We start from the raw sequence: 54,172 nt of genomic DNA, 5'->3' as shown, positions 1-54,172 counted from the left end.
GTCACAGCCTCCTACGTATGGCACATAGGACACTCCCGCTACAAGCGATAGCCACCGGGACGAGACAGCGGCCACCGCGTCCCGGTGGCTATCGCTTGTAGCGGGAGTGTCCTATGTGCCATACGTAGGAGGCTGTGACGGTCTCCATGGTGTGGGCGTGATCCGTGAGCGGGTGCTTGCCTCCGGAGGTGAGTTCGGTGATCCGGCGGCGTGCGGCGACGGCCTGGTCCTCACACATGCGGGAAGCCACGCGGAACGCCTCTTCGAGGCTGCACCCGCGATGGCGGACCAGTAGCGTCGGCAGGCTCAGAGGATCCGGGCCGTCGTGGTCCTTCTCCTTCGCGTACGAGGCCAGGTCGTTGATCCATCCGGCGAGGTCGGCCACGGCCTGTTCCAATTCCCGTACGGCCGGCGAGGCCCGCTGGTCCTCGGTGAGTTCGTACCCGTGCATGATCTCCGCTGCCGCCATGACGGTCCGGACGAAGACCGTGTGCGGGCGCATCGCACGGTAGTCGTCCAGGGTGATCCGGCCGGGTTCGCCGAGGTGGTGGGCCTCCCACAGGATGCCGAAGAGGCTGTCCCGCAGGTGTGCGGTGAGCCGTAGGTACTGCGTGGGCGTGGCCCGCTCCCGGAACCGGGTCAGGAGGTCCTGCAGGGCGGCGGTGCAGGGGTCGTCGCCGGTCGGCGGCCCGTCGTGGCCGGCCAGCAGCTGGACACAACGGGCGGTGCGGCGGACCAGGCGGGCGGTGTCACGGCCGCCTTCGGTCTCGCCGTGCGTGTCGTCGAACGCGGTGAGCCATACGAAGAGGCCGGCGAACAGGATCACGCCGTCCCGGTCCGCGGTGGGCAGGACACGGGCCACTCCCTGGGCCGTGATGTTGCAGAGGGCCTTCGCCTCGCCGGGCGAACCGGTCAGGGGGAAGGTCCGCAGCCAGCGTGCGGTCTGCTCCTCGACGGCGTCGGCGTACGGGCTGGTGGCGAACGGACCGGGGAAGGTGTCCCGGAGGTCGGGCATCGGCAGGGCGAGCGGGTCCGGGCCGCTGGTGTGGCTCATGCGGCCTTCCCTGTGACGGTCCGCCTGGCCTCGGCGGTCATACGGGGGTCCGACGGGTGCACGGTGAGCAGTCCGACCGGTTCCACGGCGGCGCCGGGAACCGGCCGCAGCCGCCAGCGGGACGCGATGAACGCCGTGATGACGACCGCCTCCGTCCAGGCGAACGCGTCGCCGATGCACATGCGTTTTCCCGACCCGAAGGGGATGAAGGCTCCCCGCGGCGGCTGGGGGCGCTCCGGAAGCCAGCGGTCGGGGTCGAAGCGCAGCGGGTCGGGGTACAGGTCCGGGTCCCGGTGCAGCGCGTAGGGACTCCACAGCACCTGTTCCCCGGCCGGCAGGCTGACCTGTCCGAGGCGCACGGGCCTGGTGGCCTGCCGGGTCACCAGCCAGCCGGCGTGGTGCAGGCGCAGGGTCTCACTGACCAGTCTGCGGGTGAAGGCGAGCCGGGGGACGTGCTCGGCGGTGATCGGGCCCTGCGCGACCACGGAGTCGACCTCTTCGTGCAGCCGCCGCTCCAGTTCGGGGTGGCGGCCCAGTTCGTGGAACAGCCAGGCGAGCATGACTCCGGTCGTCTCGGACCCGGCGGCCAGCAGCCCGATGATCTCCGACAGGATCTCGTTGTCGGGCAGGGGCGCGCCGCTCTCGTCCCGGGCCTCCAGGAGCAGTGTCACGAGGTCGCTGTGGGCGTCGGGGTCCGCCCGGCGCTCGGCGATGATGTCGGCCACCTCGCTGCGCAGCAGGCCGCGGGCGGCCTTGAGTCGCCGGTTGCTGCGGGTGGGCAGCCGTTCCAGCGAGGACACGGGCAGCATGGTGCGCCAGATGGCCGCGGTGAAGACCGTGTCGACGGCGTCGAGGATCGCGCGTGCCCGCTCCTGTTCCGCGCGGAAGGAGCACAGCACCGCCATGGCCACGTCCTGGGCCATGAGCCCCATCTCGGTCTTCAGGTCGAGGACTTCCCCCTCGTGCCAGCGGGCGATGGACGGTTCCACCGTTTCCCGCATCGTGTCGACGTACCCGCTGATCTGTTCGCGGTGGAAGGCGGGCTGGAGCAGGCGGCGCCGGCGCAGGTGGGGCTCGCCCTCCGCGACCGGCAGGGCCGAGCGGCCGAAGAGCTTGAGCTTCTCGCCCAGCAGCCCCTTGGAGAAGGAGTTGGACTTGCTGGTGAGCATCTCGTGGATCAGCTCGTAGGAGTTGACCACGGTCACCTTCTTGGGGCCGACCGACATACGGACGACCGGCCCGTAGGTCCGCAGGCGCTCGACGAACTCCAGGCGGTTCCTGAGCAGGGGGACGGCGTGTCCGACGAGCGGCAGCTTCCCCGGAGCGGCCGGCGGAACGTCCATGTCGGCAGTCATCTCTGTGTCGGCACTCACGCGTGGGTCCTTTCCGTGTCGGCTTCCGTGCATGCGGCTGCGCGGCGTGCCCGCAGCAGCTCCTGTGCGGAGAGCACCTCCGCCTCGATCACCGCGGCGGGCGCGTACAGGGTCTTGTCGTGCCACAGGGCGGGGTGCCGGGGGTCGGGGTACCGGCCTTCGGGGTGTTGGCGGTCGGGGTGCGAAGCGTTGTGCAGATACGTTTCAGCGAGATCCAGGGACCGGGCGTGCCGAGGCGTGGGGGCGCCGGCGCTCAGCAGGATCTTGACGGCGTACGCGGTCTCTTCGACGGTGCTGCCCCACACCCCCCAGGAGCCGTCGGCGCGCTGAGTTCCGGTGGTCCATTCCGCGGCCTTCCGGACGGCCCGGGAGGCGTGCTCGCCGCCGTACTGCGCGAGCGCGGTGACGCTTCGCGCGGTGGCGTAGTAGGGGGAGGCGTGCCACTTGTCGGTCCAGTGTCCTTCGGGCTGCTGCTGGTCGGCCAGCCAGTCGCTCAGCTTCGCCGCCCGGGGACCGTGGGTGTGCTGCGCCTCCGGGCTGCGGCGCAGGTGGCTCACGAGGGCCTGGAGGGCGTGGGCGTTCGCGGTGACCGACCCGGTGTCCTCGCCGATGTAGCAGTCGTAGTGGCTGCCGTTGTGGAACAGGTCCAGCGGTGCCGGGCCGTGGGGCAGCCCGACGAGCGAGGCGACCAGCACCGCCATGGCGGTGTCGTCGGCATCGGTCATGAGGCCGGGCGCACCGCGCACGCCCCGGGGATCGTAGATGTCCTCGGCCCACTCACGGACAGTGGCAAGAGCGGCAGCGGGCAGGTGGGCGCGTGCCAGCGCGGCGGCGACCCACAGCCGTTCGACCACGCGCAGGGGCGCGGCCTCGGGGAAGAGACCGTCGTAGCGCCCCGCCACCGCGGAGAGGTCGGCGACGGCCTGAGCGGTGGCGGCGGGTGATCGCGCCGCCCGCGCCGCGGTGGCGGCCGGCGAACTGCCCAGCAGGCCTTCGGCGTCGGGGACGAGAGAGGGCGGTACGAAGCCGGCTATGCCTTCGAACGTGTGGTGGTACTTGACGGGCAGGCTGCCCGCCGGCTCGTACCGCCCGGCCACGCGGGCCGGTGCCGACCCGTGAAAGCCGCCCGGCACCGGGAGCCGGGGGCCGCCGGAACCCGGCATGTCCCCGCCGTCGGCGGCCGGCGAGTCCAGCTTCTCGTTGATCGCGGCGACCAGGCCGGGCACGAGTATCTCCGCCGCGGCAGTGTCCGGCCACGGACCCGCCGGGGGCAGCGAACGCAACGCGCCCAGTCCCCTTTCCACCGCGGCCGTGAGCCGGCCGGTGACCTCCGCGGACGCGGCGCCCCTCTGCAGGACCGCCAGTGCGGCCTCCACCGCGCTGAGCGTCGGCAGGAGCCGGTAGGGCGGCGGTCCGTCCCCCCAACTGCCGTCGGGCGCCTGCTGTTCCAGCAGGTACGTGATCCGCCGCGGCTCCCCGGGCAGCCACGGCGCCGCCGACAGGACACGGGCCGTCTCGTACAGGGAGGGGCCGACGCTTCCCCACTGGTCCTGGTCGGCCCCGGCCACCAGATCGGCGGCCCGTTCGGCGTAGGGTGTGCCGACGTGGGTGCTGATGCTCATGGGACGGCTTCCTCCTCGGGGGTCTGAAGACGGTGTACGGCGGTGCCTCATGTCTGCCTGGCCGTTGCGTCCAGGGCGAGGCGGCGCAGAGAGTCGGTGGCACTCGCCGGGAAGGGAGCGTCGTCCAGGGCGGCGAGGGCGGCCGCCCGCCGCGCGGTGATCATCTCCTCCACGCTCTGCCGGGCGCCGGTGGATTCCAGGACCGTACGGACCGCAGCGGCGTGTTCCTCGTCGAGGTCGCTCCGGCCGACGAGCTCGCGCAGGGTCCTCAGCTCGGCCGCGGAGGCCCGCTGGACCGCAAGCGCCATCAGGACGGTGGCCTTTCCCTCGCGCAGGTCGTCCAGTACGGGTTTGCCCGTCCTGGCGGGATCACCGAAGACCCCGAGCAGGTCGTCCCGCAGCTGAAACGCTTCTCCCAGCGGTATGCCGAAGGCGGTACAGGCATCGAGTACGGGCGGGGCCGCTCCGGCCACCGCCGCCCCTATGTGCAAAGGCCGCTCTATGGTGTACTTGGCCGTCTTGTACCGGATGACGTGCAGGGCCGTATCCACATCGCCGGAAAGCCGGCCGGTGCCCTGCAGATCCAGGAGCTGGCCGTACATGACCTCGCTCCGCATCTCGGCCACCAGAGGCAGCACCTGTGCCAGCCGTTCCGGGCCGAGGCCCGCCGCACAGAGGAGCTCGTCGGACCACACCAGGGCCAGATCTCCGAGAAGGACGGCCGCGCCCAGACCGTGTGCCCGGGCCCTGCTGTCCGGGCCGCCGCCGTCGGTGTACGCGGTGGCCAGGGCGCGATGGGCCGACGGCCGGCCGCGGCGGACATCGCTGTCATCCATCACATCGTCGTGCACCAGGGCGAACACCTGGAACAGTTCGAGACTTGCGGCGGCACGGACGGCACCGGCCATGTCGCCGGTCGCTCCGGCGGCCTGCCAGCCGTACAGGCACAGCAGGGACCGCAGCCGTTTGCCGCCGGTCAGAAGTCCGCGCAGCGCGGTGGTCAGGTGGAGCAGCTCGATTCCTGGCGCCGTACGTTCCTTGGCGTCCAGGAATCCGATCAGAGCCGCGCCCACCTTCTGTCGTAGGGAAGCGAGATCGGGCAGTGCTGTGGGAAGGGCTTGTGTCACCTGCGGTTGACCTCTTTCGTTCGGGAACCGTCGTCGCGGTTCCGTTCTTGCAGAGGACGGGGCCGACGGACCCGCGCCTCCTCCCTGGGGGCTGGCGGGGGGGGGGGGGGGGGGGGGGGGGGGGGGGGTGGCGCCCGGTTCCCGGACGGCACCACCGCGATGCGACGAACGACGGCAGGTGATACGGCTTCTACACCGGGGTACCGCCTGCTGCCGGGGAGAACGGTGTGTCCCGCTCGGGGCGGGACGGGCTGCGGCTCCAGGGGGTCGCCCCGTCGGCGTCGGGAGCCAACGGGGTGAACCGGGCCGGAAGCGCGGTGAGCATGCGGTGGACAGCCCCGGGACGGTAGGTCAGCCGGCCGACGGGGACTGCCAGTTCGATGTCCGGCAGGTAGGTCAGCAGCCTCTCGATGGCGGCGGTGGCGACCAGCATGGCGACGTCACGGGCGGGACACGCGTGCGGCCCCGCGGCGAAGGCCAGGTGCGCCTTGTTCCCGGAGCGGTAGCCGTCCGTCGGAACGCCTGAATGCGGGCAGGTGTTGGCAGCGGCGTACGACACCATGACGGGCGAGCCCGCGGGGAGGCGGACACCGTGGAAGGTCACGTCCTTCTTCGGGAAGTGGACGCTGAAGTTGGCCAGCGGAGCGTCGTGCCACAGCGCGTCGTCGATGGCGTGCTGGATGGGCAGACTCCCGGTGGTCAACGTACCGAAATAGCGGTCGTCGCTGAGCATGCGCACAAGCGCATTGGCGATGAGGTTGCCCAGCGGCTCGTTCCCGGCCCCGAGCGTGATGAGGATCTGGTTGACAGCCTCCTCCTGGTTCAGACCATTGGGATGATCGATGAACCAGGAGGTCAGATCGTGGCCGCGCTGCGCCGCCTTGGTCCTGTAGAGCGTTTCGAGGTAGACACCGAACGACTGCCCGCCCGCCGCCTGTGTCTCAGGATCGCTGTCCATCATCGCCCCCAGCGCCCACACGAGCCGCCGGCCCTCCTCGTCCGGCATGCCGAACAGAGCGTTGAAGACCATCAGGGGCAGCTGCTGCGCGTACTGGCCGACGAGGTCGACCGTTCCGGTGTCGGCGAACTCCTGGAGCAGCGTGTCGGCGAAGCGGAACGTCAGGGCGCGCACATCATGCGGATCCAGCAGACCGAAGCTGTCCGTGATCACCCGCCGCAGATGTGCGTGCGTCTCGCCGTCGGCGAAGAAGAGACTCGGCCGCCACTCCACCAGAGGCCGGATCGGGCTGTCCTCCGGCACCTGCGGCAGCCAGCCCCGGGTGTCCTTGGTCCAGGTATCGGCGTCCTGGAGGAGATCGAGAGCGGCCCGGTAGTCGGTGACGATGCTGACCACGACACCGGGGGCCACCTCGGCCACGCCGACCGGCCCCTGCCTGCGCAGCAGGTCATAACTGCGCTGCGGGTTCGCGGCGTGTTCGGGCCCGTGCAGGGACACGGGCGCTTCGGCTGGTATGAGTGTCACGAGGCTTTGACTCCGGCAACGGATATGGAATGGGCGGTCAGTTGGGCAAGCGCGTTCAGGCCGCTGTTCTTCTCCCGTGCGTCACAGGTGACCAGTGGAGTCTCCGGGGCGAGGTCGAGCTTCGAACGGATGAGCGCCAAGTCGTACTTGGGTGAGTCGGGGAAGACATTGACAGCGACGGCGTACGGCAAACCGCGCTCCTCGATGAGTTCCATCACCTCCCAGGAATCCTTGAGCCGCCGGGTGTCGACCAGGATGAGGGCGCCGAGCGCCCCGAACGCGATGCCTTCCCACAACGGAAGGAAGCGGCGCTGCCCCGGAGTCCCGTACAGATAAAGGACGATCTTGTCGCCCGGCAGCGTCAGCCGGCCGAAGTCGATGGCGACCGTCGTGGTGGTCTTGTCGCGCAGCACATCGTGACTGAGGTCATCGGTGGCGACCGCCGCGTTTGTCATGACCTCGTCGGTGTGCAGCGTCGGAATCTGCGACAGCGACTTGACCACGGTCGTCTTGCCGATACCGAGCGGACCGGCAACGAGGATCTTGATCCTCCGGTGCTCACCCTCGGGCAGGTAGACGGGAGACGGGCTAGGCGGCAAGGAGAGCGTGGAGTCCACTCAGAACCTCTTCCAGGACTTCTTTCGACGGCCGGCCATCATTCGACGCACGGAGGGCATCCGGAAGCGGAACGGTGGCTTTTAACTGACCATCACTGACAAGTTGTTCGGCGAGCACCAGTGTCACGCTGACCGGGAGACCGAGATAGCCGGCCAGTTCGACGACACTGAGAGAGCCGTCGGTCAGCAGCTCGATCACCCGCTGGTGCACCGCCGTGTGATACCTGGCCAGGGGCAGACCACTGGCACGCAGCGCGGCCAGCGAATCGAGAGTGCCCGAGAGACCGGTACCGGGGCTGGTCCCCGTCGCGAGATACGCCGGCAGCAGCCGGCGCTGTTCCTGGCCGCGACTCATGACACCCCGTCATTGACACGGGCGGGAACGGACATTATCTGCTCCCCGAGCTTCATCGCCTGACGGGCCATCGTCGCCGCGACCACCCCCATCGGCATGTCCTGATCACCCGCTGCCGCGATCAGGGTGTTGGTCCCCTCGCCGACCGGCATGACCATGTACGTACCCCGGTCGTTGTGCGAGGTGACGGTCGTCAGCGGAGTGCTGGGAGGAGCCCCCAGAACCGCGTTGGTGGCGGCGCGGGAGGCCGAGTGCAGCGCGGCGGTCATCGCACCGATACCGTCCGCCTCGTCCTTGGTGAGGTTCTCCGAAGTGGCCTGGACCATCCCGTCGAGAGTCATGGTCAGAGCGTGCCGGACACCACGGATCTCCGTGATGGGCTTCAGGACCCAGGCGGACGGGCCGGACTCTTCATAGGCTTCAGACATGATCACAGTGTTTGCTCCGAATCGGTGACGGACCGGCCGTCGGTGAGGCCACTTTGGAAATCGCTCCAGATGGCACCGGTGCTCTCCGGGTCCAACGGGCGGGGCGCTGCGGCGGCTTCTTCCTGGGCGGCTGTCGCCGAGAAACGGCGGCGACGCTGCGGCAGTTCCGCCGCGGCGGACGGCGCGGGGGAGTGCGCCTGCGCACCGGCAGCGGCAGGCCGCTTGTGGGCCTGGGGCGCCACAGCAGGCTGAGGAGCCATGACCGACGGAGGCGTGACGTTCTCGTCGATCGAAGTCAGCAGGTTCTCGGGAACGGACACCACAGCGCGCACCCCGCCATAGGGAGAGGAAGTGTCGATGGACACATGAAGGCCGTAGTCGGCGACGAGACGGCCGATCGCGGCGAAACCCATGGACGGCGGATCACCGAGCTCAAGGAGCATCACCTCCTGCTGCTCACCGGAGATCAGACTCCGCCCGCGCGCGAGCGCTTCGGACGTCATGCCCTTGCCGGCGTCGTCGATCGTGATGCACACACTGCCGTTGCCCGTCTGGACCAGGCCGACGTCCACCATGAGGTCGTCGCGGGAGTGCTCCAGCGCGTTGGCCATCAACTCGGCGCACACCACAGCCACGGGCTCGGCCGCACGCCCGACCACACCGATGTTGGAAAGACCCAGCCGGGAAACGATGTTGATACGGTCGAAACCACGCAGCCGGGAGGAGGCGCCACTGACGACCTCGCTCACATAGGTGTCCTTGCGGACGTGCCCCGGCCAGCCTCCGCACACGATGGCGGACCGCTGCGTGAGGCGCAGGTTCTGCTCGTTGATGTGGTCGGACTCAAGCAGGCTCTGCGTCAGACGGGGCGGCGCACTGAACTCGTGCTGCAGACCCACAATGTTCGTCTGCAACCGGTAGGAAAGAGCCTGGGACTCCTGAGTCGCGCCACGCAGGGCAGCACGAGCAGCGGCGTCGATGCGGCGCCTCTCCTTGAGGACGATGCGGGAAACCGCTTCGGGCACGGCATCGAGAAGCCGGGCAGCCTCCGTCCCCGCGAGGTGCTTGTGCAGCACCCCGGGGACGGGGTGATGAGAGCTGATCAGGTGCAGTGCGAGAGCGGGAAGCCGATCGGAGACGAGATGACGCACCTCGCCGAGAAGCTCCGCCTCGCGGGTACCGAGTTCCTTCGCACGGGACTCTGCGGCCTGCCTGTTCTGCACCTCGGTCCGGGCGCGTCCCTCAGCAGCCTGCGCACGGGAATCGGCGGCCTGCGTCTCCGCGCGCAACGCTCTGCCCTGTCGCACGTGTATACGGCGCGAGCGTGCCAGAAGCAGCGCCCAGACTGCCAGGAGAAGAGACAAGACGCCAAGGGCAACGGCGATTTTTGAGGACAAGGTCACGGAGGGTGGTCCTAGGGGTCGATCGAGCCTTCGAAGAACAGCGCATCGGTTCACTGCCCCGCAGGGGAGTGCGCGCGGCCTCCGGAGAACTGGTGGACAGAAGAACAAGGTGGCAAGTGAACGGCGTGTGGACCGCCCGTGCGGCGAACGAGCGCCACCTCGGACGAACGACTACCGGGCCGGGGCGAGTCCCGCAGAGCCGCCCGGCCCACCCGGAGCCCCATCGCCGCGATCCCCACGGGCGACGACGGCTGCTCGGTCGGTCCTTCCACAACTGCCGCCCCCGGAAACGGTCGCAGGGCGGAGCCTGCTGAACGCGGACGAACAGGTTCATCAGAGCTCCGTTGAGGACTGCGAACGTCGGCTACCGGGTGCTTCCCGCCGTCGCACGCAGTCGACTCGCGGCCTTGCCACTACCTAAAACGGGGTCAGCTTACTGGAGTTGATCTGCACACGCGCCCCTGGTAGGCCCGCACAGTTGCGAACCGGACGATCTTCGCCCGCCGCTTTCTCACCGATCCCCCGCAGCGCGGACAACGGCGCCCTCCGACCGCCCGCCCACCGCCCCGTCCGGCAGTGGTTTCCGGTCGGCGGCCGGTGCCGCCCGGCCGGCAGATTGATGGCTTTTCCTGCCGTTTGAGGTGGAACGCGGGGCTCTGACAGCGGACCCCGACGAGCAACTGCCCTTCCCGCAGGGTGCGGTGGCGGAAACTCGTGCCCTGGCGCAGGATTCTGTGGGGCGGCGTCGCGCACCTGAACCCGACGGCGGGAAGCCGGCCCCGACCGAACCGCCGACCCGGACCGCCGGCCTGAACCGCGCCGCCGGACCGACCCGGACCACCGGCCTGAACCGCGCCGCTGGCCGAACACCACAAGGCCCGGAGTCGGGAAACCACCCCACTCCGGGCCTGCACACAACCTCACACCGGACATCACCCGGCTCGGCCTGGCCGGCGCACGCCGGTTCGCGCAGCGTCAGTCCGCGAGCTTGCCCTTGAACACGTGGCTGGCGTAGTCCATGGAGATCCGGTACTTGGTGCCGGGAACGACGTCCGTCGCGAGGACCCGCCACTTGCCCACATCACTCTTGACGAAGCTCTTGTACGTGGTGCACTCCTTGCCGCCGCCGGTCGGGTAGAAGCAGATCCTGACCCGCAGCGGGTTGGCACTGCCCCACTGCGTGAGCTTGAGGTTGATGTCCCCGCAGATCTTGGGCCTGGCGGTGTAGTACGGCCCGAAGCTGTGCTCGGCCTGGTCCGTCCCCATGTTGAACGTCTCGCTCGTCGCACTCCCGTAGCAGGTCACGGCCGCCCCCGACGCCGCCGCCGAGCGCTCGGGAACCGATGTCGCGGCGCTCACCGAAGCGCTGCTCATCGCGCCGGTGACCAGGGCCAGTCCGCCCGTCAGTACAGCGATCCGCCGAGTGATCTCACGCATGGTGTGATGCCCCCTGTCGTGTTCTGTCCCTCCCTTCCGGAGGGACAGTGCGAGTCTGCTGGAAACGACTTGGGCGGGGTACCTCACACCTCATAGGGTCCGAACGCGGAGAAACCGGACCGGCGCCGTGTGCCGGTTCCGCGAGCCGGGCCACCTTCGTGAAGCGGCCGGTGTGCAGGCCCCGGCGACTGCCGCGGACGCGCCTGTTTCCATGCTTTCGGCCCGGACCGGGCCACCGCATCGGGCCGGGACCGGCGGAGGCGGACCCGCCCCTTGCCGCCAGCCCTCACCCGGGAGTCAACGGCCTTCGGTCTACTCGTCGTTGGAGGGGGTGGCGTGTGCCTTGAGGAGCGCATCGACTCCGAGCAGGAAGGTCTCGCACACCAGGCCCGGGTCGAAGAGGCAGCCGGCAGCCATCGCCCCATCGCGCATCATCACGAAGTGGCGGGCGGCGGGTGCGGCGGGATTCTCCGGAATCCTGGCCAGAAGGCCGGTGACGGTCTCAAGGAACCATTGACGGTGCGTGAGGACGGCCAGGTGCACCGGGTGGTCGGGGTCGGGATACTCGGCGACAGCGTTGAGGAAGGCGCATCCCCGGAATCCGGGGGACTGGATGCCCTGGGCGATGGACGCACTGACCTTACGGATGGTCTCGGCGGCCGGGAGCCCGGCGGCGACGGCGGTGCCGACCTGGTCGCGGATGGCCCGGTCGGCCTCGTTGAGGTACGCGACGATCAGGGTTTCCTTGCTGGGGAAGTGGCGGTAGAAGGTCGCCCGTGTCACCTGTGCTTCCGCGATGATGCGGTCCACGCCGACGGCATGGATCCCTTCCGCGTAGAACACCCGGCCGGCTGTGTTGAGCAGCCGGGACCGGGCTTCGGACGGCCGGCCTTCATACTCGCGCACCATGCGGCGATTCTAGCGGGTAGAACGTTCGGTCTTGACAAGTGGTGACACCCTTGCCAGCCTGGTGAACAGAACGTTCGGTCTTGCAGGAATGGCGTCCGGTCGCCGGCCCCGCCAGGCGGCAACCGGGGCGGCCATCGGAAAGACATGCGACCGGCCCGATCGAGAAGGCCGACCGCAGGAAACCCCGCTCTCCTCTCTTCTTCTCTCTCCGCGTATCCATCGAAAGGGACCATCGTGAGCGCCATCGCTGCTCCGTCCGGCATCACCGGGACGGCCTCTGCCCTGCGTCGGCTGTACTTCGTCCGGTTCGCGTTTGCCATCGTCTGGGCCCTCGTGATGTTCACGACGGCCACGAAACTCAGCCCGGCCGCGGTCGTGCTGCTCGTGCTGTACCCGCTGTTCGACGTGGGGGCGGCCGTCGTCGACGCGAGGTCGTCGCGCACGACGGGATCGCCCGCGCTGCTCTACGTGAACATGGCCGTCAGCCTGGTCGCCGCAGCCGGCGTGGGTATCGCCTGCGCGTCCGGCATTCCGGCGGTACTGCGCGTCTGGGGTGCCTGGGCGATCCTGTCCGGGCTGGTCCAGCTGATCGTGGCTGTTCCCCGTCGCCGGCTGGGCGGCCAGTGGCCGATGATCGTCAGTGGCGCCATCTCGGTGCTGGCGGGGGCCTCGTTCGTCGCGTCGGCCGGCGCGGACGAGCCCACGCTCACCGCCGCGATCGGCTACGCCGTCCCCGGCGGCATCTTCTTCCTCATCTCGGCCCTGCGCCTGGGCCGCACCGCCCAGGACAACTGACACGGATGCTCACACGTACGACGTCACCGTGATCGGCACGGGCCCGGTCGGGGAGAACGCCGCCGACCGGGCGGTGCAGCGACGCTCGCCTCGCTGGCGCAGTACGGAGAAGTGAACCGGTGGGGGTGACGCAGGAGAAGCTGCCACGATCGCCGGATGGGTGCATTGGATGCGGTGGCAGGCAGGGTTGCCGGCGGGGCCACCGTGGAGTTCCGGCCCACCAACTCCTCCTGAAGCGGGCGCGGGCGACCCCCGCCTGCCAGGTGGCGAGGGCATCGCCTTTTCCAGGTGCGCGGTGATGTACGCGCGAACGGCTTCGGCGCCTCGCCGCAGGTCACGTCCTCGACCTGCGGCGAGGAGAGCGTAAATACATCGACAGCACCCCTCGGCACCCGGCAAAGTGGCCGTCCGTGACGAGCAGTGAATTGTGGACCCGTGCGACCGCCGAGCGCTACGACGCCGAGGAGGCCGAAACGTCCTCGGCTGCCGCTCTCGGACCGGCTCTCGCCTTCCTCGCCGAGCTTGCCGGAGACGGCCGGGCACTGGAGTTCGCCATCGGTACCGGACGGGTGGGCGTCCCGCTCCGGGAACGCGGCGTGCCGGTAGTGGGCATCGAACTGTCCGAGCACATGGCAGCGGTGCTGCGGCGCAAGCTCGACGAGAGCACGCTCCCGGTGACCATCGGGGACATGGCCACCACCGTCGTCCCGGGCGAGTTCACCCTGGTCTATCTCGTCTACAACACCATCACGAACCTGCTCACGCAGGACGAGCAGGTCGAGTGCTTCCGCAACGCCGCACGTCATCTGGAGCCCGGCGGCCGATTCGTCATCGAGCTGGGTGTGCCGCCGCTGCGGTTCCTGCCGCCCGGCCAGGTCGCGGTGCCGTTCGATGTCTCCGAGAAGCATCTCGGCTTCGACACCTTCGACCTGGTCGAGCAGATTCTCGTCTCGCACCACTTCACCCGCGACGGCGCCGACGGCCGCTACCGTCGCGGCAACTCCCGGCACCGGTACGCCTGGCCGGCAGAACTCGACCTGATGGCACGGATCGCTGGGCTGGAGCTGGAATCTCGCGTCGCGGACTGGGACGGGGCGCCGTTCACCCAGGACTCCGCGAAGCACATCTCCGTGTGGCGCAAGCCTGCCTGAGGCCAACCACCGGGCAGTCGATGCAAGCGGTGTTCGCCCCGTCGCACACGCCACCCGTCCGGTCCAAGCGGCCAAGTCGCCCGAGTCACCACCGACGCCTGCCGGGATGAAGCGCCCTCCAAGGCGATGTGCCATCGTTCGAGCCCCGTTCCCGGATGCTCATCCTGTGAGAAGCGAACGGACCGCGCCTGAGTGCCGGCTCAACCGCGGACTCACCTCCAGAGCGCGTAGCCAACGAACAGACAGCAGGCCACGAGGAACGGCACGTACTCTCCGAGACGTCTCCCGGCGATGTCGACCCGCGCGTTCCCCGGAGCGCCGGGAAGGAAGAGCACCGGGGCCCCGTCCCCCACGCGCAGGCGTCGGCGCCCCGTTGCCTGGTCCCGCAACTCGCACGCACGGCCCTGGTCGTCGATGAATTCGACCACCGTGTACGTGGTGGGGCCACTTCCTCCTGTGCCGGGACTGGACTCGTAGCGGGCCACCAGGCCTCTGACACGGATCCCGTGGCGCCGCAAGCGGTAGTGGAGCACGGCCTGATGGACGCCGTATCCCACGGCACCCAGACCGAGCACCAGTAACACCACATAATCCATCGGCGTCTTCCCTTCAGTGTTTCGCCCAGCCCTTCGAGCTTCTCCTGCCGAGTTTCTCCTGCCGGGCTTCCCCTGTCCGGTAAAGGGACGCTTTGCCGATCGGTGGTGGTTCCTGGTGCAAATGCCGGGATGTGGCAGGGTCCGCGCGGAGGCCGTGCCGCCGGTCGCCGGCAAGGGTGATTGATGAGTTCGGGCCGCCGGCGACTCGATGCTCCGGGCCGACGTCGTACGTCGCCCCGGTGAGGGCCCTCCCGCCGTGCTGGTACCCGGCGAGGCCGACGAGCCGCCCGTCCAGGAGTGCGCAGACCGCGCGATCGGGGGTCTGTCGCGTCCGGTCCCATGCTGTGTCACCTCTCTCGGCGAAGCTTGAATCTATCAAGATCCATACGATCGTTTTCTGCGTGATAGTTTTATTGTCCGATCGAACCCGAACAGAGATGGCCGTCCCATGTGTCCGAAGACTCCGCCACGGCGACGCGGGCTCCGCGTCGCCGTGTGGTCACTCGTCGCCGTCCTGGTCGTGGCCGCCGGCCTCGTCGGTGTGGTGCTGTGGCAGAACTCCTACGACATGGACGAGCAGCGGGTCACGATCCGCCACGGCGGCCACACCCTCAACGGCGTACTGGCCATCCCCAGGGACGGCCGCAAGCAACACGGCCTGGTCGTGTACGTCCACGGCGACGGCCCTGTCGACGCCACCCACGACGACGGCTACAAGCCCATGTGGGAGGCGAACGCCAAGGCCGGGTACGCCTCGCTGTCCTGGGACAAGCCCGGCGTCGCGGGCGCCCCCGGCGACTGGCTCGACCAGTCCATGGACGACCGGGCCGACGAGGCAGCCGCCGCGATCGCCTGGGCCCGCGCCCGCCCGGACATCGACGGCAACCGGATCGGGCTCTGGGGCGCCAGCCAGGCGGGCTGGGTCCTGCCGAAGACCGCAGCCAAGACGCCCGTGAGCTTCGTCATCGCCGTCTCGCCCGCGATCAACTGGCTCCGGCAGGGCCGCTACAACCTCCTCGCCGAACTGCGCGCCGACGGCGCATCGGCAGCCCGCACCAAGGCGGAGGTCGCCAGGAGCGACACCACCCGCCGGCTGCTGGGGCGTCACGCGACCTTCGAGGAGTACGTCGGGGCGATGCGCGGCGACGCGGACGGCATGACCGCCGCGCGCTGGGGCTTCATCTCCAAGAACTACACCGCGGACGCGACGCGGGACCTCCGCGCCCTGCGCGGCGTACCGGTGCTGCTGACCCTCGCGGGCCACGACATCAACGTGGACACCGCCGACACGGAGCGCGTCTACCACAAGACGCTGGACGCAGGTGGCGCGTTGGCGGTCAGGCATTACCCGGACGCGACCCACTCACTGCTCAAGCAGTCCATTGAACAGTCGGACCTGAAGATCACGCTCACCGCGCTTCTCTCCCCCCGCTCGCTCTTCGCGGACGGATTCCTGGACGGCCAACGGAAGTTCCTCAAGGAGCTCGGCCGAGGCAGCCACGCCACTGCTCGTCCGTGAGCTCTCCCCGGCTCATGAACCGAGATCGTTCACCGCTCAAGATCGACTTTCGGTACACGGCCCGGCATCCGTTCGGCGGGGAGCGCGACGCCTGGGCATCGCCCTGGCGGGGGAGGGCTTCGGCAGTCCTGCTGCAAGCAGCTTCCCGTTGGCAGGTCGGCCCGGGACGGCCGAGGGGATGCCGGTGGACCGTCTGAGCGCTCCGTTGCCGACGCGTCCTAGAAGGGCTCCGCGGCCTGGAGGAGATCCCGCGGAAGGTAGGGGGATTCGACGTGGACGCCCCACCCGCGACGGCGGGCGTGGCAGGCCAGAGCGAGGATGTCGAGGTTGACCGAGGCGTCCGGATCGTCGGCGCGGTCGGCGACCCGGTAGTAGTCGCGGTGGGCTTCGAGCGCGTCGGCCAGGGCCAGGTCGAAGCTCTCCTCGTCGCCCTCAACGAGCTGCGACAGCAGCACGATCGGCGGCATGCAGAAGCCCCAGTCCTTGGCCTTCTCGGCCTGCTGCAACGCCCGCTGCACGGCCGGTTCGGGATCAATGCCCTTCAGATAGGCGTGGAGGGCTTCGCGGTACGCACTGAAGGCGGAACCGTCCGGCTGCGCGAAGGCAGGACCGGTGAGGACCAGCGGTGCGAGGTCCTCGCGTGCGCCGGTGATGAGGGCGAAGGCAGTGGCCGTCTGCCAGAAGCCGGCGCCGGCCTTCTCGCCGCGCTCGGCCCGGTAGCGCACTGCGCGGCCGTCGACGGTCACCTCGGTCTCGGTGCCCGGCTCCGCAAGGGCGATCCGAAACAGGGCAGCCCCCGCCCGGGAGGCCAGCTTGAGGCTCGCGAGCTGAGGGGCCGTCACGTGGCCGGAGTCCTCCGCACGCCACTTGAAGAGCCGTTCCTGGTCGCTCATGACGCTGCTGAGCCGCCAGACGTCAAGGGGTTGCCCGTCGACGGCGGTGAACGCCTCCTGGATGTGCTTCTCGTACAGGGCCGCCACCTGTGCGGGCGCCGTCCGCTCGTAGGCCGGCCGCTCCACCACCAGCGGACCCGCGGCGAGCGCGGCCACGGCGTCCGGCCGCCGATCCCTGCCGAAGGCCGCCACCCGGGGGCCCCGGCTCTCGAATCCGGTGATCAGAGCGTGCGGGAGGTAGCCGGTGCGGACGGCCGGCGTCCAGCCCAGGGTCTGGTGGGCGAGTGCGGCAAGGGCGAGGGGGACGAGCGGGAGCAGCGTACTCGGGGAGGCCGCAGAGCCGTGCAGGGTGGAGTGGCGGGCCAGGAGGTCGGCCAGCGCGGTGTCGAAGGCCTCCCGGTCCTCAGCGGCCAGGGCACGCAGCGTGCGCAGCGCCACGCTGTCCGGCCGGTCCAGGAGGGGGACACCGGTCTCCTCGGCGCGGGTACGGATGCGGTCCAGGGCCGCGTCGACGGCAGCGAGCTTGGCCTGCGCGCTCGGCGGATACTCCTCGTCGTCGCCGGTGTCGTCCAGGACCACGGCCATCAATCCCGTGGCCAGTTCGCCGACGGGCGTCCCCTGCGCCTGCTCGGCGAACTTCATCCGGGCGAAGTGGAAGGCCTCGCCGTGCCACCTTGCCCTGTCCCTGAGGACCGACAGGCACAGTGCGTCGGTCCACTGCCCGGGCGTGACGCTCTCCGCGGGGGCGTCCTCGCCCGGGTCGTAGCTCATGCCGAAGTTCACGTACTCCAGGAACACCTGGAAGTGGCAGTGCGGGTGGTACGCGGCGTAGGCGACGGCGCCGGCAGCCGCTTCGGAGGCGTCCTTGAGGGCGGCCTTGGCCTCCGGGCTGTCGAGGTCGGGTATCTCGACGGAGAGGGCACCCAGGTAGTCGAGGAACGCGTCGGCGATCGACTGCCATTCGTAGGTGGTCATCCGGTCGGCCCGCGACATGGAACGCACCTGGCCCCCGATCCGGTTGGTGAAGTCCTCGCGCGCTGCCGACACGACGGCCTCGCCCACCTGGTGACGCTCTATCCGCACTGCCCTGCTCCTTGATCGAATCCCTGCGGACAGCCTAGGCGGGGGATCTGACAGACCACGGCTGCCGGGCACCTGGGGCGCAGTCCGCGACGGTCGGCCCGTCCACCGCTCCGCCGTCGGCTCGTCATCGGCCTTCACCTGCGGTGCCGTCAGCAGGGCGTCCGGTTCAACCGTCACAGAACGAACGCGGCCCCCCTCTTCGCGCACCCGGAGGCACCGTCAGGCGGCGTCACCGCCCCCCTTGGCGGGCTTCTACTGCTCCCCTGCTCGAACGACCGACCCTGCTCGAACAACCCTGCTCGACCGACCTGCTCGAACAACCCTGTCGAACGGCGCTGTCAGTGGCGCACGGTAGCTTCGGGATTGTTCGGGATCACGGGGTGAGAGGGGTGAATTCGTGGGTGTCAGGCATGCGTTGAGCGTCGTCCTGGTCGACGTCAACGACGAGGTGGTGACGGCCTGGCGGTCCGCGTTCGCGGACACGCCGGAGGTCGATATCAGGCGGGGATCCCTTCTCGATGTGGACGCCGACGCCTGGGTCTCGCCCACCAACGAGCGTGGCCGGATGGACGGTGGGGTCGACGCCGTCGTCAAGCGGTACCTCGGTGCGGGCATCCAGGTGCGAGTGCAGCGGGCGATCCGCGACCGGTTCGGCGGACGGCTGCCGGTGGGCAGCGCGGTGTGCGTCCCGTCCGGTGCGGACGTGCCCCGGTATCTGATCTCGACGCCCACCATGCGCCAGTCGTCGCAGAACGTCAGCGACACGATGAACGTGGCCCTCGCCTGCGCGGCCGCCTTCCAGGCAGTGCATCTGCAGAACCGGGCGAAGCCGGGCAGCATTCGGTCGGTGGCCCTCGTCGGGATGGGCGCGCAGACCGGGCAGGTGCCGGCGAAGGTGTGCGCCAACCTGATGTGGACGGGCTACACCCTCTTCCACGACCACGGTTTCGCGGACTACGACGAGTTGCGGGCCGCCGTACTGGGGCAGCTCGACGACATCGAGGGAGCGGGGTCCGCACGGCGGGTCCGGATCAACGTGCCGCAGCGGCCTTCCTTTCGCCGCTGACCCGAAGACCTCACAGGCCGATGCCGCCCAGACCGCGGACACCGGCGACGACCCTGCAGTACCTGCTGCATCTGCCGTACCTGCCATATCTGTTCAGCATGCCGGGGCGCTCGTGGAGCCGTCCGGTTCGAGTACCGGGAGTTCCACCCTCGTGAGCGATATCGATGTGACGGCCGCGGGCGGTGCCGGTTCCCCGGCGGGGGATCCGCTGGGACTGGCCGGCCTGTTCACCGACGGCGGCGAGCCGTGGCTGCCGCTGCTCGGACCGGTGATCGAGGCGCAGCCAGGAGCCGCCGACTTCATCGGTCCGAAGCGCAGCCCGGAAGTCGTCCCGGTGCGCGAGCTGACGTTCCAGGCGTTGAAGCCGCATCCGCCGGAGAAGTGGAAGGTGGTCGTCTTCGGACAGAACCCCTATCCGCGGGCGGAGAGCGCGACCGGCATCGCGATGTTCGACAACACCTTCAACGACTGGAAGGACAGCCAGTTCGGCCGGGTCGTCAGCGTCCGCTGCCTCATCAAGGCGGCCGCGATGTGGAAGTACGGCATCGTCAAGAAGACCCCGATCGCCGATGTCCGCGCCCTGCTGAAGAAGGAGGACACGGTTCAGCCGCCCGAGTGGTTCCAGGCGATGCTGACCCAGGGCGTGCTGCTGCTGAACGCGTCCCTCACGGCGAGCGCGGACGGGGCGATGGCGACCGATCGGCACACGGCGTTCTGGCGCCCCGTGGCCGAGCAGATCGTCGAGGAGATCCTCCGTGCGAAGCAGGACTCGGCGCAGGAGGACGACCGGGGAGTGGTGTTCGCCTGGTGGGGCGCACACGCCCGCAGTCTGAAGAGGGTCGTCCAGCGGCTGGAGAAGAAGTACCCGGGGGTGCAGGTCCGTCACCTGGACCACGCCAATCCCGCCGCGCAGGGAGATCTGTTCTGCGAGGGCGACCACTTCGCCCAGGTGAACGACGCCCTGGCGGCGGTGGGGGCCGAGCCCGTCGACTGGCTGCCGCGGAAGGGCTGGGACCAGGGGACGGACGAGGCCGGCGGGCCGGAGGACGGTGGCGTCGCGCAGCGGATGGGCGCCTTCATCGCGTCCACGATGGAATTGCACCAGCTCTATCTGGAGCGGCTCACCAGCGTCAAGGACGAGGGCCTCGTCCTGCCGCCCGTCACCGGCGTGTTCGACACGCCGCTGATGGACTTCCGGAAGGCCGTCGAGCCGGTCTCGCGGGTGCTCGCGAACCTGGATCGGCATATCGATCTGTCGAGTCGTTTCGGGGAGACGAAGGCCGCGGAGGCGATGCCCGCGGAGGCGCCGTCTGCGGACGCGCTGCCCGGGAAGGCCGTGGGCGCCTTGTCGGCCGACGAGATCTCGGCCCTCTACCTGTACACGTGCGAGTCGGGCTTTTACCGCGAGATCAACGCCGTGCTGCGCTCGTCGGACCGTGAGCGCGTGGTGCCGTACCTGCCGTACCTGCGGTTGCTGTTCTCGGCGATGGAGGCATTGCCGGCACGGACGCAGCCGTTGTGGCGTGGTGTGGCACTGGATCTGCGGTCCCAGTACCCGCAGGGGCGGACGGTGACGTGGTGGGGCGTGTCGTCGTGCACGTCCGAGCTGGGGGTGGCGCGCGCGTTCCTCGGCGGGCGTGGCCGGCGGACGTTGTTCGAGGTGACGCCCGCGCGGGCGGTGGGGATCCGGCGGTTCTCCGCGTTCACGGGGGAGGAGGAGTACATCCTCGCGCCGGGGACGCAGCTGAAGGTGACGGAGGTGAAGGCCGAGCGTGGCGGTCTGTGCACCGTGCGACTGACAGAGCTGGAGGGGGCCGGCCTGGTGTCGTGACGTCCCGGGGCCGGGCAGACGAGCGCCCCGTGGCGGCATACTGGGCTACTGGGCTACTGGGCTACTGGGCTACTGGGCTACCGGGCTACCGGGTAGCCGGGCTGCCGACCAGGGAGGCATCGAACCGGGCGGCAGTGCCATGGCGCTGGTACCGCCGGGCACAAGCCGGTCTTCGGGCACGGGGTTCGGCCGGGCGACCACATCGTCGTCCGGCCGAGCTCGGGTCCGCACACCGACGGCGCGTCACTCGCCCGGCCGGCCGTCGAGTGCTCGTCCCACTCTCCGCGCGCGGATGTCGGGTCGGCTATCCTCCGCGCATGCGTGAACAGTTCACCGGCTGGTCGGAACAGGCCATGGACGTGTTGTGGCAGCTCCAGGGCGAACCGACCCGCGCGATCCGCGAGCGCTGCCGTGCGGACCGCGAACGCCTGGTCCGACAGCCGATGATCGCCCTGCTCAACGAGGTCGCGGACGCCGACCCCCGGTACGAGGACTTCTCCGTCTGGCACTACCGCACCGACTCCTGGTGGTGGCAGCACCAGTGCGCGGTGATCCGACTCGGCCGCAAGATCGAGATCGGTCTCCGGTTCTCCCTGGACGGCCTGCGGATCCAGGGCGCCTGGTGGTATCCCGATCCCGGCCAGGTGGACATGTTCCGCAAAGCCGTGGCCTCCGAGAGGAGCGGCCGCGAACTCTCCGCCATCGTCGAGGACGTGCGGAAGAAGGGCTACGACATCTCCGGGGACGTGATGAAACGCCCGCCGCGCGGCTATCCGACGGACCACCCCCGTACGAACCTGCTGCGCCACCGTTCACTGATCGCAGCCCGCCCCCTCGGCTGCGAGGAGTGGCTGCACACCCCCGAGACGGTCGACCGGGTCCTCGCGGCCGCCGCTGACCTGGACGCCCTGCTGATGTGGCTGGTCCGCCACGTGAAGCGCGCCGCCTGACACCACCTCGGCCACTGACGGCTGCGAGACGGGCAGCGACAGCCGGCCCGGACAAGGCCGACCAGGCCCGAAACCGCAAGAAGCGCGGCACGCGCGGCGGCCGTCCACCGAAGTTCGACCCCGAGGGCTACAAGACGAGGCACGCGGTCGAGTGCGGCATCAATCGCCTCAAAGGCACCGCGCCGTGGCCACGAGGTACGACAAGCCCGCGGTCCGCTACGAGGCGACCGTCCTCGTAGCGGCCGTCAGTGAGCGGCTGTGACCAGCGCCTCAGCCCAGCAGCTGCGTGAGGCGCTCAAGGTCGTCGTGTACGGATTCCTGTTCCTCCGGGGTGAGGCGGACTGCGGTGGCCGCGGCGAGCGCGGACGTCGCGGTGTCCTTCTCGCCGAGGCGAGCGGCGACGTCCGCACGCAGCACGAGAAGACGAAGCAGTTGCACAGGCGTGGGCCGCTCGTCCTGAAGGCGCAGCACCCGGTCGATGATCTTCGCGGCGCCCGCCAGGTCTTCCTTGGAGTCCGCAAGGAGGGATGCGTGGTGCAGGGCCCGGGCGAAGGTCTCCTTGGGGGCGGGCCGGTGGTGCTGGTCGTCGCTCGTCTGCTGCCCGATGCGGATGCAGTTGCCGCCCGGATCGGTCATGAGGAACTGCCGCACGCCGTGTGACGTGTTCTTCAGCGGCCCGATTCGCGGCAGCCCGCGGTTCGGCACTCTCCCGTACGCCGCCTTCAGTCCGGCCCGAAAGATCTCATGCAGCCCGTCGACGTCATCGGTCTGGACGATGCACGTACTGAACGACTCGGCCGGCTCGTACTGCTTCATCCCGAAGAAGTGGAGCTGTATGCCGCCGCGCTGGACGGCCACGTACGGATTGGGGCTCTTCTGCTGGAAGGTCACCTCGAACCCAAGGGCCGTATAGAAGTCGAGAACGGGCTGAACGGTCTGGCACGGCAGGATCGGAATTGTCTTCTCACCCATGCCGCCACTCTAGTCAAAGTTGAATAGAAGGCTACGGGATTGGTCGGCGATCCACTTGGAGACCCTCGGCGCGTCCGCAACACCGGCGGACGCGCGGCCGCCGGTGCGCGGCGGCCTGAAGTGCTGAGCCGCTCACGAGGGCTTCATGGCAAGATCCACTCTCGACACACGCCCTAGCAGGGAACGCCTGCAATCTCCATGTACTGGAAGTCGCCCCATCCGTTCGGGTCGTAGGAGTCGAACTCCTTCTCGGTTCCCTTGGGGCCGACCCACGGGCCGTTGGCGACACCGCCGCTCGTCCAATGAGTGATCACGTATGGGCAGTAGCCGTCGGCCGCCAGGTCCGTGACCCAGCCGTGTGCGTGGTTCCCACAGGCCCAGCCGGTCGCCTTGCCGAAGCCCACGTTCTTGCCCCAGTAGACCGTGTTGCAGTTCTCACTGGCGCTTGCGGTGGCGGGCGCCATGACGCCCATTCCGATGACTACCGCAGCGGCCGCTGACGCGATGAGCTTTCGCACGAACTCTCCTTCATTCGATGGTGACTTGCTTGATGGTGACCGTGAGTCCGCGCCGCGGGGCGAGAGGAAGGCCGGTCGCGCTGCTGCCAAGTCTGCGGCTGAGTTGTGCCGCGGTGCCCTTCGGGCGGCCGGGCCCCCGATGCGGACCTGCCCTGTGCGGATGGCCACGGCGGCACTGATCTCGGGATCGGCCGGGTGCTCGCCGACCCCGAGACCGCTGCCCGTGATCCATTCGTTGCCCGAAGCGAACCGGCCGCCCTGCCGGTCGACATCGACCAGGGCGTACGAGCCGGTGTCGTAGACCGTTCCGATCCGCTGCCGCCGGGCGTGCCGAGCGCCCCGACAGAATCAGGATCGGAGGGCGAGGGTCACGCGCAGGAGGAACTGCTGGATGGGAAAGCCTCCTACGTAAAGGCACTGGACGTACACCCTGTAGCCCTGCGCCGAGTAGTAGGCCGCGTAATACTGGCCGCGGGCCGCGCATTCCGGATAGAGGTACACGCCGACGTCGTACGTCTGCGACGCGGAGGCCACTGCGTTGGGCGCGGCGACCGCCGCGGGAGCCGAAGCGGCGACTCCTCCGAACGCGATGGCGAACCCGGCCAGCGCAGCGACAACCCTCGTCCTTCTTCTACCGCTTGGTCGTTCGGTACTCATGGATGTGTCTCCCCACACTCGCGCACGCCGCGACGTTCCGATGATGTGCCGCTTCGGCGGCACACTGCTTCCGCCTGGGGCGGTGGACAACTGCAACAGAACGGACGAACTGGGCTCTGCCCGGTAGCGGAGCCCAGCACCCCCCGTCCCTGACATCGTGGCGTGCGGTGGCATCCGCGAGTTGGCGATACGTGCCCCGATACTTGTCGCTCAGCGCGGCCCTTCCTCATCGGGTGCGCCGTCCAGTGCCGACTGCCTGAGCTCTCGGGGCGGCACTCCGTATCTCGCACGGAACGCCCGGCTGAATTCCGGCGGGCGCAGGAACCCCCACCGGGCGGCGATGGCGCTGATCGAGCGTCGTTCCAGGCGGGGGTCGGTGAGGTCGGCGTGACAGCGTTCCAGCCGGCGGCGGCGTATCGAGGCCGCCACGGTCTCCTCCTGCTGCCGGAAGAGGGTGTGCAGGGAGCGCACGGAGATGTGATGGTGTCCCGCGATGGTCGCGGGGCTCAGCTCCGGGTCGCCGAGGTTGTGGTCGATGAAGGTGTCGACGCGGGCCAGAAGGGCCTGCCGGCGGGTCTCGGCCGGGAGGTCTCCGTAGGCACCGATGTGCTGCGCCAGGCAAGCACCTGCCAGGTCGAGCGCCATCGCCCCCAATCGCCTCAGATCGTGCGGGGCGCAGTCAGGGCCATAAGCGTCCAGAGTTGTCACGAATCGGGTGAGGATCGCTCCCATGCCGACACGGGACGACAACGGCTGGGCGAGGAGCCGGTCGACCTTGTCGGGTGGGAGCGGCAGCTCTTCGCGCGGCACTTGCAGAATGTGCGACTGAATGTGACGGCCTCGGTCGGGCACCTCCCCCTCGAACGGGTGCGAGCTGTTCCAGAGCACCATGTCACCGCACACCAGCCCGGAGTCCTGGCGCCGCTGGCTGATCCACAAGGGGGTGCCGGAGACGAACGTGAGCTGGTACGTGGCCGGATCGGCCTGCCGGACGTCGGCCCAGGTGCGTTTCAGGTGCGCGGGCGGGCTGTCGAACGCGGCCACCCGTACGGGACCGAGGTCCAGCAGGCAGCCCCTTGCGGGGAAGTCGACATCGGCGTTCGCACTGCTCACGGTGAGAGGGGCCAGTTCACGGGAGAGCATGTCGGCCCAGAAGTGCAACCGCTCCTGCGGGGGGAGTTCCTCGTTCGACACGTTCAACCACACGTCCGCCCCCGGTATCGCCCGCTCTGCTGATCACCCTTCGGGCCGCCGACACAGCTCGGCCCTCCGAGGCTATTCCCGAGCCTCGTTCAGACGATGCCGCCGAAGCATACTCAGAAAGCCGCTCGTGAACCGCCCAACCGCGCGACGACCCGCTTGCGGCGGCTGTGCGGCGGCTGTGCGGCGGTCGAGGGGCGTGCGGGCGAGATCCCGTTGTCCATGGGGAATTCACAGGAACAGACACGTGAGCCGCGGCTCGATCCTGACCGGATCGAGCAGTTCGAGGGGCCCCGGACCACGAACCGGCGCTCCATGCCCTTGGCCGCCCCGCAGCAGACCGACCACCGGATTCGTCTCGCGGCCGACGGCCGCTGCCGGCCACTTGCCCTCGCCCTCGTCAGCGGTCTGTCCAGTCCGGTACCCACACGTCGTCCGGGGTGCGCAGCCTTGAGGTGCGCAGGTGGTCGCGCAGCGCGGTCAGCACGGGGTGCCGGTCTCCGCTGCGGGACAGCAGCACGTGCGGGTACACCGGGGTCGGTTCGCGCAACGGGATGCGCCGCAGGTCGTGGGTCTGGGGCCACACGTATCGGTCCCCGCCGCCGACGAGGGTGGCCAGCGAGGCCGAGTCGGCGAGCGCGTCCATCAGGGCCTCGTCACCGAAGTTGGGGCCGAGCGCGTCGATGCTCAGACCGAAGGCCTCGGACAGCGCCCGGTAGAACGCCGCCCACTCCGTACGGGGCCTGATCCCGGGGATCCAGATGCGGTGGCCGGCCAGGTCCGCAGGCCTGACCCGGGGCGCGTCCGCCAACGGGTGGCCGGGCCCCACCATGAGCTCCAGGGGGCCGTCCAGGAGTCGTTCGGCGCTGATCCCGGACGGGACCTGGTCCACCGGCAGGGCACGGAAGGACGCGTCGACGGTTCCTTCGAGCACCGCCCGGGCGGCCTGGGCGGCGTTCTCGGTGCCCAGTGTGACCGCGTCCAGGCTCATCTCGGGGTGGGAGCGGTAGAACCGGTAGACGGCCTGGGCAGGGGCGATGCGCCGGTTGAGGACATCGACGCGCAGGGGCCGGCTGCCGGGGCGCACGGCCTGCTCGGCCTGCTCGACGGTGGTCAGGACCTTCTTGGCGTGCGGCAGGAAGACCCGCCCGTCCAGGCTCAGCCGGGAGCCTCGTGGGGTTCGCACCAGGAGCGTGACCTCAAGGTGCTTTTCCAGGGTCGCGATCCGCTTGGAAACCGCCTGCTGGCTGACCCCGAGCTCGTCCGCTGCTGCCTGGAACTGGCCGGTCTCGGCGACGGCCACGAACGTCCGCATCGCTTCAACATCCACACACCCACCCTAATTTCACAACGATCGGTTGTCGCTGATTGGCCCCGGGGTTGTTTGATCGTGGGTTCTTCAGGCTGATGGGATCAGCGCATGTCCACTCGCACAGATCAGATCATGTATGTCCAGAAGCCCGAGTTCGCGCGTCATGCGGAGCGGATCGCGGAGGTGACCGATGCGACGTCTCGACTGAACGTGCTTCCGTTCAGCGACAGTGAAGGACGCGCGGAACTGCTTTCTGTTGTGTTCGGTGCCACGCTGCCGGAGTCGGTGGTGATCTACCCGCCGTTCTTCACCGAGCACGGACTGAACACGACGTTCGGGGAGAACGTCTTCGTCAACCAGGGATGCACCTTCATGGACAAGGGAGGCATCCGCATCGGCAACGGCGTCATGATCGCCCCGAAGGTCAGCCTCATCACCGGAGGCCATCCACTGCCCCTGGCCGAGCGCCGCGAGTACCTCTCCTTCGCCCCGATCGTCATCGAGGACGACGTCTGGATCGGGACGGCTGCCGTGATCACGCAGGGGGTGACCATCGGTGCCGGTGCGGTGGTCGCGGCCGGTGCGGTGGTCACTCGTGATGTTCCTGCCGGCACCGTGGTCGCGGGAGTGCCCGCCCGGGTGATCAAGACGATCGACTGAGCCCGGCCGGGCTGCCGGCCCCGGCGCGCAGCACCTCTGCGGTCTGATCTGATGCCTCGTCACACCCGGCTGGAGCATGCCGGTCCGGGCTCGCATTTGACGGACACGCCTCAGTTCTGCGGGCTGCCGAACCAGCGGGTCGCGGCCTGCCGGAACGCCTTGACGTCGAGAGCTTGATCGTCTGCCCAGGCCACAACGCCGTCCGGGCGGATGAGCAGGGCGTTGAACCCGAGGTCGTTGCGTGCCGTGCCGGTCGCGTACCGGATCCGGCCCTGCCAGCTCCTGGCCGCACGCTCCAGCGCGTGGTCGCCGGCGAAGTCGAGGACCACGCCCCGGCCTTGGCACAACAGGTCACCGAGGCGGATGCCGTCCTCGAAGCGGAAGTCGGGTGCGGTGGTGCCGACGAGCGGCTGCGCGCTGCCCAGGTCGTAACGGTTGAACCCGGTTGTCTTCCGGTAGGCGAGGGTCGTTCCGTCCGTCGTGCTCAGCAACTCGTGGACCAGCCGCCGCAGCGCGGGGGCATTGGGGCCGGGCTTCATGGTGGCGACCTGGGCACGTGACCAGTCCAGGACAGCGGCGCCGACGGGGTGGCGCTCACTGGTGTACGTGTCGAGCAGCTCGTCGGGCGCGGCGCCGTGCACGGTCGCGGCGAGCTTCCAGCCGAGGTTGACGGCGTCACCGATGCCGAGGTTGAGCCCCTGACCGCCGAGGGGGGAGTGGATGTGCGCGGCGTCCCCGGCGAGCAGGACGCGGCCCTTGCGGTAGGTCGTCACCTGCATCGCACGGTCCGTGAAGGTCGATGCCAGATGAACATCGGTCAGCGTCGGGTCGGAATCGGTGATGCGGCGCAGGACCTCCTGAAGGTGCTCACGGGTCGGCGGCCGGGAACGGTCGAACGTGCCGCCGTCGAAGTCCATCATGCCCAGGTGCCCCTCGAAGGGCGTACGCAGATACATGCCGTTCGGCGTCAGGTTGAAGCCGAGTGGCAGCTGCTGCGGGTCGGCGAAGGTGACGTGCGCGACGTAGCCGGTGAAGAGCGGTTCCGTGCCGACGAAGTCGAAGCCGGCGAGGCCGCGCACCGTGCTGCGGCCGCCGTCGCATCCCACCAGGAAGCGCGACTGGTACTCCTGACCGGCTGCCGTGACGGTGACGGACTGGTCGTCCTGCGTCAACGCCGTGACGGTGGCGCCGCGGACGATGTCCACGCCGAGCGCAATGGCACGCTCGGCCAGGACCTTGCCGACCGCGTCGAGGCTGGTCATGAAACCTTCCATCGCCGGGCCGGGCAGCCGGAACGGGAAGGCGGTCACATCGATGTCGGACGCGTCCAGGCCCATGCCCGCGAAATGGCTCACGGCCCGGGGAGCCGGTGCCTCGATCGCGTCCGGGCCCGCGCCGACCTCTTTCGCATCGGCGCCGGAAGCGTCAATCACCGCTTCGAGCAGGCCGCGGCTGTGGAACACCCCGGCCGATCCTGCGCTCAGGCCGCGCAATCCGAGCGGGAGCGCCTTGTAGGGCGAGGTGACCTCCTCGTCCCGCTCCAGGACCAGGACGGAACAGCCGCCCAGGGCGAGTTCCGTGGCCAGGAACAGACCGACCGGGCCGCCGCCCGCAATCACTACGTCACGCATGGGAGACACCTTCCTGGAATCGCACGCTGGGGGCCCTGGCCGGACGGAACAGGTCAGCCGAGCCGGGTCAGGCCGTCGAGGACGATGGCGATGCCGGTGAGGAACTGCTCGCGATCGTCGTGCTCCCTGATCTGACCGACGATGGCGTGCATGAACGGGTAGTCCTCGGGAGCGAGTTCCTGCCAGGCCGTCGCCGTCGCTCCGAGGAACTCGGCACGGTCGGGCTGGACGGTCGAGGTGTCACCGTCGACGCGGGCGTTCTGGCTGACGGCCCCGAGGATGTAGTGCACAAGCGCCGAGGCGGCGTCGAACCAGGAAGCCTGTGGCACACCCAGCGCGCCCACTTGACGGCCGATCCTCTCGAAGATCCCCACCGTCACCGGGCCGAACGGCTTCCGGACGATCTGCAGAGTCAGCCGTGTCGCGAGCCACTGGTGCTCGGCGATCGCGTCGAACAGTGCCAGCGCGACGCTGCGGATCTCGTCCTCGGGCGTGGCCGCGGCCACGGCGGGCTCGGCTGCCAGCGCAGCGGTGACGACCGTTTCCGTTGCCATGTCCAGCAGTTCGTCACGGCTGCCCACCCGGTAATAGATCGCCCCGGACCCGGTGGACAGGCGCTCCGTCAGCGCTCTGGTGGTCAGCGCGCTCCCGCCACCCGCGTCGAGCAGCTCGATTGCAGCCTCGACGATCTGCTCCTGGGAAAGCACTTGGTTACGCCGCTGAGGCCTGCGGGTTCTCGTCGACATGCCTCCACCGTGACACATTTGGAGCAACAATCCAAGTTGGATCGGTGCTCCAAATGAGGCATGTGACGGTTTGCCGCAGCCGCTTCTCCGCCGCCGTCTCTGGCTTCGGCTTCGGCGGTGGGCGGTCGCGTCGTGGATGCCGGCTGCCGGGTCGTCCCCGGGTGCTGCGCCGCGAGCAGCGCACCAACAATGGCCTGTCGGCGCCGTGTGCTTGGATCGCTTCCATGACGAAGGACGACGACATCCAGCAGACCCCGGAGGGCTCCGCCGAGCTGTGGATCGGGGCGGTGCCTTCCCTCGGGCCCGGTGGGCGTGATGTGTTTCTGGGACTCGGTTCGCACGTCGACGAGCCCGGAGCCCGGCTGGCGCGGCTTCTTCTCGACCGGGGGCACGAGGGCGAGGAGGGCGTTTTCTACCTGCTGCCGGAGGATCTGGCCGCCCGCTACGAGCGGACCGGTGACCGGCTCGCGGTGACGCTCCTGGCCCACCGGGACGTCGTGGCCCACAGCCTCCAGGCGTGTCCGGAGGAGGGGCGCGTACTGTCCGGAGCGCTGCCCTCAGATCCGCTCGACGCCGACCGGGTCGTCCTGCTTCGCCGCGAGCTGACCACCGGCTTCGTCCCCGTCGAGCAGAGCGGGGAGTTCCAGCCGGTCCTCCTCGTCGACCACACCGCTGGTCCGGACGCAGGGCCCGAGGAGCTGATCGCCCTGTTCGAGGAGGGTGAGGCGGGCATCGCCGTACTCAACGCGGAACTGTTGCCGGACCGGGCCTGACGTTTCAGTGCAGGACGGTTCCGTCGGGGCCGGGAACGTTCCGACGGCCCGTTCCGTGCTCAGCTGCGGAGGGTCGAGCATCAGAAGTAGGCCGATCTTGTCGCAGGTGCGCCGACTTCGTCACAGCAGCGCAACCGCACTGCTCGCCCCGGCTGTTGCTTCGTCGCACCACACCCGTACGACAATGTCGGCCTTCAAGACCACGACCAGGTCTTGAAGGCCGACGTCACGAGCCGGACCGAATTGACCAACAGCGTCCCGAGGGTGGTGCGGGCCCCGGTGTGAGGGGCAACAGCCCAGGCTGTCGCAGACCGCAGACCGCAGACCGCAGACCGCAGTCCGTAGTCCGCAGTCCGCACCTTCCCTGTCGACGGCCCCGGCGGCGCACCCCCGCGGCCCACGGCGGGGTTGACCACGACCGACCCCGGCCTGCCCGCAGTCACCCTCGGCCGGGGAAGTGCTCCGTACACGACGAGAGCGCGGCGGCCAGGTCGCCCGCCGCTGCGCCACAGGTCGGCAGCCCGGTGGCGGCTCTCAGAATCCCGGCGGACGGCGGAACCCGCCGATCACCTCCGCGAGGCACCGTACGAACTGGACCGCGGTGCGGTCGTGCAGGTAGGGCGCGATCACCTGGATGCCGACCGGAAGCCCTTCCCGGGTCGCCCCGACAGGTGCCACCGCCGCGGGCAGATGGTTGACCGACGAAGGCGCCATCCACGTGAGCATCTCGTGATACGGGCGGTCGGCGCCGTCGACCCGCAGAGTTCGGACCGACCAGCCGGGGTCGGGTCGGTGGTCGTGAGGGAAGGCGGCCGTAGGGCTCACCGGGCAGATGAGCACGTCGACGTCGCGGAAGAACTCGGCCCAGCGGCGGCGGGAGTGCTGCCGACGTTCGTCGAGGTCGTGCCAGTCACGGAAGCGGAGCGTCAGGTCCGACGCGAACCCGCCGGCGGCCCCTTCCGCCGCGGCGAGCTCCACGAGCCCGGCATACGACTCGTCCGGCTCGACCAGCCCGCTCTGTGCCATCAGCAACGGCTGGTAGAGGGCCATCGTCTCTTCGAGCCCGACCGGCCCCTTGCCCTCGACCACCACGGCGCCCTCGGCCCGCACCGCCTCCAGCGTGGCCTGCATGACCGCGGCCAGCTCGCTGTCGACGGGACAGAACGGGTCGTCGACCCATGCCGCGACTCGAAAGTCCCGCAGGGTGCTCGACCTGGCGGCGGGCAGCTCCAGCCGCCATCCCGGGGCGCGGTCGTGGTCCGCTCCTGCGAGGACGTCGAGACCCAGGTCGAGGTCGTCGGCGTGCCTGCCGAGCGGGCCGAGTACCGCCATGTCGAAATCCGCCAGCGTCCCAGGAGCATGTCCCGAGACGCTCCCGTACCTCGGCACGATCCCGAACGACGGGCGCAGCCCGTAGACGCCGCAGAAGTGGGCAGGCACCCGGATCGAGCCTGCCGTGTCGCCGCCGAGCTCCAGGCCGGTCAGCCCCGCGGCGACTGCCGCGGCGGACCCGCCGGACGAACCGCCGGGTCCGCGCGTCGGGTCCCATGGATTGTTCGTGGTCCCGTAGACCTCGTTGTAGGTCTGCCAGTCCCGGGCGTCGGGCGGCATGTTGGACTTGCCGAAGACGACCGCTCCCGCGTTCTTGAGCCGTGTGACCGACTCGGCGTCGCTCGTCGAGACATGCTCTCCCCAACGGGCCGAACCCCCGGTGGTCCGCATGCCCGCAACCTCAAGACTGTCCTTGATCGTCATGGGGACGCCGTGCAGGCGACCGAGCGGCTCGCCGCGGGAGACCGCGCGGTCGGCCGCCAGAGCTGCGGCTCGCGCACCCTCCTCGTCCCGGGCGACGATGGCGTTCACCTTCGGATCGAGCCGCTCCACCCGGGTGAGGTAGTGGTCGAGCAACTCGACGCTCGACACCTCCTTCGCCGCGACCGCGGCGGCGAGTTGACCTGCGGAACGAAATGCCAGATCGGTCATGCAATCTCCAGGAAAGGCCAGACCCGCGCCGATCACATTGCTGCGGCCGACGCAAAATCCCAGTTCAGGGCGGGTCTAAGCCGACCTTAGCGGACGTGGGGGACCATGTCGGGGTGTGGCTTTTCTCACTCTCGGCAGCAGCTTCGTCCGGCACTTCGGGCAGCGGCTGGAGGCTGACGGGCTCGGGAATGTTCACGAGAAACGGGAGGCAACCCCGGCCTCACCGAAGACTTCGACACCACTCTTCCACTACTGCCGGGTGCGGTCGTTGAACGGATGGCGGACGTGCTCGCGGTGGATCCGCAGGACCTCGGCGAGCTCCCCGTCGGGGGCCGTGCCCAGATCCCGCGAACATCCTGCGGGTCGGTGTGGACTTCCCATTTCCCGGCCCCGGGACGCCACTTCGGAGTACCGGCCCCGGCAGGGGCCCAGCGGATCGTGGTCGTGGGCGCGGTGATGCAGACGGATGCCGCGTTCAGTGACGGCCTGCCACCACACGGCAAGATCGGCTGCGCGACTTGGCGGCACACCATTGTGGGAAGCTCACGTCCGCCGCGCCCGAAGGCTGTCCAGGATCGCCAAGTACCTTCTGAAGCAGGCGTGTTGGAATGCCTTTATGGTCATTCCCGCTGACGGAACCACGCGCCTGAGTCCGGACGAGTTCGCGCACCGCCTGCGTGCCGAGATCGAGCGGCTGAGAGACGAGGCGACGCGCCAGAGGCAACTCGCCCACCGCCGGGCCGAGTTCTGGACCAAGGCGGACATCGCCCTCGGTTTCCCCGCGGCCCTGCTCGCGGGCACGGCGGGAGCGGCAGGACTGGCCTCGGCGGACGTGCGCGTTCCCGCCGCCCTCGCCGCTCTGGCCTCTGCCGGGTTCGCGGCGGGAGCGGGCTTCCTGCGCAGCGAAACCAGACGCCGCGCCAACAAACGCGCCCGTCACGCATGGGCCTCGGTCGAGGCCAGGGCCATGGTGGCACTGAACCAGGAGCATGTGACCCACGAGGACCTTGGCGACCTGCTGGAATGCCGCCAGGCCGCGCTGGGGGCCTACGACGGCGAGGAGCCCCAGGCAGGGCCGTCGTGATCCGCAGCCCTTCACCGGCCGTCCGGTCGGGATCTCGACCTGGCCGCGATGCCTTGGCCGTGCCTCCAGACGGCAGAAATCAGAGCGCACCACAGACCGTTCACCACCAGCGTCGGCGGCCTGGGCGAAGAAGCGGAGCGACAAGGACCGGTGCGGACCGACCGCGCTGTTCCGGTCGAACGTCAATGAGCGAGGCCGCAGGTCAGGCGTTCTGGACCTGCTGGGCGCGGGCGGCGACCGCCGAGGCCAACTGCTCGAACTCCCTGGACCAGCCCGAGTCGTCGGGCACCGGCTGGTATTCCAGCTCGACGAGGACGGTGCCGACGCGGAGCAGGGCGACGGCTGTCGTCTCGTCGAGGTCGATGTTGTAGTGGGTGATCGCGGCGTGCTGGTCGCCGAGCTCAGGCAAGGAGATCTCCTTCGCCCTGTTGTTGTTGGCGACGCCCGACCGGACTTCTTCGAAAGCCTTCGCGGTCAGCGCCGCGCTGGGGCAGGACCGCACCGTGAACTCGGCCCAGACCGTACGCGTGCTGCCGTCGTTCCAGTTGTTCGTGCTGAAGCGTGCCTGGGCGCCTGTGCACCCGTTCTCCTCGTCCGTGCCGGCCGCGAGGGACCCGGATCTCTCCCAACCGGAGGGCATGCTCGGCAGATCCGGAACGACCCGCTTGACCTCGCTGACGTTCAGCGCTCGCACGGCATGGCGGGCGCCGCCGTCCTGCGACGACCCGGGGGAGTTGTCGACCGTGATCAGCCGCGCGCCCCCGTATACGGCCACCACGACCAGGGCCAGCAGCAGAGCGGCCACCAGGGCGATGACGGCCCGCCCGCCCCGGGTGTTGTTGATGGTCAGCGGGCCCAGGGCGATGGAGCTGCGCGACACCTGGCTGCCGGTGATCAGCAGGCTGCCCGTGGCGTTGGTTCCCGGTGCGGTCAGCTGCAGTTGCAGCTGACGCCGCAGTTCTGGGTCCGCCTCGATCTCCTCCTGGACCACGGACCGGGCCGTGTCCTGTGCGGCCGGGTCCTCCGGGGCCTGGTTCAGTGTGTTCAGGGCCGTCCGCCCCCGCTCCGTCGAGGCCAGCCTGGCGTGCAACGCATCGGCGACCGCGGTTCCGGCGCTCTGGCCGACCGTGGTCGCCGCTCCGGTCGCCGTCGCGGTCATGACCGCGACGGCCATGGCCGCCAGTTCAGAAGTCTCCATGCGCTCCCCCGGTTCCCATGCACAAGTGTCCTCAAGGCCCCGCACCCGGATCTCAGTATCGCCATGCACGCGACATGCAGTGGGGCATTCGGACACTTCCCCGGGCACGGACCAGTCACGCCCCATGCCCCGCAGCAGTCCTGGACGTCCGCCTTCGCCGCCAACCACCTCGACGTCACAAGGACGGCGCCCCCGTCCGGGGAATCAACGAGCTGGAATGCGCCCCGGACGGCCCCGTACGGACCAACGTCCCTCCCGCCGGCACCATCGTCCGCCTGGACCCGGCCACCGGAACGGTCACCGCGACAGCCGCAATGGCCTGGCTCGGTGGCCGGACCCGGCGCCCACCGCATCCACACCGGCCTCGGCAAGGTCAGCACCCGCCTCGACCGGACCGGGACCACCGTGCGGGCCACAGCCTCCGACCAGCGGGCACCAGGAGGACGACATCGGTCCGCAGTTGATCCGGCCAATGCGGCCGTGAGGACCGGGTCTCGTCCAATGCTGTTCGGAGGCCGGCCAGTGGGGGATTCCCGGGGTGGACGACGCGGCACCTTCCTCCGGGAGCAGAACGGGACTTGGACCGGCTGATCACGCGCATCGATGAGGAACTGGAGCGCCGTACCTTGCCGGAGCCACACCACATCGAGTCGGCGACGTTCGGCTGGTGGTGGACCCGAATGCGAGCACGCTGAAGAGCCTGGGGCCCGCGTGCATCTCCCTTCCAGCCGAACGGAGCCGTCGCCCTCCGCGACACCTCCAGCAGTTCTTGGCAGTGTCTTCGTGGGGCCCGGCCACGGAGACTCCGCAGAAACCGCTTGGCGGACGAGGGACGGCCCCTGCTACATTTCCGGAGACCGTGCGGCAGAGCGAGGAGGTGGTACCCGTGAACACAGTATTGACATGGGTGCTCCCCTCCGGGGTCACGGTCGGGCGATAGGCAGGTCGTCCGGGAGCGCCGTTCCAGTGCACTCCCGAAAGGCACGACCATGCATTTCACTTCCGAGCAACGTCTCGACGACGGTGTCCTCGAACGTAAATTCGTCCTCGGCGAGATTCCCGGCATCCTGTGGACGCCCGAAGCCGCATCCGCTTCCGCACCAGTGCCACTGATCCTGCTCGGCCACCCCACGCTCGGGCTGCGCAAGATGCACCCCCGACTGCTGGCCCGGGCCCGGCACTCCGCGGCGGAGGGCTTCGCCACAGCCACCATCGAGCTCCCCGGATGCGGCGACCGGCCCAGTTGGCCCGCCCTCGACCAGGCCCGCGCCGACCTGCGCCGGGCGATGCAGGCCGGCGAGCCGGTCAGCGACGAGACTGTCGACTCCCTCGTCCTCCCGCTGGTCGACAAGGCGGTCCCGGAATGGCAGGCCGCGCTGGACGCCTTCCTGTCGCTGCCCGAGATCGGCGGCCTGGTCGGGTACTCGGGGGGAGTGATCTCCATCGGCATCCGGCTGGCGGTGGTCGAGCCGCGCATCATTGCCGCCGGTCTGTTCGCGGGGAGTCTCGTGCCTCGCGTCATGTTCGAGGAGGCCCGGCAGGTCACTGTTCCGCTGCATGTCCTGCTGCAGTGGGACGACGAAGGCAACGACCGGCAGGCTGCCCTGGACCTGTTCGACGCCTTCGGTTCCAAGGAGAAGTCCCTGCACGCCAATATGGGCGGTCACACCGGCGTCCCGCAGTTCGCCGGGGACGCAGCGGCCCAGTTCTTCACACGGCACCTGAAGCCGGGCCGGGCCGTCGGACCGGCAGCGGACGGTAGCTGATGCCGGCGGCATACCGCCCATTGCGGACAGGTCCCGGACCTTCGTAACCGTCTGCACCGTGGGCCCCTGCTGAACTCGCGGCAGGGGCCCCGTGCTGCCTGAAGTCATCAACTGTTCGAGTTCTACGGAGACTTCGAGTTCTGCGGAGACTTCGCATGCTGCCGAGTGCATGCACAGACGCTTTCGGGTCTCGCGAACAGGGCCGGACAGCAGGAAGGCTCACGGGGCGTCAGGAGGAGCTTGGCCCCTTTGATCCTGCTCCGGTACCTCCTCCAGTCGGCTCACTGTCAAGAATCCTTCGCTGCCGGCATGGCGGCGACGCCACAGCGACCCGCCGTATCCGACGGCGCCGATCGCCGCGGCACAGCCACCCAGGGTGAGCAGGATCCGGGCACTGGTGCTGCCGGCCCCGCCCCCGGTTGCGTTCAGGGGCGTACCGTTGATCGTGGAAGTCGTCGTGGGCTTCACCGTGGTTGCCGGAGCCGAGCCGGTCGAAGGCGCGACCGTACCGCCGGGGCCCGCCGCGATCGAGCTGCCGCCGGTTGAGGCGCCTGCGGTTCCCGGGGCCACCGGTCCAGGATCGTTCATGGCGGCCGAGCCCTGCTTCGCCCCATTCCCGCCGGCTCCCGAGGTTGCCCGTCCAGAGGTGGCTGTGGGTGTTGCTCCGGACGTCCCCGTGGCGGTCGCCGATGGTCGCGGTCCGACGTCGAACGACTCGATCACGTCGTTCTGCCCGCTGTCCAAGGTGCAGGGCAGTTCAAGTTTCCCCAGGGTCGGATTGCCGTCGGCATCCCTTGCGGCGAGGTGCAGGTTGATGTTCCCGGCGGTGACCTCCCCATTACCCTGCCGGGTGAACTTGAGCGAGGGGCCGACGCCGGTCACCGGAACGCGGAAGGAACCCGAATCCGGGACGGTGGTGCTGGGGATGGTGAAGAGGATACTGACGCCGAAGTTGCCCTGTGGCGCGGCCACATTGACGTTGCCGTCCGCCGTGCCCTCAATGGAGTGCACGCGGAGGAAATTGAGCCCGGTGGTGAACAGTTCGCTCACCGTCGCCATCACCGTGATGGGAAACGGCCGGGTGGGCACGCCGACGGTGTGTGAGTCCGGAACATCTGCTTTGACCTGCACGGTGACACGTTGGCCCCTGATATACGGAAAATCACAGGTGTAGTGCAGGGTCAGTGAGACCGGTCGCGCGGCTGCGACACCGGTCCCGAGCACGCCCGCAACTGCGACCAGTGCGGCTGTCGCGGCCCCGAGAGCGATTTTCACCCCCGACCTCCCTGAACCTCCCGCGAGCCCCATCGCTCCTCCTGTCGTTTGATCAACGAAAGTCCCGATACGCGCCTTTGTCCTATTGACGCGGCTGCGACAACGGCGGGTTCCGGGGGTGAGGCGTGGATTCTCCTGCTGAGCGTCTTCGGTATTCGCTGTTGAGGTGGTCCTGGACGCTGGCGTGACGGAACTGGTACACCGCGCCGGCCTGGCGCAGCACCTCGCGCTGGTGAGCGTCGTCCAGGAAGGCCATCAGCCGCCAGGGCAACCGCCCGGTCAGCGGCAGCCAGATCCGGGCCAGGGCGACCCACTGTCCCCAAGCGGTCAGACCGCACCCGTAGGCCAGCCCAGCGCCGAAGGCTGCTTCAAGCCCGAACACCGCGCCGACCTCGATCCCGCGCAGGGCGCCGTGCCAGACCCCCTCGACCAGCCCGACCGTCGGCCCGATGACGAGAGCCCAGAGCATCAGCCGGAAGACCACGCGCCGGCGATTGGAGTTCAGCAGGTCTGTGGGCCGGGTCGCGGATCCCGACTGAAGGGGAGCTTCGAGAAGGGCTGTCAGTCCGAAGACGAGCCCGCCCCCGAACGCGAGTTCCGAGATGAACACGAGCGCAGCTCCGCGGCCTCCGCCCTGGCCGTCGTCGAGCCCGAGTTCGCGGACCACGATTCGGTCGAGGGCAAGCAGTATCACTGCGGCCACGGCCCCGGTCACGACACCGACCACGGCGCCGAGGCGGGCTTCCTTGTGTCTCTTCCAGGCCCCACGGGAAAGTCTCGCCCGCACCTGCAACGGCTTGAGCCCCTCGCGCCCGGACATGAACCAGTAGATGAGCCCGAAGACCAGTCCGGCCGCGAGTCCGTGCAGAACCCCGACCACGATTCCCCGCGTCAGGGCGAACTCCAGCCCGTATGAGGTTGCCACCAGATCCACGGGGATGTTCCCGATCGCTGTTGTGACCCCGAAAGCCACCGACGCAAGGCCTCCGACGACCAGCGCCCGCGACGAACGGTGCAGGGTGGTGCCCAGTTCCCACCAGGCAAGGTCGCGGACGATCTTCTTGTCTCGTTCGTTGCGCTGGCCGAGCTGGTTGAGATGCCGGGCGAGGTAGCTGAGCCAGTCTTGGGAACGTTCGACATCCCAGCGCCGCCGAGGCGGCCGGGGACGCTTGCCGGTGCCTGCGCCGGCGGATCGTGAGCCGGTGGGCGGCGGATCGTAGGCGGCAGGAATGAACGCGGACAGGAGGTAGTTCTCCACGGCGGCGGAGGTGGGGAAGCGCCTGGTGTTCAGCAGGTCCTTCGGCTGGGGCTTGTCGTCCGGCTGCTGCGTGTGCGCGTTGTGGTAGACGGTGCGGGCCAAGGCGACCATGAGGGGGGTGCTGAGCGCCTCGGCCACATTCCCTGCGCCTTCGCTGCGTTGCCCTCTGCCCAGCTCGACCAGGACCGGCTCCCACGCGGTGCTCTTCTCGTCACCCCCTGGAGCGGGTGGGCTTGCCCGTCGTAAGTAAGCGGTGAGGCCGACCAGGTCAAGAGGATCCAGCATGATTCCGGCGGCGCCCCTGAGTACCGTGTGTGCCGTCTGTGCGGCCTTGGCGTACTCCTTCGGACGGCTGGTGAGCAGCAGGCCCGTGTCGGTGGCGTTGATCGCGCGGATCGCCGCGGGCTGCAAGGCTTCGGCGATCTCGTCGAAGCCATCGAGGACTGGAAGAATCTGGTGTTCGCCGAGCAGGGCGTCCGCCAGGTTCCCGCCGCTCGGCGCCGGAACGTTGAGGTCGGGGTAGTCACGCACCAGTCGGTCGCACATCCAGCCGTGCAACGAGGTGGTGGGATCCCAGGAGCCGAGGCTGAAGATCACCGGCACCGGGTCGCCCGGGACCGAGGTGTCCAGCCAGTCGAGCACGAAGCGCAGGGCAAGGATCGTCTTGCCCTGACCGGCCTCACCGAGCACCACCAAACGGCGGGACGGGATTTTCCTGTACACCTCGACGATCCGGTCGAGGGGGCCGGCCAAGGTCAAAGGCGCTGACGGCGTCTGCGATCGGGGAGGCGCCTGGCAGATGTTGGACCAGTTGTCGAACGGGCCGGTGGCGTTCCGGAAGCGCACACTCATCGGGAACGGATCGTGCACGCTCCGCCGCCGTTCCTCGTCCGCCCACTGCTCCTTCACCCATGAGGCGAGCTCCTCCGCAGCGGTTCGCAGCCATGGCTCGCTCTGCGGTGGCGGGAGCCGTTCGAGCTGCGCGGCGTCGACGGGCAGGCCGATCAGCTCGCTGAGCTCGCGGATTCGGTCTGGCTGGAGGAGCTGGTGCCAGCGGTCCACCCGGGTCGCTGCGAGCGTGCCGAGTCCGTCGGCACGATGATGCTCGCTCACCACTCCGATCAGATACCCGCCACTCCACACCGCGGCCCCTGACATCCCCTCCCACGGGGAGCGCTCCCGGTCGACGTCGTACTCCGGTGCTCGCAGCGCGAGCTCCAGTGTCCCCCGGCGCACGCCGGCCAGTGGGGTGGTGGTGCCGCGTGCATGGTGGGAATCCCGGTAAACCGTAGGGGGGTCGCTCGCCGCAGAGGCAGGACTACGGCGCATGGTGAACCTCGGGAAGCCCAGCGCTTCGCATTCCACCACGTCCGTGATACATGCGAAGCGCACGGGCGGGACATGCCCGGCCGGCCCGCTGTCCGGGCCGCGTTCGAGTCTGATCAACGCGATGTCCGCCGAGGCGTCGATCCATACCCGTTCTCCGGGCAACTCGGTCGTCCGGCCGTCCTCGGTGAAGAAGCGAAGGCGGACCGACAAGGCGTCCTGCACGACATGCGCTGCTGTAAGTACGGCGTCCGCCGCAACCCGGTATCCGGAACCGCGCCGCTGCGTACCCGTCTCCGTCGAGGTGAGGACCTGAACCGTCCGCCTCAGATCAAGCCCCGACCGCGCCGAGAGCCTGCGTTCCGCAGCGCTCATTCCTCACGTGCCTCGGTGACGCCGCTGATGAATGTCTTGTCCGACCCTGCCAGCGTCGGTTGCAGCGCCAGCTTGATCCGCTGAGTGGAACTGGCACTCGCGGTCGCCTCCGCAGTCGTTTCCACGACCCAGAAGCGAACCTTCGAGCCTGCACGCCCAGACCGTTCCAGCGCGACCGACATCTCCAGCTCGATCACCCCCAGCTCGAAGCGCAGCTCCTCACCCTCGGCCGCAACGACCGCGCGTTCCAGCTCTTCCCTCAGATCCTGGATCACCGTGGCCAACTCGATCAACTGCGCCCCATTCCCACTCGTCGACCATCTGGTACTGCCACCATGATGCATCGCTATCCAACCGACTGATCACGGATCATGACAAATATGCCCTGTGCTCCCGAAGCTGGCGCAAAGTGACAAGCAGCACCACGTAATCAGGACAACGCCGCGTCTCGCCCGGTGACTTCATTCGGGCCGTGTCCCGGGTCGTTCGTGAGCGGGGCCGCGAGTTCGGCCATGACGAGTCGTCGGTGCGGCACTGGACGACCGGCACCGTCCGGCGCCCGGCAATGCGGCCGCCGATCCCGGAAGTGCTGTCGCGGTGTCTCGGACAGCCGGTCACCGCGCACGAAGCCGGGTTCACCGCTGCGTGCGATGGAGGCGAGCGTGGCGCCAACCTTCCGCAACTGCTGGGCAGCGAGTTTTTTTGCGCCAGAGCGTGAGGTATTCCAGCGGCCCTTGGCCGACGGTGGACTTGAAGCGCGTGGCGAGGGTGGAGCGGGAGACGGCGCAGGCAGCGGGACGGCGGGCCGCGGTCCTCCAGGCGGGTGGTGGCGCTCCGACGGAGCACGACCGCGTCGGCGAGCCGCCCCATCTGCAGGTGTCCGCCCTCGCCGCCGACACCCCTCAGGAGCACTGCGGGCGATCGCTGCCCACCCGTTTCTGCGGACCGTTCGCCGATCAGTCGATGCGGTCGCTCAGGCCCAGCACCTGCGGATGGTCGCCGGGGAAGTCGCCGGGCATGCCCGGTACGTGGATGGTGCGCCCGTAGACGCCGGCCAGGAATTCGACGGCACCGACCGGGAACTCCGACCAGTCGCCGTTGTCTCCGCGGGCGACCACCGGCCATGCGTCCGGGTCCGCGGGGCCCGTCCTCCAGTAGAAGGAGTCCCCCGAATTGGACGACGCCCAGCTGATCAGGCCTCCCGGCTGCGGGAAGGGAACGTACTCCTCGGTGTCGCCCATCTCGAACAGGTCCTGAAGGATCTCGTCCTCCCTGGCCTCGGACGCCCACAACGCCTCGGTGCCGGGCCGGGGAACCGACACGCTCAGGAAGTCGTCGATGACCAGTGTCGGGTACGCCTCCGCCAGAGTGCAGAAGTCTGCGGGCATGCCGTCCCGAGAACCGCCTCAAGGGCGCCCCAGTCCACGTTGCGCCCCCCGGACACACGCCACCGTGCCATCGACGGAAGCGCGGCCTCCAGTTCTTCGATCCTCAGCATGCCCACTGCCAATCCGTGCTGTCCTGGGCCACGACGTCGTCGAACAGTACTCCGTCCGCGGTGCAGGCGGACACGGTGATGCTGTCCGCGTATTCCGTGGTGAGGCTGTGGTCGGCCTTCCCCGTGCACTGGACCCGTTCTCCCGCCGCGAGCTGCTGCTCCACCTCGATCCCGCAGCGCCGCATGCCGCTTCGGTCCACGCGCTTGAACCCGGTGAACAGGCTGGTGTCCCGGTCCGCAGCAGGGGCTTCGACTGATCGTTTCAGAATGAGGATCGAGGATCGCAGTCGGATCCCAGGTCCAAGGACAAGCCGTTGTCGGTGGCGACGCTCAGCACGGCCGTACCTTCCCCACTTGGGCTGCGTACGCGGGCGTACGCGGTGACCATCACAGGAGGATTCGGGCAGCTACGCCCTCCGCACGCCCACCCGGAACCGGCCGGAAGGTCCTGAGTACTGCCGCCCCACGCCCTGGGCTGGCTGGGCCGAATGCACGGACCGGGCAGAGGTGTTGGAAGTCCGGGGTGGTGTCAGTGCCCTCGGTTATCGTCTGCCGTATGGATCAAGCCGCACTGATCGCCGAACTCGAACAAGCCGTACGAGACCGTCGGGCGACCTCCGACATCGTCCGCCGGCTGGCCGAGCCGGGTGGCTCCGCGGCGCCCGGACTCGTGGCCGTGCTGGGCACGGTGAGCCCGTCGGCCATGTGGAGCGTGCGGGACGCTCTGCATCTGATAGGTCCCGCCGGGTTCGACGCGGCGGTGGAGGCCCGCACCCGGGCCGAGGAGGTCCCCGATTCGTGGGAACTGGGCCACGTGCTGCGCGGCTTCGACGAACGGTGTATCCCGCGGTACACGGCCGCGCTGTCCCACCCCATGAAGGACATACGGCACCAGGCCCTGGGAGGGTTGGAGAACCTCGGTGAGGCCGCCGCCGGCACACTGACCGATGTCATCCCCTTTCTGGACGACCGCGCAGGGCACAACCGCTACCAGGCAGAGAGGACCGTCAGAGCCATCGGCGCGAACGCCGCCCCCACCCTGCGAGGCATCCGCCGTGACGGGCCCGCCCACCTGAGGCGGTACGCGCTGACCGCCCTGGCCGTCGTCGGCGGCATGGACCAGTTCGACGAGCGCGACCGCCGCGCCCTGGAGCGCCTCGTCCGCATCAAGACGGCCCATGACACCGCCCCGGACTCCCTGCCCGATCACTGCTGGCTCGCCGTCCCCGGCGCGGCGTACGAGGGCCTCTTCGAGGCCATGGGACTGCACGACCCCGTCCCCTGCACGATCTCCATGGGGCTCTCCGCCATGGACAACGACACCGCCGCGGTCGTGGACCCCGACGGCACGGAGCACACGGCGTACCGGGTGTTCGTCACGCCGGAGCTGGACGGCTGGCGGCTGATCTACGCCGACACAGCGCTGGGGAGCATGTTCTGGGACATGGACGAGCTCCTCAGCCGCCTCAGCGCGGCCTGCGGCCAGGCCCAGTACTACTGCCAGGACGAACACAGCGACTCCATGATCTGGTCGGTCGCTCTCAACGGCGTGCCGCGCCGCCGATACTGGCGCAACGAGATCCCGGAGTGGCGGGGCGAACCCATGGACTGGGAGGAACCCCTCACCGACGACCCCGACTACGACCACGCCCCCAACGCCACCATGGAATGCGACGTCAACAGCACGGCCTACTACATTTCCGTCGATCCGGACCAGGTCGAACCCACCACCACCCTGCGCGGCCACGGCTGGCTCGCATTGACCCGCCCGGGCGTGGGACACGGCGCGTTCACCGGGGTAGTGCACTTCTGACGCTCCGGAGTGAGTGGCGCCGCCGGTCCCGCGTTCGGTGATCCTGGTCGGCAGGGTGACGGCGGTGTGCGCTGACCTCGTAACACTCAACCGCCCAGGACGGCGGCAACGCCGCTCGGGAGTCGACGGCAGCGGCGGAGCCACCCGGCTGCCTGCTCACCGGTGCCGACCCCGATGACCTCGTCCGAGCCCCGGCCAGCCGGCAGCCCGGGCGGGAACACACCGTCCCACCGACCGGCCCGCAACCGCCGCAACCCGGTGGACCGTCCCGGCCACAGCACCGGCCATGTGGGGCTGTCCGTCCGCCCTGTCAGGCGTCGAGCCGGCGCAGCACCAGATAACCGCTGATCAGGGAGGCGGCTGTCCAGGCCAACAGGATGGCCAGAGCCGCCCCCGATCCGTAACCGGGGCCGTAGCGTCCGTCGCTGGACGGCCCCGCGATGTGCATCAGCTCCAGGCCGGCCTGGTCGGGCAGATACCGCAGGACGGGCTTCAGCGCGGGGATGTTGCCGAGCCCCTGGGAGCCGAGGAACAACAGCGGGAGCAGGATGCCCATCGAGACCGCTGAACTGCGCACGACGGTCGCGATCCCCATGGAGAAGGCACAGATCAGGGTCAGATAGACGACGGCCCCGGCGAGCGCGGCCGGTACTCCGTCCGTGGTGAGGCCGATTCCGTAGGGGCCGAGTGCCGCCTGTGCCGCGACGAACGTGACGAGGACGATCACCGTCGAGGCAGTGAGGGCGGTCAGGGTGCCGGCCACGACCTTGCTGCCGTAGAGCAGACCACGTCCCGGCACCGCGGTCAGCGAGGCCCGGATCGATCCGGACGAGTACTCGCCACCGACGAGCAGGGCACCGAGCACGACGATGGCGAGCTGCCCGAGGGTCATGCTGTACAGCGCGGCGACCAGCGGATCGAAGTTGACGACGTGCTCGATGTCGTTGCGCCAGTTGAACGCGACGAGCGTGCCGATGCCGGTGCTGAGCGCGAAGGCCAGCATCAGCGTGAAACCGGTCGAGCGTACGGTCCACACTTTGATCCATTCGGCGGCGAGAACCGCCCGGGGCGAGTTGCTGGTCATTGCTGTGCTCCTTCCGGCCGCTGCGCCCGGTACTCGACGGCGTCGGCGGTCAGCCGCATGAACGCCTCTTCCAGCGAGGCGTGACTCCGCGTCACCTCGTGCACCGGCACCGCGTGGGCCGCGACGAGTTCACCGATACGCTCCGGGCCGGCAGCCGCACTCAGGCTCCCGTCCGCGCAGTCGGTGACCTCGATCCCCGCGCCGGCCAGCACGTCGCGCAGCCGCTGCGGGTCCGGTGTGCGCACCCGCACCCCTGCTTCCGTGTGCTTGTCGATGAACGCGGTCATGCCGGTGTCCGCGAGGAGCCGGCCGCGGCCGATCACGACCAGGTGATCTACGGTGAGTGCCGCCTCGCTCATCAGGTGACTGGAGATCAGGACGGTGCGCCCCTGGGCCGCCAGGTCCCGCAGAAGGCGCCGGATCCACAGGACGCCCTCCGGATCGAGCCCGTTGACCGGCTCGTCGAGCACCACGACGGCCGGTTCGCCGAGCAACGCCGCGGCGATTCCCAGCCGTTGGCCCATACCCAGCGAGAACGTGCCAATCCGTCGGTGCGCGGCACCCGCCAGCCCGGCCAGCTCGATCACCTCAAGCACGCGGCGTGCCGGGATCCGGTTGCTCCGGGCCAGGCACCGCAGATGATTCAGCGCGGTCCGGCCGGGGTGCACGGCCCCGGCGTCGAGCAGAGCGCCCACCGTACGCAGCGGATCTCGCAGCTGTCGGTACGGTGCGCCGCCGATCCGCACCTCGCCGGCGGTCGGCCGGTCCAGGCCCAGCATCATGCGCATCGTGGTGGACTTTCCGGCTCCGTTGGGGCCCAGGAATCCGGTCACCAAGCCGGGCCGTACCCGGAAGCTGAGCCCGTCCACCGCCGTGGTGTTCCCGTAACGCTTGGTCAGGTCGGTCACTTCGATCATGTGAGCGATGGTCCAGGAGGAGAGACCCCGCCACATCCCACTCGGGGCCTACCGCCTTTCCTCCACCCACGGGTGGAGACGGTCGGTACAGGAGCCTCCACCTCAGCCCCCGGGAGGAGCGCGAGGATCAACCGCCGGACGCAGGCGGCGGGCCCTGCGCCTGGATAGGGTCGACAGGTGCGAGCAAGTACCACTGAGGTGGACCCGGACAACCATCCGATCCTGGCCCGGCGGCTGAGCCGACGCCAACACATCGCCCTGGACTGCGCGTTCGTGTTCGCCTACGCGGCCGCGCTGTTGCTGACCGGCTCGACAGCCGAAGCGCCGACGTCCGCATCACCCTCCCCGACCCCGGTGCCGTGGGAGCGGCTCGTGCTCGTCGCCGCGGCCACCGCGCCCGTCGCCCTACGGCGGATCTGGCCGTTGCCCGTGTTCCTGACCGTGCTGGCGGTGACCGTCGTCGCCGTCGTACGGGACGCCACCTGGGATCCGTTCCTGGCGGCGGCGTTCGCCCTGTACACCGTCGCCCTCACGGTGCCGTCACACCGCTGGTGGCAGCGATGGCTGCCCGGACTGGCGCTGGCGGCCCTGGCCCTGGCCGGTGCCGCCGGAGCCGCGCACGCGGGCGACGCGTACTGGTGGCGTGGCGGCCCGGGGCTGCTACTGCTCGGCTTCATCGCGCTGCTCGCCGCCTGGCAGCTGGGACGGGCCGCGCGGCAGCGGCGCGCGTTCGCCGTCCGGGCGGCGGAGCAGCTCGCGCAGCGAGCCGTCACGGAGGAACGCCTGCGGGTCGCCCGTGAACTGCACGACGTCGTCACCCACAGCATGGGCCTGATCGCGGTCAAGGCCGGTGTCGCCAACCATGTCCTGCACGTCAGACCGCAGGAGACGCACGACGCGTTGCAGGTCATCGAACGCACGAGCCGCACCGCGCTGAACGACATGCGCAGGATGCTCGGTGTGCTGCGCGCCCCCGAGGGCGAGCAACAACCGGCCTCCCTCGGCCCGGTCCCCGGCGCCGCCGCACTTGTCGAACTCGTGGGGCAGGCCGGTGCGCAGCTGACGATGCGCGGTGTCGAGAACCTGCCCGACGGAGTCGCTCTGGCCGTCCACCGAATAGTCCAGGAGGCGCTCACCAACGTCGCCAAGCACGCCGCCCCGGAATCCCGCTGCCGGGTGGAGGTCGTCGCGAACGGCCGCGACGTCCGCATCGACATCACCGACGACGGCGGCGGCCGGGCGCCCCTGACGAGGAAGGCCGGCGGCCATGGTCTCGTCGGCATGCGCGAACGCGTCGCCATGTACGGCGGAACCCTCACCACCGGACCGCGCCCGCAGGGCGGCTTCGCGGTGCACGCGTCCCTGCCGTACGAGGAGAGCACATGACCCGGCCCGCCGACCCGTCCGGCGCCCCGGTCCGGGTCCTGATCGTCGACGACCAGGCGCTGCTGCGCGGCAGTCTCCGCGTGCTCGTCGATGCCGAACCCGGCCTGGTCACCACATCGGAGGCGGCGAACGGGGCAGAAGCGGTGGACTGCGCCCGGCAGGATCCGCCGGACGTCGTCCTGATGGACGTACGGATGCCCGGGATGGACGGCATCGAGGCGACCCGGCAGATCTGCGGTTCTCACGGCACCGCGAACGTCAAGGTGCTGATGCTGACGATGTTCGATCTGGACGAGTACGTCTATGCCGCGCTGCGGGCCGGCGCGAGCGGCTTCCTGCTCAAGGACACGCCGCCCAGCGAACTGATCGCGGCGATACGGGTCGTCGCCGGAGGCGATGCGCTGCTGGCACCGGCAGTGACGCGACGTCTGATCGCGGAGTTCGCCCATCGCCCACAGCCCTCGCCACCACTGCCGCACACCCTGGACGGTGTGACCGGGCGCGAGCGCGAGGTCCTCACCCTCGTCGCCCGCGGCCTGTCCAACACCGAGATCGCCGAACGGCTGTACCTCGCAATCGCCACCGTGAAGACCCACGTCGGCCATCTGCTCACCAAGCTCGACTGCCGCGACCGGGCGCAGTTGGTGATCGTTGCGTACGAGAGCGGCCTGGTCACGGCGGTACGGCCCCCGATCGGTCCCTGAAGACCGCCTTCCGGCACCGCGGCCGGAGGCCGCACCCTGTCGCGGACGACGTGGGTTCCCGAGGAGGTGCGGATTGTGTTTCGGCATTCCGATCACACACGGCCGCACGATGGCGGTATTGACCGCAGATCACAGAAGGATCAGTGTCTTGTTCGGACCACACCGTCCCGAGCTTCTCCAGCTCGGCGACCCGCCCAGCCTCCAGTGTCCCGGCAGCGCGGGCGCGGCGCTGCCGGGCGATCCACTGTCCGAGCGGATACCCGCCGACCCCGCCCCAGTCCTCGGGCGTGACGACCGTGACGGCACCCGCGGCAGACCGTTGTGCTGGTTCTCTTCGAGTTACCTGTGTCCGGTGGTCCTGATTGCGGACAAAGGGACGGACACGTCCGCTGTGTGGTGCCGGCCGCATCGCCGGCACCACACAGCGGGGTACGGCCCTAGTTGCGGGCGGAGACGGCGATATTGACGGTGCCGGTGGTGGTGCGGCCGAGGGCGTCCTGGATGGTGTAGGTGAAGGAGTCGCAGCCGGTGAAGCCCGCGTTCGGGGTGTAGCGGACCTTGCCGTCGACGATCTCGGCGGTGCCGTTGCCCGGGGTGGACACGGCGGTGACGGTGAGGCCCCGGGCGTCGGTGCGGCCGGTGCTGTTGTCGTTGGCGAGGACGTCGATGGTCGTTGCGGTGCCCTGCGTGGTGGCGGCGCCGTCGGTGCGGGCGGTGGGGTTCTGCGGGACTCGTGTGCTGCCGTAGTAGGTGAGGACGGCGTAGGTGCCGTCGCCCAGGTCGATCAGCTGGAGGCTCTGCGGCTGGGTGCCGTTGACGGGGCGCGCGGTGACGGCGCCGGTGGTGCTGTCGACGTTGATCGCATCGTCGCTGTAGGTGTTGCGGATTCCGGTGGAGCCGTCGCCCTGCGGTGTGAGATCGAAGCTCTGGGACGCGAGGCCCTGGTACGGGGCAGCGCTGACCGCGCTGCCGATCGTGGTCAGAACCCGACCGGTCGCGGTGTTGCGGATGCCGGTGGAGCCGTCGCCCTGGGGGACCAGGGTGAACTTCTGGGCCGTGTTGCCGGCCTGGAACGGCGAGCCGGTGAAGGTGCCCGCGGACACCGTCAGGGCCGTGCCGCTGATCGGCTGCGCGGTCGCGTCGTTGTTCGCGGAGACCGCGACGTGCACGGTCGCGGTGGACTGCTGGCCGAAGATGTCCCGGATGGTGTAGGTGAAGGAGTCGCAGCCGGTGAAGCCCGCGTTCGGGGTGTAGCGGACCTTGCCGCCGACGATCCGGGTAGTGCCGTTGGCCGGCGCGGAGGCACTGCTGATGGTGAGGTCCAGCGGCTGGGTGGTGCCGGTGCCGGAGTCGTTCGCCAGGACATTGACGTCGGTGGCCTGGCCCGCGGCCGTGGTCGCGCCGTCATTGCGGGCCTGCGGGGCCTGCGGGGCGCGGGGACCGGGGTAGAACGCGCGGATGCCCCACGACCCGTCGCCCTGGCGGACCAGCTCGAAGCTCTGGTCCTGCGTCCCCTTGTACGTCTGCCCGGAGGCCGACGTACCGTTCATCGTCAGTACGGAGTTGGTGCCCTGGTAGAAGCTGCGGATGCCGAACGATCCGTCGGCCTGCTTGACGATGCGGAAGCTCTGGGGCTGTGTGCCGTTGTACGTCTGCCCGGAGACGGACGTACCGTTCATCGTCAGTACGGAGTTGGTGCCCTGGTAGAAGCTGCGGATGCCGAACGATCCGTCGGCCTGCTTGACGATGCGGAAGCTCTGGGGCTGTGTGCCGTTGTACGCCTGCCCGGAGACGGACGTACCGTTCATCGTCAGGACAGTGTGCGTGGCGGCCTGGGCCGGGGCCGCGGTCACACCGCTACCGATGATCGTGGAACAGAGGACGGCCGTGACTGCGTGCGGACGGCTGATGCGGACAGACATGTGTCTCTTCCCTGAAGCTGGAGCGGACCGGGGCCATCCCCGGTCCGCCCCCAGGCTGGGACCGCCACCCCGGCAAGATCCTTTGAAGCACACCCAGAGTGACCGTCTGTGTACGAAAATCACCCTCGGGTGCTAACGGCTCGCCCTGCTGTTGATCGTGAGGGTTCCTGACGGTCACTCCACGGGTGGCCGGTCCGGAAACGGCTCACTCGCCTGAACGACTGCTTCCGACTCGGCCGTCCACAGCCGGTCCAAGGTGTGGCGACTGCCATGTCGGACGACGTTCGCCCGGGCGACCACCCGCCGCAGTCGGGCACCGGTGACGCGGGTGTTTCGCCCGATGATGTGGCGGCGGATCATGCTGCCCCGTTCTTGCGGTCGGCGTGGTCGGTGGCATCGAGGGTGAAACAGCGCAGGGCCGTGAACTGCGAACCCGGGACCGGTAGGCCCGCATGTCGAGGCATCGCGTAGAGGCCCGGCACAGCAGATGCTGCATGCCGTGCATGCCGTCCTCCCCGGCCCCGCCCCGGCCCGGTGAGATGCCGGCCTACGGGCGTTCGGTGAGCAACTCCGCGAGACGGTCGGTGAATTCGGTGAGCCAGTCCAACTGCGGTCCGCTGCGAGCGATGCGGAATCCTTGGCGTCGGCCCCAGAAAGCAGCCTGGACGGCATGGAACTGGGCCCAACGCTGAGCACGTTCGCGATCGACTTCCGCAGCTTCGGCGAAGACGTCCAGAGTGCGATGGACCGCCTTGCGCAGGTCGTCCGCCTCCAGGAGCGTCAGCGCGCGCGACTTGAGCAGCGTGCCGCCGTCGTAAGCGGGATCTCCTGCATATCCCTTGGGATCCACGGCCAGCCATGGCTCACGGTCGGCACGCAGGATGTTCCTGGCGTGGAGGTCACCGTGGATGAGGGTCTCCGGCTGGACGCGGCCCAGCTCGCGGACGGTCGCCACGGCGGCATCCACCACGTGGCGCGGCAGTGCATGCGTCAGTTCCGCGGCGTCCTTGCGCAGCTGCTCCTCCCAAACATTGGCCTGCTCCGTCAGCCGGGGCAGGCCCGGCGGCGCGGGGATGGCCAGCCGGCGGCTGATGCCCCCTGCGACCCGCACAACCTCGTCGCCGTCTTCGACTCCGGCCAGGGTTGTCGTACGGACCCGCTCAAGCAGCATCGCGAACCGCTCATCGTCGCGTTCGTACAGCAGGACCGCTCCGCGCCCGCCCCACGCCGCGAAAGCATCCGGCTCGTGGGCGTTGCCAGGGTGCGGAAACGACACCTTCAGCACAGCAGTGCCTTCGGCCCGCTGCCGCACGGGGATGATTACCCCGACACCCCCGTGCATGATCTTCCCGTCCGGCACGCACTCCCAGCGCCCCAGCAGTTCTTCCACGATCCCGGCAAGTTCGCCGAGCCAGGCCGCTCCAGGCTCTCCTTCGCGCTCGATCGTGCTCTGCGCGAACGCCTCTGGTATCTCGATCACCTGGGCACCTTACGCGCCGGCCCGACGCCCCACCCAGGCCCGAGCCGGCCACCGCCCCCAAGAAGGGGTCTCATGACCAGAGGGAGGGCCACTCTGCCAGGCACTGTCGCGGCAGGGCACGCCGTCGCAGCGCAGGAGCCCGGCGGCCCTCGCCCCCGCGTCCCGTCCGAGGGAACAGCAGACCCTGGGCCTGCCTGCCAACGCCCGGATCCATGTGCTGACCCACGAAGGCCGTACGTCTGAGGGACGGTGCGTCGAAGTCACCGTCCACGTGATGCCGGTTCACCTCTGGGACATGTCCTGCACCTGGGATCTCAGCTGGCGCGTGTCTCATCGATGAGCGGTGGAGGTCAAGAAGGAGTGGCAGGCAGGTGGGTCGCTGATGCTTTGGCGGGCAGCATGGAGAGGTCTTCCTCCGTGGCGCCCCGGGCCTGGAGGCAGGCTGGTACAGAACCGTGGTGGCTGCGGATCCACAGGAGTGCGCGACGAAGGTGTCCGGCTGTGACCGGCAGGGTGTTGTGTCCCCGTGGGCCCGACGGCTGTGCGACGGGCAGACCCAGCTCGGTGTTGGAACGCACGAAGTCCGCGACTACCTCCGCCTCGGACGCCCCGAACAGTGTTTGCACAAGGGCGACCACAACACCGGTCCGGTCCTTCCCCGATGCACAGTGGACGAGCACTGGTCCGTTGCCCTCGGCACGCAGGTGTCGTAGCACTGCCAGCACAGCACGGCCGGAATGCTCGGCCATCGACGGGTAGAGCTCCATCTGCTCCCGCGGCCATCGCTGCTCGGCGAACACCGGAACATGCAGGTGTCTGATCGCCGTCCCGTGCAAGGCATCGGGCCGGTCGGTGACCTCGGGGCGGCTGCGCAGGTCGACGACCGCACGCACCCCCAGGTCCTCCAGCTCACGTGCCCCCTTCGCCGACATCGCGTGCAACGCGCCGGACCGGTAGAGGACACCGGGCCGCAACCCCCCGATTCCGCCGGCGTCCCGGAAGTTTCGCGCCCCGTCGACACCGGCCGACGCCGCTGTTCCCACCCCACTGATCGTCATCGGCTCACTGTACGTTCGCACGTTCAGCGGGCTGTTTCGGGGGCTGCGCGTGCTCTTCTGGAGCCGAGCCGGCGGCGCGCCGCGCGGTCGACTCCATGAAGCTGGTGGGCCCAGAGGTGGCGAGTCCCTGTGCGGCCGGGCGGTACGCGATCGGGATGCCGATGTGGATGTGGGCGACCCGCTCGACGTCGTCGTACGCCCCCGAGACCGCGACCGCGACGTCGAGGAGGGGTTGACCGTCGCCGCGTCCGCTCTTATCGTTATTCGATAACATCGATATTCGATATAGGGGCGGTTGCTGATGTCCGCTGAGGTACAGAGTTCCAATGGGGCCGGACTGCCGGATCAGCCTCCGTCGCATGGCGACCACGCCGAGGCCAGGCTCCTGGAGCCGGTCGCCACTGTGGTCCGGGGTGTCTACCGGCTGTGTCTCGTGGGCCTCGTCGCCAGCGCCTTGGGACCTCTGGCCGGCACGAAGCTGGGACTGATGTGGGGCGGTCCGAATGTGTGTGCCGAGTCCCGCTCGGACTTCGGCACGGACGGGTTCACCGACAGGTTCCAGCCCCATGCGGGGGTGGAGGTCATGACCCGCCCGTCCTACTGCACCGACCACGCCGACGGTGTCCAGCGACTGTTCGACTTCCTCGGCGGCTTCCCCTCGTTGCTGCTGGTCCTGGGCATTCTGTTCCTGCTCAACCGCTTGATACGGGGCGCTTCCCGCGAGGGCGTCTTCACCACACGGACTGCCAAGTACCTGCGGATCGCGGGCTGGTGGCTGCTGCTCGGCTGCCTGGTCGCAGCGGTGGTGGAAGCCGGCGCGCACGCAGCGCTACTGGCGACCCTGGCCAAGGACTACACCTTCACCGCGGACAGTTGGCTGGAGACCTGGCAGCCGCCCTACGCACTCGTCTTCACGTCCCTGGGCATCCTCACGTTCGCCCGTATCATGCGCACCGGGGTGGCCATGCGGGAGGATCTGGAAGGGACGGTGTGATGGCACCGGACGACAACGACAGCCATGAAATCGAGGTCCATCTCGACCGCATGCTCAGCGAGCGCGGCATGACCCTCGCGGAGCTCGCCTCCAGGGTCGGCGTGACCAATGTGAACCTGTCCATCCTGAAGAACGGCCGGGCCCGCGCCATCCGCTTCACCACACTGACCCGCATCTGCGAGGTCCTCGACTGCCAGCCGGGCGACCTGCTTACGTACCGAGGCGGCGAAGACGAGCGTCATCGGTAGACGGCACCCGCCGGCCGCGGTCCGAGGCGGGCCGGGCCGATGCCGAGGTCTGTTCTACGTGCCGAAAGGACGATGAGCTTGCTCTTTATGGTCTGAGTCGGTTTCGTTCGGTGATGCTCTCGGGTCGTTTCACGGTCCTGCCCACGTCGTAGCGGGTGGCGGGCCGCTGGTTCTTCGAGCCAAGTGGCCTGCCTGGTCCAAGTGTTGAGGGTTTCGGTGCACGGGCCGGGCAGGTGAGATGTGGGCGGAGGTTTCTGAACCCCCGGCGGACTCGGGCCGGGGTGAGTCGGCCGGGCCCGGCGGGCTTCCCCCACGGCCGCCGCAAGTCGTCGGCGGCCCCGCACAGAAGGCGAATCTGGGTGTGCGCGGCGATGATCAGCCAGGTCCAGCGCCCGCCGGCCTCGGGGGGTGCGAAGCTTCGGCCGCGTCCACCCGAGGGTCTGTTTCATCAGCCTGTAGAGGTGCTCGATGTCGAATCTTCTCAGAGTGCGGTACGCGAGGTAATGCCCGTTTCGGGATCTGCCGGTAAGCCGGGTGGTCCGGCACGTCCGGGCGGGGCGGCTCCTCGACGGGCACTGGGGCGGCGATGGTGAGGAGCGTCTTGCGGGTGATGCGTAAGTTTTCGCTCTCCGTGTCGAGTTC

Annotated in this window: 50 protein-coding genes and 4 pseudogenes; 17 read left to right on the top strand and 37 right to left on the bottom strand. The window is 69.3% G+C overall.

Annotation, left to right across the window (positions count from 1 at the left end; all coding sequences use genetic code 11):
* Window positions 1-88: 88 nt before the first annotated feature.
* From AADR41_RS18105 to AADR41_RS18055, 11 genes are all read right to left on the bottom strand, one after another.
* Window positions 89-1,054, bottom strand: coding sequence for a terpene synthase family protein (locus AADR41_RS18105; protein ID WP_342282440.1), 966 nt, complete (start codon window positions 1,052-1,054; stop codon window positions 89-91).
* Window positions 1,051-2,427 (bottom strand): cytochrome P450, encoded by a 1,377-nt coding sequence (locus tag AADR41_RS18100; protein ID WP_342282439.1) that lies wholly within the window; start codon window positions 2,425-2,427, stop codon window positions 1,051-1,053. The genes AADR41_RS18105 and AADR41_RS18100 overlap by 4 nt, the downstream gene beginning before the upstream one ends.
* Window positions 2,424-4,049 carry a prenyltransferase/squalene oxidase repeat-containing protein gene (locus tag AADR41_RS18095; protein ID WP_342282438.1) on the bottom strand — a complete coding sequence of 542 codons (1,626 nt, stop codon included), beginning with the start codon at window positions 4,047-4,049 and terminating at the stop codon, window positions 2,424-2,426. The genes AADR41_RS18100 and AADR41_RS18095 overlap by 4 nt, the downstream gene beginning before the upstream one ends.
* Before the next feature lie 47 nt (window positions 4,050-4,096).
* On the bottom strand, window positions 4,097-5,176 hold the full coding sequence (locus tag AADR41_RS18090; protein ID WP_342282437.1) for a polyprenyl synthetase family protein: 1,080 nt from the start codon (window positions 5,174-5,176) through the stop codon (window positions 4,097-4,099).
* A gap of 190 nt (window positions 5,177-5,366) precedes the next feature.
* Window positions 5,367-6,659: a cytochrome P450 gene (locus tag AADR41_RS18085; RefSeq protein ID WP_342282436.1), complete on the bottom strand. Its 1,293-nt coding sequence runs from the start codon at window positions 6,657-6,659 to the stop codon at window positions 5,367-5,369.
* Window positions 6,656-7,276 carry a GTP-binding protein gene (locus tag AADR41_RS18080; protein WP_371097248.1) on the bottom strand — a complete coding sequence of 207 codons (621 nt, stop codon included), beginning with the start codon at window positions 7,274-7,276 and terminating at the stop codon, window positions 6,656-6,658. Before AADR41_RS18080 ends, AADR41_RS18085 begins: the two co-directional genes overlap by 4 nt.
* The gene (locus AADR41_RS18075) at window positions 7,248-7,631 is read right to left on the bottom strand and encodes a DUF742 domain-containing protein (protein WP_124723166.1); all 384 of its coding nucleotides are present in this window, start codon (window positions 7,629-7,631) and stop codon (window positions 7,248-7,250) included. The genes AADR41_RS18080 and AADR41_RS18075 overlap by 29 nt, the downstream gene beginning before the upstream one ends.
* Window positions 7,628-8,059: a roadblock/LC7 domain-containing protein gene (locus AADR41_RS18070; protein ID WP_259932819.1), complete on the bottom strand. Its 432-nt coding sequence runs from the start codon at window positions 8,057-8,059 to the stop codon at window positions 7,628-7,630. Before AADR41_RS18070 ends, AADR41_RS18075 begins: the two co-directional genes overlap by 4 nt.
* A gap of 2 nt (window positions 8,060-8,061) precedes the next feature.
* Window positions 8,062-9,462 carry an ATP-binding protein gene (locus AADR41_RS18065; RefSeq protein WP_342282435.1) on the bottom strand — a complete coding sequence of 467 codons (1,401 nt, stop codon included), beginning with the start codon at window positions 9,460-9,462 and terminating at the stop codon, window positions 8,062-8,064.
* A 975-nt stretch (window positions 9,463-10,437) separates the two neighbouring features.
* On the bottom strand, window positions 10,438-10,899 hold the full coding sequence (locus AADR41_RS18060; protein ID WP_342282434.1) for a hypothetical protein: 462 nt from the start codon (window positions 10,897-10,899) through the stop codon (window positions 10,438-10,440).
* A 312-nt stretch (window positions 10,900-11,211) separates the two neighbouring features.
* Window positions 11,212-11,808, bottom strand: coding sequence for a TetR/AcrR family transcriptional regulator (locus tag AADR41_RS18055; protein WP_342282433.1), 597 nt, complete (start codon window positions 11,806-11,808; stop codon window positions 11,212-11,214).
* A gap of 234 nt (window positions 11,809-12,042) precedes the next feature.
* Between AADR41_RS18055 and AADR41_RS18050 the strand changes: the two genes are divergently transcribed.
* Together AADR41_RS18050 and AADR41_RS18045 are read left to right on the top strand one after the other, a co-directional pair.
* On the top strand, window positions 12,043-12,603 hold the full coding sequence (locus AADR41_RS18050; RefSeq protein WP_342282432.1) for a DUF308 domain-containing protein: 561 nt from the start codon (window positions 12,043-12,045) through the stop codon (window positions 12,601-12,603).
* 410 nt (window positions 12,604-13,013) lie between these two features.
* Entirely contained in the window at window positions 13,014-13,754 is a 741-nt protein-coding gene (locus AADR41_RS18045) for a class I SAM-dependent DNA methyltransferase (RefSeq protein WP_342282431.1), read from the top strand.
* A gap of 212 nt (window positions 13,755-13,966) precedes the next feature.
* On the opposite strand, the gene AADR41_RS18040 is transcribed toward AADR41_RS18045, so the two are convergent.
* Window positions 13,967-14,350: a DUF3592 domain-containing protein gene (locus AADR41_RS18040; protein WP_342282430.1), complete on the bottom strand. Its 384-nt coding sequence runs from the start codon at window positions 14,348-14,350 to the stop codon at window positions 13,967-13,969.
* A gap of 448 nt (window positions 14,351-14,798) precedes the next feature.
* On the opposite strand from AADR41_RS18040, the gene AADR41_RS18035 reads away from it, so the two are divergent.
* Complete coding sequence (locus AADR41_RS18035; protein WP_342282429.1) at window positions 14,799-15,869, top strand: alpha/beta hydrolase family protein; 1,071 nt, start codon at window positions 14,799-14,801, stop codon at window positions 15,867-15,869.
* Between the two features lie 218 nt (window positions 15,870-16,087).
* Here the strand turns inward: AADR41_RS18035 and AADR41_RS18030 are convergent, their stop codons facing one another.
* Entirely contained in the window at window positions 16,088-17,824 is a 1,737-nt protein-coding gene (locus tag AADR41_RS18030; protein ID WP_342282444.1) for an immunity 49 family protein, read from the bottom strand.
* 418 nt (window positions 17,825-18,242) lie between these two features.
* Between AADR41_RS18030 and AADR41_RS18025 the strand changes: the two genes are divergently transcribed.
* The 4 genes and pseudogenes from AADR41_RS18025 to AADR41_RS42920 all read left to right on the top strand — a co-directional run.
* Entirely contained in the window at window positions 18,243-18,911 is a 669-nt protein-coding gene (locus AADR41_RS18025) for a macro domain-containing protein (protein WP_342282428.1), read from the top strand.
* Window positions 18,912-19,062: 151 nt separating this feature from the next.
* Complete coding sequence (locus tag AADR41_RS18020; protein WP_342282427.1) at window positions 19,063-20,742, top strand: ADP-ribosyltransferase domain-containing protein; 1,680 nt, start codon at window positions 19,063-19,065, stop codon at window positions 20,740-20,742.
* 317 nt (window positions 20,743-21,059) lie between these two features.
* A complete protein-coding gene (locus tag AADR41_RS18015) occupies window positions 21,060-21,692 on the top strand; it encodes a DUF2461 family protein (RefSeq protein WP_342282426.1) in 633 nt (210 codons plus the stop codon).
* A 47-nt stretch (window positions 21,693-21,739) separates the two neighbouring features.
* A pseudogene (locus AADR41_RS42920) lies at window positions 21,740-21,954 on the top strand (IS5 family transposase); the annotation flags it as partial.
* 8 nt (window positions 21,955-21,962) lie between these two features.
* On the opposite strand, the gene AADR41_RS18010 reads toward AADR41_RS42920, so the two are convergent.
* From AADR41_RS18010 to AADR41_RS17990, 5 genes are all read right to left on the bottom strand, one after another.
* Window positions 21,963-22,664, bottom strand: a complete 702-nt coding sequence (locus AADR41_RS18010; protein ID WP_342282425.1) for a bleomycin resistance protein — start codon at window positions 22,662-22,664, stop codon at window positions 21,963-21,965.
* 173 nt (window positions 22,665-22,837) lie between these two features.
* The gene (locus tag AADR41_RS18005) at window positions 22,838-23,182 is read right to left on the bottom strand and encodes a hypothetical protein (RefSeq protein WP_342282424.1); all 345 of its coding nucleotides are present in this window, start codon (window positions 23,180-23,182) and stop codon (window positions 22,838-22,840) included.
* Window positions 23,183-23,530: 348 nt separating this feature from the next.
* Window positions 23,531-23,839, bottom strand: a complete 309-nt coding sequence (locus AADR41_RS18000; protein ID WP_342282423.1) for a hypothetical protein — start codon at window positions 23,837-23,839, stop codon at window positions 23,531-23,533.
* Window positions 23,840-24,049: 210 nt separating this feature from the next.
* Complete coding sequence (locus tag AADR41_RS17995; protein WP_342282443.1) at window positions 24,050-25,033, bottom strand: helix-turn-helix domain-containing protein; 984 nt, start codon at window positions 25,031-25,033, stop codon at window positions 24,050-24,052.
* A gap of 406 nt (window positions 25,034-25,439) precedes the next feature.
* Complete coding sequence (locus AADR41_RS17990; protein WP_342282422.1) at window positions 25,440-26,369, bottom strand: LysR family transcriptional regulator; 930 nt, start codon at window positions 26,367-26,369, stop codon at window positions 25,440-25,442.
* Window positions 26,370-26,483: 114 nt separating this feature from the next.
* Between AADR41_RS17990 and AADR41_RS17985 the strand changes: the two genes are divergently transcribed.
* Window positions 26,484-27,011: a sugar O-acetyltransferase gene (locus AADR41_RS17985; RefSeq protein ID WP_342282442.1), complete on the top strand. Its 528-nt coding sequence runs from the start codon at window positions 26,484-26,486 to the stop codon at window positions 27,009-27,011.
* Window positions 27,012-27,121: 110 nt separating this feature from the next.
* Here AADR41_RS17985 and AADR41_RS17980 read toward each other — a convergent pair whose 3' ends face one another.
* Window positions 27,122-28,642, bottom strand: coding sequence for an FAD-dependent oxidoreductase (locus AADR41_RS17980; protein ID WP_342282421.1), 1,521 nt, complete (start codon window positions 28,640-28,642; stop codon window positions 27,122-27,124).
* A gap of 53 nt (window positions 28,643-28,695) precedes the next feature.
* Complete coding sequence (locus tag AADR41_RS17975; protein WP_342282420.1) at window positions 28,696-29,388, bottom strand: TetR/AcrR family transcriptional regulator; 693 nt, start codon at window positions 29,386-29,388, stop codon at window positions 28,696-28,698.
* A 224-nt stretch (window positions 29,389-29,612) separates the two neighbouring features.
* Here AADR41_RS17975 and AADR41_RS17970 point away from each other — a divergent pair, with 224 nt between their 5' ends.
* Complete coding sequence (locus AADR41_RS17970; protein ID WP_342282419.1) at window positions 29,613-30,161, top strand: hypothetical protein; 549 nt, start codon at window positions 29,613-29,615, stop codon at window positions 30,159-30,161.
* 534 nt (window positions 30,162-30,695) lie between these two features.
* On the opposite strand, the gene AADR41_RS17965 is transcribed toward AADR41_RS17970, so the two are convergent.
* Window positions 30,696-32,144 carry an amidase gene (locus AADR41_RS17965; protein ID WP_342282418.1) on the bottom strand — a complete coding sequence of 483 codons (1,449 nt, stop codon included), beginning with the start codon at window positions 32,142-32,144 and terminating at the stop codon, window positions 30,696-30,698.
* 616 nt (window positions 32,145-32,760) lie between these two features.
* Here AADR41_RS17965 and AADR41_RS17960 point away from each other — a divergent pair.
* The gene (locus AADR41_RS17960) at window positions 32,761-33,228 is read left to right on the top strand and encodes a hypothetical protein (RefSeq protein ID WP_342282417.1); all 468 of its coding nucleotides are present in this window, start codon (window positions 32,761-32,763) and stop codon (window positions 33,226-33,228) included.
* A gap of 202 nt (window positions 33,229-33,430) precedes the next feature.
* Here AADR41_RS17960 and AADR41_RS17955 read toward each other — a convergent pair whose 3' ends face one another.
* Window positions 33,431-34,426 (bottom strand): hypothetical protein, encoded by a 996-nt coding sequence (locus tag AADR41_RS17955; RefSeq protein ID WP_342282416.1) that lies wholly within the window; start codon window positions 34,424-34,426, stop codon window positions 33,431-33,433.
* 17 nt (window positions 34,427-34,443) lie between these two features.
* On the opposite strand from AADR41_RS17955, the gene AADR41_RS17950 reads away from it, so the two are divergent.
* Window positions 34,444-34,890, top strand: coding sequence for a glutaminyl-peptide cyclotransferase (locus tag AADR41_RS17950; protein ID WP_342282415.1), 447 nt, complete (start codon window positions 34,444-34,446; stop codon window positions 34,888-34,890).
* 525 nt (window positions 34,891-35,415) lie between these two features.
* Entirely contained in the window at window positions 35,416-36,192 is a 777-nt protein-coding gene (locus AADR41_RS17945) for an alpha/beta hydrolase (RefSeq protein WP_342282414.1), read from the top strand.
* Between the two features lie 219 nt (window positions 36,193-36,411).
* Here the strand turns inward: AADR41_RS17945 and AADR41_RS17940 are convergent, their stop codons facing one another.
* From AADR41_RS17940 to AADR41_RS17910, 7 genes and pseudogenes are all read right to left on the bottom strand, one after another.
* Window positions 36,412-37,467, bottom strand: coding sequence for a DUF6801 domain-containing protein (locus AADR41_RS17940; RefSeq protein WP_342282413.1), 1,056 nt, complete (start codon window positions 37,465-37,467; stop codon window positions 36,412-36,414).
* 82 nt (window positions 37,468-37,549) lie between these two features.
* The gene (locus AADR41_RS17935; protein WP_342282412.1) at window positions 37,550-40,426 is read right to left on the bottom strand and encodes an NACHT domain-containing protein; all 2,877 of its coding nucleotides are present in this window, start codon (window positions 40,424-40,426) and stop codon (window positions 37,550-37,552) included.
* Window positions 40,423-40,719 carry a trypco2 family protein gene (locus tag AADR41_RS17930; protein WP_342282411.1) on the bottom strand — a complete coding sequence of 99 codons (297 nt, stop codon included), beginning with the start codon at window positions 40,717-40,719 and terminating at the stop codon, window positions 40,423-40,425. Before AADR41_RS17930 ends, AADR41_RS17935 begins: the two co-directional genes overlap by 4 nt.
* A 347-nt stretch (window positions 40,720-41,066) precedes the next feature.
* Window positions 41,067-41,214, bottom strand: a pseudogene (locus AADR41_RS17925) (AraC family transcriptional regulator); the annotation flags it as partial.
* Window positions 41,213-41,338 (bottom strand): annotated as a pseudogene (locus AADR41_RS17920) (MarR family transcriptional regulator); the annotation flags it as partial. The pseudogenes AADR41_RS17920 and AADR41_RS17925, both read right to left, overlap by 2 nt.
* A gap of 44 nt (window positions 41,339-41,382) precedes the next feature.
* On the bottom strand, window positions 41,383-41,814 hold the full coding sequence (locus AADR41_RS17915) for a hypothetical protein (RefSeq protein ID WP_342282410.1): 432 nt from the start codon (window positions 41,812-41,814) through the stop codon (window positions 41,383-41,385).
* Between the two features lie 103 nt (window positions 41,815-41,917).
* Window positions 41,918-42,124, bottom strand: a complete 207-nt coding sequence (locus tag AADR41_RS17910; protein WP_342282409.1) for a hypothetical protein — start codon at window positions 42,122-42,124, stop codon at window positions 41,918-41,920.
* A 356-nt stretch (window positions 42,125-42,480) separates the two neighbouring features.
* On the opposite strand from AADR41_RS17910, the gene AADR41_RS17905 reads away from it, so the two are divergent.
* Window positions 42,481-43,737 (top strand): HEAT repeat domain-containing protein, encoded by a 1,257-nt coding sequence (locus AADR41_RS17905; RefSeq protein ID WP_342282408.1) that lies wholly within the window; start codon window positions 42,481-42,483, stop codon window positions 43,735-43,737.
* Window positions 43,738-44,047: 310 nt separating this feature from the next.
* Here the strand turns inward: AADR41_RS17905 and AADR41_RS17900 are convergent, their stop codons facing one another.
* Window positions 44,048-44,821: an ABC transporter permease subunit gene (locus tag AADR41_RS17900; protein ID WP_342282407.1), complete on the bottom strand. Its 774-nt coding sequence runs from the start codon at window positions 44,819-44,821 to the stop codon at window positions 44,048-44,050.
* Window positions 44,818-45,738, bottom strand: coding sequence for an ABC transporter ATP-binding protein (locus tag AADR41_RS17895; protein ID WP_342282406.1), 921 nt, complete (start codon window positions 45,736-45,738; stop codon window positions 44,818-44,820). The genes AADR41_RS17900 and AADR41_RS17895 overlap by 4 nt, the downstream gene beginning before the upstream one ends.
* 177 nt (window positions 45,739-45,915) lie before the next feature.
* Between AADR41_RS17895 and AADR41_RS17890 the strand changes: the two genes are divergently transcribed.
* Together AADR41_RS17890 and AADR41_RS17885 are read left to right on the top strand one after the other, a co-directional pair.
* Entirely contained in the window at window positions 45,916-47,124 is a 1,209-nt protein-coding gene (locus tag AADR41_RS17890) for a sensor histidine kinase (RefSeq protein WP_342282405.1), read from the top strand.
* Complete coding sequence (locus AADR41_RS17885; protein ID WP_342282404.1) at window positions 47,121-47,828, top strand: response regulator transcription factor; 708 nt, start codon at window positions 47,121-47,123, stop codon at window positions 47,826-47,828. Before AADR41_RS17890 ends, AADR41_RS17885 begins: the two co-directional genes overlap by 4 nt.
* Here the strand turns inward: AADR41_RS17885 and AADR41_RS17880 are convergent.
* The 5 genes from AADR41_RS17880 to AADR41_RS17860 all read right to left on the bottom strand — a co-directional run bounded on the left by AADR41_RS17880 (window position 47,797) and on the right by AADR41_RS17860 (window position 52,562).
* Entirely contained in the window at window positions 47,797-48,237 is a 441-nt protein-coding gene (locus AADR41_RS17880; RefSeq protein WP_342282441.1) for a Helicase associated domain protein, read from the bottom strand. The two genes, AADR41_RS17885 and AADR41_RS17880, sit on opposite strands and share 32 nt — an antisense overlap.
* Window positions 48,238-48,265: 28 nt before the next feature.
* Window positions 48,266-49,750, bottom strand: a complete 1,485-nt coding sequence (locus tag AADR41_RS17875; RefSeq protein ID WP_342282403.1) for an Ig-like domain-containing protein — start codon at window positions 49,748-49,750, stop codon at window positions 48,266-48,268.
* Between the two features lie 547 nt (window positions 49,751-50,297).
* On the bottom strand, window positions 50,298-51,230 hold the full coding sequence (locus AADR41_RS17870) for an aminoglycoside phosphotransferase family protein (protein ID WP_342282402.1): 933 nt from the start codon (window positions 51,228-51,230) through the stop codon (window positions 50,298-50,300).
* 350 nt (window positions 51,231-51,580) lie between these two features.
* Window positions 51,581-52,288, bottom strand: a complete 708-nt coding sequence (locus AADR41_RS17865; protein WP_342282401.1) for a tyrosine-protein phosphatase — start codon at window positions 52,286-52,288, stop codon at window positions 51,581-51,583.
* 4 nt (window positions 52,289-52,292) lie between these two features.
* Complete coding sequence (locus AADR41_RS17860) at window positions 52,293-52,562, bottom strand: hypothetical protein (RefSeq protein ID WP_342282400.1); 270 nt, start codon at window positions 52,560-52,562, stop codon at window positions 52,293-52,295.
* Window positions 52,563-52,589: 27 nt separating this feature from the next.
* Here AADR41_RS17860 and AADR41_RS17855 point away from each other — a divergent pair, with 27 nt between their 5' ends.
* Together AADR41_RS17855 and AADR41_RS17850 are read left to right on the top strand one after the other, a co-directional pair.
* A complete protein-coding gene (locus AADR41_RS17855) occupies window positions 52,590-53,282 on the top strand; it encodes a DUF2975 domain-containing protein (RefSeq protein ID WP_342282399.1) in 693 nt (230 codons plus the stop codon).
* Complete coding sequence (locus AADR41_RS17850) at window positions 53,282-53,530, top strand: helix-turn-helix domain-containing protein (RefSeq protein ID WP_342282398.1); 249 nt, start codon at window positions 53,282-53,284, stop codon at window positions 53,528-53,530. The genes AADR41_RS17855 and AADR41_RS17850 overlap by 1 nt, the downstream gene beginning before the upstream one ends.
* Before the next feature lie 85 nt (window positions 53,531-53,615).
* On the opposite strand, the pseudogene AADR41_RS17845 reads toward AADR41_RS17850, so the two are convergent.
* Window positions 53,616-54,015, bottom strand: a pseudogene (locus AADR41_RS17845) (NF041680 family putative transposase); the annotation flags it as partial.
* Window positions 54,016-54,172: the final 157 nt, after the last annotated feature.

The sequence above is a fragment of the Streptomyces sp. CLV115 genome (assembly GCF_038448545.1).
GTDB classification, from domain to species: domain Bacteria; phylum Actinomycetota; class Actinomycetes; order Streptomycetales; family Streptomycetaceae; genus Streptomyces; species Streptomyces sanglieri.
Note: the sequence above shows the minus strand (reverse complement) of the source record. Positions and strands in the feature narration are given on the sequence as shown.

What these genes read in the sequence shown, in the direction of transcription:
- AADR41_RS18105 (WP_342282440.1), bottom strand. Translation starts at nt 1,054, where the DNA reads ATGAGCCACACCAGCGGCCCGGACCCGCTCGCCCTGCCGATGCCCGAC.
- AADR41_RS18095 (WP_342282438.1), bottom strand. Translation starts at nt 4,049, where the DNA reads ATGAGCATCAGCACCCACGTCGGCACACCCTACGCCGAACGGGCCGCC.
- AADR41_RS18075 (WP_124723166.1), bottom strand. Translation starts at nt 7,631, where the DNA reads ATGAGTCGCGGCCAGGAACAGCGCCGGCTGCTGCCGGCGTATCTCGCG.
- AADR41_RS18070 (WP_259932819.1), bottom strand. Translation starts at nt 8,059, where the DNA reads ATGTCTGAAGCCTATGAAGAGTCCGGCCCGTCCGCCTGGGTCCTGAAG.
- AADR41_RS18060 (WP_342282434.1), bottom strand. Translation starts at nt 10,899, where the DNA reads ATGCGTGAGATCACTCGGCGGATCGCTGTACTGACGGGCGGACTGGCC.
- AADR41_RS18055 (WP_342282433.1), bottom strand. Translation starts at nt 11,808, where the DNA reads ATGGTGCGCGAGTATGAAGGCCGGCCGTCCGAAGCCCGGTCCCGGCTG.
- AADR41_RS18040 (WP_342282430.1), bottom strand. Translation starts at nt 14,350, where the DNA reads ATGGATTATGTGGTGTTACTGGTGCTCGGTCTGGGTGCCGTGGGATAC.
- AADR41_RS18035 (WP_342282429.1), top strand. Translation starts at nt 14,799, where the DNA reads ATGTGTCCGAAGACTCCGCCACGGCGACGCGGGCTCCGCGTCGCCGTG.
- AADR41_RS18015 (WP_342282426.1), top strand. Translation starts at nt 21,060, where the DNA reads ATGCGTGAACAGTTCACCGGCTGGTCGGAACAGGCCATGGACGTGTTG.
- AADR41_RS18010 (WP_342282425.1), bottom strand. Translation starts at nt 22,664, where the DNA reads ATGGGTGAGAAGACAATTCCGATCCTGCCGTGCCAGACCGTTCAGCCC.
- AADR41_RS18000 (WP_342282423.1), bottom strand. Translation starts at nt 23,839, where the DNA reads ATGAGTACCGAACGACCAAGCGGTAGAAGAAGGACGAGGGTTGTCGCT.
- AADR41_RS17985 (WP_342282442.1), top strand. Translation starts at nt 26,484, where the DNA reads ATGTATGTCCAGAAGCCCGAGTTCGCGCGTCATGCGGAGCGGATCGCG.
- AADR41_RS17980 (WP_342282421.1), bottom strand. Translation starts at nt 28,642, where the DNA reads ATGCGTGACGTAGTGATTGCGGGCGGCGGCCCGGTCGGTCTGTTCCTG.
- AADR41_RS17975 (WP_342282420.1), bottom strand. Translation starts at nt 29,388, where the DNA reads ATGTCGACGAGAACCCGCAGGCCTCAGCGGCGTAACCAAGTGCTTTCC.
- AADR41_RS17970 (WP_342282419.1), top strand. Translation starts at nt 29,613, where the DNA reads ATGACGAAGGACGACGACATCCAGCAGACCCCGGAGGGCTCCGCCGAG.
- AADR41_RS17965 (WP_342282418.1), bottom strand. Translation starts at nt 32,144, where the DNA reads ATGACCGATCTGGCATTTCGTTCCGCAGGTCAACTCGCCGCCGCGGTC.
- AADR41_RS17960 (WP_342282417.1), top strand. Translation starts at nt 32,761, where the DNA reads ATGGTCATTCCCGCTGACGGAACCACGCGCCTGAGTCCGGACGAGTTC.
- AADR41_RS17955 (WP_342282416.1), bottom strand. Translation starts at nt 34,426, where the DNA reads ATGGAGACTTCTGAACTGGCGGCCATGGCCGTCGCGGTCATGACCGCG.
- AADR41_RS17950 (WP_342282415.1), top strand. Translation starts at nt 34,444, where the DNA reads ATGCACAAGTGTCCTCAAGGCCCCGCACCCGGATCTCAGTATCGCCAT.
- AADR41_RS17945 (WP_342282414.1), top strand. Translation starts at nt 35,416, where the DNA reads ATGCATTTCACTTCCGAGCAACGTCTCGACGACGGTGTCCTCGAACGT.
- AADR41_RS17935 (WP_342282412.1), bottom strand. Translation starts at nt 40,426, where the DNA reads ATGAGCGCTGCGGAACGCAGGCTCTCGGCGCGGTCGGGGCTTGATCTG.
- AADR41_RS17915 (WP_342282410.1), bottom strand. Translation starts at nt 41,814, where the DNA reads ATGCCCGCAGACTTCTGCACTCTGGCGGAGGCGTACCCGACACTGGTC.
- AADR41_RS17905 (WP_342282408.1), top strand. Translation starts at nt 42,481, where the DNA reads ATGGATCAAGCCGCACTGATCGCCGAACTCGAACAAGCCGTACGAGAC.
- AADR41_RS17900 (WP_342282407.1), bottom strand. Translation starts at nt 44,821, where the DNA reads ATGACCAGCAACTCGCCCCGGGCGGTTCTCGCCGCCGAATGGATCAAA.
- AADR41_RS17895 (WP_342282406.1), bottom strand. Translation starts at nt 45,738, where the DNA reads ATGATCGAAGTGACCGACCTGACCAAGCGTTACGGGAACACCACGGCG.
- AADR41_RS17885 (WP_342282404.1), top strand. Translation starts at nt 47,121, where the DNA reads ATGACCCGGCCCGCCGACCCGTCCGGCGCCCCGGTCCGGGTCCTGATC.
- AADR41_RS17880 (WP_342282441.1), bottom strand. Translation starts at nt 48,237, where the DNA reads ATGCGGCCGGCACCACACAGCGGACGTGTCCGTCCCTTTGTCCGCAAT.
- AADR41_RS17875 (WP_342282403.1), bottom strand. Translation starts at nt 49,750, where the DNA reads ATGTCTGTCCGCATCAGCCGTCCGCACGCAGTCACGGCCGTCCTCTGT.
- AADR41_RS17865 (WP_342282401.1), bottom strand. Translation starts at nt 52,288, where the DNA reads ATGACGATCAGTGGGGTGGGAACAGCGGCGTCGGCCGGTGTCGACGGG.
- AADR41_RS17860 (WP_342282400.1), bottom strand. Translation starts at nt 52,562, where the DNA reads ATGTTATCGAATAACGATAAGAGCGGACGCGGCGACGGTCAACCCCTC.
- AADR41_RS17855 (WP_342282399.1), top strand. Translation starts at nt 52,590, where the DNA reads ATGTCCGCTGAGGTACAGAGTTCCAATGGGGCCGGACTGCCGGATCAG.
- AADR41_RS17850 (WP_342282398.1), top strand. Translation starts at nt 53,282, where the DNA reads ATGGCACCGGACGACAACGACAGCCATGAAATCGAGGTCCATCTCGAC.